The organism is Paludibacterium yongneupense DSM 18731, assembly GCF_000422925.1.
GTDB lineage: Bacteria > Pseudomonadota > Gammaproteobacteria > Burkholderiales > Chromobacteriaceae > Paludibacterium > Paludibacterium yongneupense.
Map to the genome: position 1 here is coordinate 281,267 of NZ_AUGZ01000005.1, position 56,555 is coordinate 337,821.

Genomic DNA, 56,555 nt, shown 5'->3' on the forward strand with positions numbered 1-56,555 from the left:
AACCCCGATATTGGCAATGGTTCCGCCCGGACCAATGATCGCCTGGCATATGTCGAAGGTGGCGGGAATCCCGACCGCCTCGATGGCGGTGTCGACGCCGCGGCCACCGGTCAGGGCCATGACCTTCGCCAGGGTCTGGCCCTCGCCGCTGTTGACCACTGCCGTAGCGCCGAAGCGCATCGCCACTTCCAGGCGATTGTCGTCGAGATCGATCATGATGATCTCGGCCGGAGAGTAGAACTGGGCAGTCAGCAGTGTGGCAAGGCCAATGGGGCCGGCGCCGACGATCGCCACCGTGCTGCCCGGTTGAACCTTGCCGTTCAGAACGCCGCACTCGAAGCCGGTCGGCAGGATGTCGCTGAGCATGACCAGGGCGTCTTCGTCCGCCCCCTGGGGAATGGGATAGAGGCTGGTATCGGCATAGGGAATACGGACATACTCGGCTTGGGTGCCGTCTATGCTGTTACCCAGGATCCAGCCGCCGGTGGCGCAGTGCGAATACATGAGCTTGCGGCAATAGCCGCACTTGCCGCAGGCGCTGATGCATGAAATCAGGACCCGGTCTCCAACCTTGAAGGCGGCAACGGCAGGCCCGACCTGCTCGATGACGCCAACCCCCTCATGCCCCAGTATGCGGCCGGGTTGGCAGGTCGCGACATCACCCTTGAGGATGTGCAAGTCGGTGCCGCAGAGGGTTGTCTTGGTAACCTTGACGATCGCGTCCGTGGGGGCTGCGATCGTGGGTTTCGGCCGGTCCTGCACAGCTTTCTGTGCCGGGCCGAGATAGACGAGAGCTTTCATGGCGTTGATCCTTCGCGAGTGTAAGTCAAGAACGATCGGGGTCTGTCCCGGCTGCCCGCGTCTGGCGAACACCTGGCCGTTCGCGGCATCGTGTCGAACCCCGGCAGGCTGAAACAACGGGCTGGCACTGAGACAGGCAAGCTGGCGCGAGCCCATGCGCCGACCGTTAGCGCTCGCAGAATGTCATGTTCGCCAGGGCATTAGCGGATGCCGACATCGCAGGATCGAGAATAGGCACGGCATGACACCCCGTCTGTACGCCAGCGAACATCCGCGCGCCCGCTTGGTCTACGGTATGACGCTGCCCTGCTGACGGCTGGGCGCAACGCCAGGGGCGATGGCGATCGGGTTTGTTCGGCACGGGCAGGCATCGGCAGCGCCGCACTTCGAGCCCGGACCGAGCGTGAGCACGCCGACGGGCCCTATGGCGAGGGCAGCGCAGCACGCCGTGGCAACGGATACATATAGCGGCGGTTCCAGTCCAGGGTCTCGCCCGAGCAGCCGGCCTTGTGGCACAGCACCTGGTAGATTGCGACATGATCATGCTCGAAGGCGTAACTGCAGCCCGCCAGGTACACCCGCCAAATGCGAAACTGCTCCTCGTCCACGATCTGTCGAATCGCCCGGGCATTCTGCTCGTAATTCGCACTCCAGCGCTGCAAGGTGTGCGCATAATGGCGACGCAGGTTCTCCACGTCGATGGACTCCAGGCCGCCGTTTTGCATTTCTTGCAGCACCATGCCGATATGCGGCAATTCTCCATCAGGAAAGACATAGCTGCCGATGAACTTGCCGGCCCCCAAGCCGGTTTCCTCGCGTTCGGTGTCCGTCAAGGTAATACCGTGGTTCAGGCATAGCCCGTTGCGGGTCAGCAGGCTGCTGATTTTTGCAAAATAGGACGTCAGATTTGCCCGGCCGACGTGCTCGAACATGCCGACGCTGGTAATGCAGTCGAATTGCCCAAACACATCGCGATAGTCTTTGAGCTCGATGGACACCAAGGATTCGAGTCCCAGCGTGCGCACGCGCTCCCGCGCAAAATCACACTGGTTCTGCGACAAGGTGATGCCGGTCACCCGCGCGCCATAGTTCTGTGCGGCCCGAATCGCCAGCGCCCCCCAGCCGCAACCGATGTCGAGCAGGGTGTGGGCTGAACGCAGCTTGATCTTGTTCAGGATGTGGTCGAGTTTTTTGTCTTGCGCCGCGGATAGGCTTTCATCGCCGTTTTCGAAGTAAGCACAGGAATACAGCATGCTCGGATCCAGCCAGAGACGATAAAAATCATTCGAGACATCGTAGTGGTATTGAACCGCCCGCTTGTCCGATTTCCGGCTATGTCTGAGCAGGCCGCGCATCGTCCTGCCCAGAAACGAGGCTTCGCGGCTCTTGGCTTGCGCGACATGGGACAAGGCATAACTGAAGTCGATCACATCGGCGAGCCGCCCCTGGACATCGATATGGCCCTTGATATAAGCCGTGCCCAAGGAGTCGAGCGTGGGGCTGATCAGATGCGGCAGCGCCATCGGGCCGCACAGGGTAATCACGATCTTGGGCTCGGCATAGTCGCCGAGATTGAACTCCTCGCCACTCCATAGCCTGATCCGGGCGGGAAGGTTGGCCTGTTGCCGGATGGAACACACAAATTTATCGAGCGTTTTACTGAGCATGATTTTCTCTTTCATAGCAGGGCCCGCTGCAACGGCAGCGGGCTTTCTGCCTGGCGCTCCCCCGGCAGAAGACCCTGCCTTCAGCGTGAAGAGCCCACAGCAAGGCCGCGCGCCATGGAAATCCTCGATGCGCGGCAGCCGGCATGGCATGAGTTGCCGTTCAATAAGCCGATAAGCTGTAGGAGGAATAGACAGACGTAACGAGCAGCGCAAGCACGGTGACCACCAACACCTGGATCAGCACGCGATTATTCTGGTAGTACAGCAGCGCTTTCACAGCGTAGTGACGAGCCTGCAACAGCAGGGTGTTCATGGTCGGGCTCCTTGGTACGGCGATGTCGGAGCCTGGATTTTGCATGCGAGTGCAGGCGCTATCTGTGCGCTATAGAGCATAGTGGCCGACGGGGCGGCCGACGCTCGGGTCAAACCGGCCGCACGGTTCATCCCCGGTGGCATTTTTACAGATAGCGGTCGACAAACCGCCGATTGCACCAATTTCCCGGAGCATGCCAAAGGGCGGGTAATTTTCGGTCGGAACGAGCAAAGGCGGCCGCGCGGCAGCAAGGCACAAGCAGGCAGCACGAGATAATGACGCGTATGACGTTTTTCACCCTCGGCTTCCGTGAATTGACAGACTGTCTAGGCAAGAAATCGATGTCGCTCATCGACGGGTACAGGCCATCGCTGCCGGGTGCCATGATTTCAGATTGGTCCGCGTACACCGCGAGCGGCATGCAGGCAGAGCTTGAACACGCCACCAGCCCGCCGCTCGAGAAGGACGCGAGGGAATGCGCGCGGGGGACGATTGGCATCGTCCCTCTTCCGGGCTGGCTGCCGGCCCGTTGCGCCCCCGCGCGCCAGAAGCCGGGACTGCCCATCTGAACCAGATAACGCCGTTATCTTGCCAGCCGGTTTTCCTGATCCCGGCCAGGGGGCTCTTGAGCCGGGATTGCCGGGCGGCTCAGATAATTCTCGACCATGACGACCAGCTCATCCTTGAGCCGCGGCTGCTCAAGCCATTCCGGGCGCTCTGCGGCCGCATGGTGGATGAGAGCATGGATGGCAACACTCAGCAGCGTGATGCTCATCTCCGGGTCAGGGACGTTTTTCATCAACGGTTTCAATTCGGCCAGAAAACGCTGGCGCATCCCGTCGTTTTCCGTCTGCACCGAGCGCGCGGCACGTGGCAGCTCGTCCTCGATGGCCCGGTGCAAGGCGGGTGCGACCCGGTGTTCCCGGATGATCATCTCGATGAGTTGCCCGATCGCGGCCCGCAGCGAAGGCTGCTGCGGCAAGCCGGTCAGGGCCTTGCTCAACTCCGTTTGAACGGTTTCGACATGCCGGCGTTGCAGCTCCGCAATCACGGCCTCCTTGTTCGGAAAATACTGATAGAGCGAGCCTATATTCACGCCAGCGCGTTCGGCAATCGCGTTTGTCGTCAGGGACTCCCAGCCTGACTCCGTCAAAATGTAAGTCGCAGCATGAATGATGGCCTCGAAAGTCGCGCGCGAACGCGATTGAACCGGCATTTTTCTTGGCAAAGCAGGCGTTCGACGGGTGGCCACGTTGCGTCTCCGGAAAGCGAGTATCGAAAATATAAGTATTAACTTACTATTTATCGAATGAACAGCCAAGGACATTCGCAGATCATGAACAGCCAGCATCACTCCACCGGGTGGGACGCCTTCCAATCCGCCAGCCGCTTTCGTCGCGCCATCCGCAAATTCGATCCGGCCCCGATTCCGGAGGCCGATCTGCGCGCGGTCCTGGCCGAGGCGGCACTGGCCCCGTCCAGTGGCAATCTGCAGCCATATGAGCTGCACTGGGTGCGCGACCCCGCACTGAAAGCCGCCATCGCCCAGGCTTGCAACGGGCAAAACGCAGCCGCATCGGCTCAGGATCTGATCATCGTGGTGGCCAGTCCGGCGCTCGGACGGCTCACCGCCAAAGCACAGCTCGCACATGTCGAGAGCGCGGCGAACCTGGGCGAAAGCACGAAAGCCCATTACCGCAAGCAGACCGGTTTGTTTCAAAGAATTCTCGGCATCGGCTCATCCGCCTTATGGTCGCCGCTGGTCTTTCTGGCGGCGCTGCTCAACCCCGGCTTATCGTTGCTTCCGCTTGGACATGTCGGCAGCCGGAACTGGGCGGCGCGCAATGCCGTCTACGCGGCTCAGAGCATTCTGCTCGGGGCCGCAGCGAAAGGTATCGATTCGTGCCCGATGGAAGGATTCTCTGCCACGAAGCTGGCCAGACTGCTGGGCCTGCCGAGAGGCAGTGTGATCGTGGTCGTGATCGCTCTCGGTTACCGTGCCGATGACGCAAGGATAGAAGACCGGTGGCGCCGCCCGCTCGACGAAATCGTGGTGCTACATCGATAGTCTGGAGGCTGACGCACAGGGGCTGGCGACGGGCCGTGCCGGCCATCAAGGGCTCGCCGCGGCGCAGAGCGGGCCTGCCCATGTTCAGACGCCGCAGCAGCGCGCCATCCACGCCCTGCCAGCCGCCGCCCTGCGCCCAGTCGCTGTAGCAGACGGATGGAAGCGGGATCGTCCGGGCTGAGGGTCGCGAGTGCCGGCGAGATCGTTTCGTCTTGCGCAGCAACGGCATCGGGAGACAAAAAAGCGCAGCCCCGGATGACAAAGGCTGAGTCCGTACGGGATGGCAGCCTTTGTCATGGCGGCTCGCCTACTTTGGCACAGACGCAGCCGCCAGCGCGGCAGTCAGAGCCTCCCGGTTCAGCGGCTTGCAATACGCCGGAGTGCCACGCTCAAAGCGTGCGCCTTCGCTCAGTGCCCCGGCATCCACCACATCAAATCCGAATTGCTCATAAAGCGCAGCAACGCTGATCTTGTCGCTCTCCCGATCTCCGGCAACAGGCAGCGCGCGGCGCTCGGGCCTGCCTGCAGGCAAGCCATCGCTTTCCAGCTCATTCATGGGGATGGCGTTGAAGGCTTTTACGATGTGCGATTGGGCAAAATGCAGGGCAATCAGCCCGCTTGAGGTCTGTTTTTGCTGATCCAGTTCCGGTATGCGACCATCCCGCTCCGGATAGTAGTTGCACGCATCCACCACCAGCTTACCGGCTAGCAGCGAGGACGGGAGAGCATCGTACGCATACAGGGGAATGGCCAGCACCACCATGTCGCCAAAATGGGCCGCCTCCTCGACGGTACCCAGTGCGCACCCTGTTGCATGAGGAAGGCTGAACATGGACTTCGGTCCACGGGAGTTGCTGAGCATCACGTCATGACCGGCCTTTACCGCCAGTTTTGCCATGGCACGGCCGACAACACCGGCACCAATGATTCCGATCTTCATGTTGTTTACTCCAGATGAAAGTGACATTTGGAGTGTACTTTCCCAACCACTGACAATAAATCGTTGTTATATTGGCTTACAAACAACCATAAAGAGCGAATCATGGACAAGCTGACCAGCATGAGTGTCTTCGCCAGATCGGCAGAGCTGGGGTCTTTCGCCGCAGCGGCCCAGGCGCTAGGCATGTCTGCGCAGATGGTGGCCAAACATGTCGCCTCGCTGGAGGCCTCCCTGGGTGTCACCCTGCTCAACCGGACGACCCGGCGGCAGCACCTTACCGATATTGGCCGGGCCTATTACGACCGCTGCAAACTGGTGCTGGCCGAAGTGGATGGCGCAGATTCATTGGCTCAGCAAATGCTTTCCCAGCCACAAGGCGTGTTACGGGTAAGCGCTCCGGTGACATTCGGTGTCTTCAGCCTGACCCCCTTCGTCACACGCTATCTGGCCCGCTACCCGGAGGTGAAACTGGACCTGTCCTTGAGCGACCGTTTTGTCGACCCGGTTGAGGAAGGGTTCGAAATCCTGATACGCATCGGGGAGCTGGAAGATTCGTCGCTGATCGCCCGGCCTTTGGCCCCGTACAAGCTGCTTGTCTGTGCGTCGCCTTCCTACCTGGCTGAACGCGGAATACCGGAAACGCCGGAGGACCTGTCCTTGCATGACTGTCTTGCCTATTCGCACTGGTCATCGACAATGCCCTGTCGCTGGGTATTCAGACAAAACGGTATCGCTCAGGAAATTCAGGTGAGTGGTCGCTTGCGCAGCGATAACTGGAAAGCATTACTGCACGCAGCGACGGAAGGATTCGGTATTACCATGGGGCCCGCAGATGTGCTGGCTGCAGAAATACAGGCAGGGAGACTGGTCCGCATCCTTCCAGACCATGAAGGGCCATCCCGCCCCATGCATGTGCTATACCCGTCCAATCGAAGGCCTACTGCCAAAATACGCAGCTTCATCGATGCCCTGATCGCGGAGTTTGGCGCCAAATGACGATAGAGATGGGCACGAGACGGCACAAAGCGCTTCTGGAGGTTCAGTCCACCGGCTCTGTCGCTTCCTGTCGACCGGGCATGGAAGCAAGCCCGGTACCGCCCCTCCACGACACTGTCACATGAGATATTTACGAAAGAAGCGAAGCACTCTCGCATTCATGTCCAGATGAAAAGCGCTCCGGTCGAAACCGGGATCATCCACGCAAATTGCCGGCAGTTTCTTCGCCAAGTCGGCCGGACACGGTGCCAGAAACGCAAAATGCCGCGCTTTCGCAACCACATTGAACTCGACGAGAGACGGCAAGGTCCGGGCAATAGCCGCAACATTCTCTGGCGAAACGCCATCGCCGCCATATTGCGAGCCCCATAGCTGGACAGGGATCTTCACCCCTCCCAGACTGTCGGCGGTAAAGAAACGGCTGAGCGGGTCTGCTATCGCGGCCGCCTTGATACGCGCGTCATGGACAAGCTGCCAGCGCTCTCCGTGACGAGCTTGCAAGCAGGCGGGGTTGCCATTGTCCGGACATGGCGGCATCGCGTTTCCAAAGACGGGATCGGCCCCGATTGAAACGAGCCCCGTATACCCTCCTCGCGAGAAGCCGAATAACCCGACTCGGCCGGCATCCAGCCGCGAGGCATCCGGCCACGCGCCCGGCATGACGTCGATGACGCGCCGGATGCGCACGGTGGCGTGCACGGCAGGCGGTTCCCGAACAACCATACACCTGCTACTTTCAACACATCCTGCCTTCGGAAGTCCTTGCCATGAAACTGACCGTACTCGTCGACAACACGACGATCATCGATAACTACCTGCTTGGCGAACCCGGTGTCTGCTATCTGATCGAGAGCGACGGCGTCAATCTGCTGTTCGATACCGGCTATTCGGATGTTTTCATCAAAAACGCCGGGACGCTGGGTATCGACCTGCACGAACTGGATGCCGTGGTCCTGTCCCACGGACACAACGATCACACCTGGGGCCTTGCCCATCTGGCCCGCTTTTACGACCGTACGCACGCTCCGCGGTCTGACAGGATCAAGCTGATAGCGCACCCGGACGCCTTTCTGCCGAAACGGGACGGAAAGCTCTCCATTGGCGCCGACATTCCAGCCGACGGTCATGCCCGCTGGATGGATAGAATCGAATGCACACAGCCGTATCGCATCAGCGAGGAGCTGATTTTTCTCGGCAGCATCCCGAGGGAAAACGGCTTCGAAGGGCTGAAACCGATAGGCAGCACCCTTGATTCCCAAGGCCATGCCATCGACGATTTCGTTCGTGACGACAGTGCCCTCGTATGCACGACACCGCACGGCTTGGTCGTGGTCACGGGCTGTTCCCATTCGGGCATCTGCAACATCATCGACTACGCAATGAAAGTCACCGGCGAGGCGCGCATCGCAGCCGTCATTGGAGGTTTTCACCTGCAAAACAGCGAACCCGGCGTGCTGCAGCGCACGCGCGAATACTTCGAACACTTGCAGGCCGGTACGCTTTACCCCTGCCATTGCACGGACCTGCGGGCCAAGATAGAACTGGACCGGGTCAGCCGGATAGGAGAAGTCGGCACCGGTCTGGTTCTGGATTTCGACCCGGCACGAGCAGGCGCCTGCTGAAACGCAGGCGCTCCCGGACATGGCCCGTCTCCGAAGCCCCGCAGAGACTGGCTCCAGGTCTTATTTCGTCGTCAACCTGTCCACCATGGCCTTGATCGCTTTCATCTGCACCCCGTCATGGGTCGCATAGGCGGGGCCGGTGTAGGCAAACCAGTCCCAGCAGCCTTGCGGGTTCAGCGGTATGGTACTGGCATCCACCTGCGGGTAAAGCACCACGATCTTGTTGCTGTCCGCCCAGCGGTTATAGCCGGCCTTGGCATAGACATCGTCGCCGACCTTGGCTGCCGATTGCTGACACCCATGCAGCGCCACATGGACTTTGCAGCCGCCGCCGCGGCAACTGGCGGGGACGTAGACAAAGGCCTGCGCCGCCATGCCGGTGCCAGCGGCGGCGAACTCACGCTGATCGAAGGCCACGATCTGCCCCGAAGGGGCCGCTGCGGGCGGATTGAGCTTGCCGTAGATCTGCTGCAGCATGGCTCCGGCCTGGTCATAGCCGCTGCCGCTCACGCTGCAATGGCTGACATAGGGCGCCGCATTATCGGAGCAGGCATTGCCAAAATCCGGGGTGATGAAAGCATGGCCGGCGGCCACAGTATTGACATATTGCACATTATTGGCAGCGACGCCGGCCTGTTTGTAGAAGGACACCGTGGCGTCGACCGCTTTCTGATGAACGACCGTGTCGCGGGTACCGCTGAATACGTAGATGCGGTGGGTCTGCAAGTGGCTCAGAGGATCGATCTGTCCGGCAGCGGCAAAACGGCGCGCCGCGCCGAGCATCAAGGACGCATTCGGCGCAATGCCGGGCACCTGCCCCATGCAGATACCGGCATTGAGCATCTGCCCGCCGGCACAGTAGTAGGGACCGCCCGCCACGATGCCGGCACCGACGACCGAGGCCGAGTAGGCGACTTCGTATTGCACGGCCATGAAGGCTCCGGAGGACAAGCCGGAAACCGAGGTCTGCGTCGGGTCGGCCTGCAAGGCCGGCAGCGGCACGGCGGCGACGGCGGCCTGGGCGAGCAGACCGGCAATGAGGGGGACGATACGGGAAGCCAAGTTCATGACGACACCTCCGGTGAGAAAGGGGGACAGGCATGGCGGGTAAGCCGCGTACGGGTCGCGGCGGTCAGCACACGTGATATATTCTAGGCAAACATTAATTCAAATGGCATTGTGCAGTGCAAAGCTTAGCGTGTAATCTCGCGGCGGGCGGGCCTGCCCGGCATGCCTGCCTGAGCCAGAATGCCCGTCATCGGCGATACGCGGGGCGCAAGGCGAAGGATACGAGCACCTCATGTACTCGCGCGCGGTCCTTGGTCAGCAGCATCTGCACGAGGGAGAGGCCGACACTGCTGCCGATATTGCGCAGCAAGCTGTAGATCGGCGTGCCTTCGTTGCGCAACGCCCCCGCGTTTCTGTGTTAAGCTAGCGCCCTGTTTTGACTGGCATCGTTACCCGCGGCCGGTCTGGCGAACACGGGTCAAGGGCGTACCACGAAGCGCAACGGACGGTCGGCAGGACGACCGCCCACCAGATTGTCAAAATAAAGCCACGCCGCGCGCGGCTTTATCGTTTTCCGGCCACCACCCCACCTGGTTCGCGACATCCGCCGCCCTCGCGCACGGGGCCAGGCACGCTCGCATTTCCATTTACGACGTATTCGCACGGCACTATCAATGATCATTCTCAAAAACGTGGCCTTGCGTCGCGGTAGTAAAGTCTTGCTCGACAACGCGTCGGTCACGCTGAATCCGGGCGAAAAGGTCGGCCTGGTCGGGCGCAATGGTGCCGGCAAGTCCTCGCTGTTCGCCGTACTCAACGGCAGCCTGCACGAAGATGGCGGCGATGTCTCTATCCCCGCGCAATGGCGGATGGCGCAAGTGGCGCAGGACATGCCCGAGACCGGGGAAAGCGCGACTGAATTCGTGATCGAAGGCGACACCGTTCTGCTGGCGGCCCAGGCCGAAGTCGCCGCCGCCGAAGCAGGAGACGATGGCATGCGCATGGCGCATGCCTACACCGCCCTGAGCGATGCCGGCGCCTACGATGCACCGGCCCGTGCCCAGGCACTGATTCTGGGGCTGGGTTTCAGCGTGGCCGAGCTCGATCGGCCGGTCAACAGCTTCTCCGGCGGCTGGCGCATGCGCTTGCAGCTCGCCCGCGCGCTGATGTGTCCTTCCGACCTGTTGCTGCTCGACGAACCGACCAACCACCTGGACCTGGATGCACTGGTGTGGCTGGAAGCGTGGCTGAAGAACTACACCGGCACCATGGTGGTCATCAGCCATGACCGCGAATTTCTGGACGCGGTCACCGGCGTGACCTTGCATGTCGACAACGCGAAGCTGGTCCGCTACGGTGGCAACTACAGCAAGTTCGAGGACATGCGTGCCGAGCAGATGCTGCTGCAACAAGCCGCACAAGCCAAGCAGCAGGAAAAAATGGCACATCTGCAAAAATTCATCGACCGCTTCAAGGCCAAGGCAAGCAAGGCCAAGCAGGCGCAAAGCCGGGTCAAGGCGCTGGAGCGCATGGAAAAAATCGCCCCGGTACTCGCCGATGCCGATTTCCAGTTCGAGTTCAAGGAGCCGTTCAGCCTGCCCAATCCGATGCTGTCGATGTCAGAGGCGGTGTTCGGCTATCCGGCCGCCGCCGAGGCGGACGCGGATACGCCGCCGACCGTCATCGTGCGCAACGTCAATCGCTCGGTACTGGCCGGGCAACGCATCGGCATCCTCGGCGCCAACGGCCAAGGCAAATCGACGCTGGTCAAGACGGTCGCCGGAGCACTGGAGCCGATCGCGGGGGAAATCATACGCGGCAAGGGACTGACCATAGGCTACTTCTCGCAGCAGGAACTCGACGTACTGCGCCCGGCGGACAACCCGCTCGACCATATGTTCCGTCTTGCCCGCGATACGCCCGCAGCCGTGCGCCCGAGCGCGCAGGAGTGCCGCGAGCAGGGTCTGCGCAACTTCCTCGGCACCTTCAATTTCAACGGCGACATGGTCAAGCAGGCCGTCGGCAGCATGAGCGGGGGCGAAAAGGCGCGGCTGGTACTCTGCATGCTGGTCTGGCAACGTCCGAACCTGCTGCTGCTGGATGAGCCGACCAACCACCTGGATCTGGCGACGCGCGAAGCCTTGAGCGTGGCGTTGAACGAGTTCGAGGGATCGGTCATGCTGGTCAGTCACGACCGGGCGCTGCTGCGGGCCGTCTGCGATGAATTCTGGCTGGTTTCGCGCGGTGGCGTGAAAGACTTCGACGGCGATCTGGACGACTACCAGGTCTACCTGCTCGACGAAGCGCGCCGGCGGCGCGAAGAAGCGGCAGGCGGCAGGAAATAAAGCCGGCCGCGGCGGGGCGATCCGCCGCGGCCACCGCTTACGACAGCGGAATCACGCTATCACCGGGACCGGCCTGGCAACCGTCGGGGATCAGGTCCCAGCCGTGATGCACGACGATCTGCTCGCCATTCATGCACATTTCGACTCGCGTCGCCCCCGGCACCGAGGTCTGGACGAAGGCATCTTCCGATGCCGGCATGGTGACCTCGAACAAGCCCTTGCTGCGATTCTCGGGTGGATGGTCAAGGGTATGCAGCAAAGGCATCATCATCCCTCCCAGGATAATGAAGGGATTATTGACCTGGACTTGCGTCGGCTGATAATGCTGCTCCTGCAGCCAGCGCTGCGCATCCTCACGCAAGTCGCCCCCGGCAGGAAGCCACCCCTCGGCATGCGCCAGAATTTCCATAACCCACTGATTGCAGTTCTGATAACGAGTTGAAAACGCGTAGGCGTTGGCGCTGTACTCGGCGGCCAGCAGCTTCAAGGCCAGCGGTTTGTCCAGTGCGGCGCGTTCGACATCCTGCTCGAGCGGCGCCGGCAGAAACACCAGTGACACAAAAGGCAGCCGCTTGTTGTCCTGATCGATCAGAAAACCGGTCAAACCCTGATCGAACAGCATGGGCTTGTCCTGCTCGCACGAATAATACAGCTGACGCACCGACCACGGCGTGTTGCCGCTTTCTTTCAGACTGATGCCGGAATGAGAATAGCGGAGATTAAAACGATCGAGATCGATGCCGGCACGGGCGACCAGCGCCATGGAGTGACCCGACGCGTCCAGAATATGCTTGATGTTGTCGGCGAAAAGAAACAGGCGGTTTTTCTGCTCTGCCGTCAGCCGGGGTTCCTGATCGCAGAAAATGGAGTAATTGGCGGCTCGGGCCGGCGCGCAAAACGCCAGCCCGAGCAGCACGATGAACCAGAACCGCCTCATACTACCGGGCTGGGATTCAGATCTTTAAGCCAGCTGTCGTTCAGCACGACGGCAAACGCTTCTTTGTCGCCTTGGCGGGTGAAGGCCAGGCCATACGGGCGGGCATGCGCACTCACCACGCGACCGGCCGTCAGATCGGCGCGGGCGAATTCGTCCTTGTTGATGAACAGGAACAGGGCCGGCTGGTCCTTGTTCAAGGCCACCAGTTCGATGCGCTTCTGATTCGGGTGCCCGGCTGCGTCGGCGACACCGATCACCTTATAGTCGCCTTCGGCATTCTTTATCGCATTGGACGAAGACTTGCTGCTGTTGCTGATGCTGTCCGAGCTGGCCGTGATCGAATCACTGATGCTGGCCGAACTCATGGACAGGGACGATGCGTTGCAAACCGCCAGCGGCAGTGCGAAGAGAGCGGCAATAAATTTGATCTTTAGCACGAATGACTCAGCCTTCCTTAAAGTTGATCTGTTACCAGTACGCGCCACCCCGCCTTGCGGCAGGCAGTGCAGCCCGGACCCGCCTTACTATAGCTTCGGCACTCACCATGGGCTAGTCAATAATCTTATCATTATCACCACTTCGGTTGAAGTTCTTTGCTTGCGGCCGATTCCATCGTGTCGTCACGGGTGACTGCCGCGTTCAGACGGGCGCGCCTTCCGCTTACAAGAAAAATAAGCAAAAGCCCAAGGACATCCGCATTTTTGCTTGCCCTACGCCAAAAACTGTTCCAGAATCATAGTGATGCAGCAGCCTTGAACTGCATGATAAGGATCCCTGCCATGATATTGGGAGCGGTTGGCCAATTCGTATCCGACTCGGGCGGCGCCATTTTGTCCGGGACATCCTCCATGATCGGAGCGGTGGCGCATGTCGTCGAAGCCCACCCCTTGCTGGCGGCGGTGGCCACCATCGGCGCCTACGAACTGTTCGGCAACAATCCCGATCATCTCGGTCAGAACGTCGACACCAAGGCCTGACCCGGTTTCAGACCCTGCTCCGGGCAGGAAATGTCCGCCCTGTCCTCTCGCCCCATACTCCCCGACTCCCGCCCGCACCCAGCCTCCACACCACCGCCCGGCATGCACGTCATCACCCGCACTATCCTTGCGTCCGCGGGCTCATGAGCGATGTCTCCGCCAGCAGGCCTGTTTGCTTTCTGTCCCGACAACGGGTTTTTGGAAAATGCTGTGCGCTGTCTGCTGACGCTACCGGCCAGAACGGGCAAGCAGCGCCAGCAGCCCAAGCCCCCCCATGCACACCGCCGATGACAGAATCAGGACAGGCAGGCCGAAGCGATGCGCACCGACCCCGACCAGCAGGCCGGCCAGTGGCTGGGTCAGATTATTCAACAGTGTGACGACGCCGGCGGTCTTGCCGAAATCGCGCGGCGGAATCACGCGCTGCCGCAGGCTGCGCAGATAGATATTGAACATCTTGTCGAAACCGCAGATCAGCACGAAACCGGAGGCGTAGAGGCCGACGTTCTGCGTCTGCGCGGTCAGCACCGCGCCGGCCAGAATGGCGAGAAAGCCGCACAGCCCCAGTACGGCCAGCGACAAGCGTGCATGGGCGACAAAAAACAACACCGCGATAGTCGCCACCGCCCCTGCCGTCTGCAAGGCGGCGTATTCTGCGCGCGAGCCATGCAGGGCACCGGTCAGCATCGCGGCCGACGTCGCCAGCGTGATGCCGACAATCAGATTGACCCCGGCGGCCAGGGTGATGATGCGTTGCAATTCCGGCAAGCGCCAGATATGGTGCAACGCGATCCGGAATGGCTGCAGCCCCCACCCGCCGATAGACGGCGGCGGTGCGAAGCGCACCCGGCTGCGCCGCCGCCACAAAACGGTCCCCCCATCGGCGGCCAGGAACAGCACTGCCGCCGCGACCACGCCCTGCTGCCAGGTGCCGTGCGTGAGCAGCCATCCAGCCAGCAATGGGCCCGATACCATGCCCGCCTGTTCAGCAATCTGCGAATAGGCGAGCACCTTCTCGAAAGAATGGACCGAGAACAGATGCGGCAACATGACTTCGCGCGCCATGAAGCCCTGGGTGGTCAGTACACCACACACGGCTGACAGCAGCATCAGCCAGCCGATTCCGGGGGCGACGCTCCAGGCGGCCAGCACCGCCGCGCATGCCACTGCGCGCCACACCTGGCTGTACTGCAGCAGCGACAGCGGCGAATGGCGATCGCACAGGATGCCGCAGACTGGAAACGCGATAAAACGCGGCAAGGACTCGACAAAAAAGGCCATGCCGGACCAGGACGCACTGCCGGTTGTCTGATAGACGACGAGCGGCACCAGAAACAACAGCATCTGGTCGGCCAGCCGGGACAGGAACAGAGAAGCGAAGAAGGCCGAGGATTCGAGACGGAAGACCATCAGTCGCGCCCTCTTCGTGCCCGCCTTGCGTCGGCGCACGCGCCGAACGGCAAGGCAATCTCATGGCGCCGTGCGTGTGCATGCTTTACTATCTTCATGATCCCCTATTCGTGTTCAGGATTGTTCAATGCAGTCAGCATTACCGCCGCAGCCCCCCGCCGATGGAACCGAAGGGCGCCCGGCGCCCGCAGCGGTCAAACTCAAAGCCGGTTCCGCCGCCTACCGTGCAACGGCGCGCGCCATGTTCGCCGGCGGTTTTTCTACCTTCGCCCTGCTTTACTGCACCCAACCCCTGATGCCGCTGTTTTCGCGCGACTTCAACCTCTCGCCTGCCGCGGCCAGCGGCGCGGTGTCGACGGCGACTACAGGGCTTGCGCTGAGTCTGATCCCGGCCAGTCTGCTGGCCGACAAAATCGGGCGCAAACCGGTCATGAACGGCGCGCTGTCGCTGGCCGCGCTTCTGATGGTGGCCGCCTCCTTCGCCACTAGTTTCCAGCAATTCCTGGTTTTGCGCACCCTGTTCGGCATCGTACTGGCCGGCCTGCCGGCGGTGGCGATGGCTTATCTGAGCGAAGAGATCGACCCCCTGTCGCTCGGACGCTCGATGGGACTGTATATCGCAGGCAATGCACTGGGCGGCATGTGCGGCCGCTTTCTGTCCGCCCTGATCGCTGATGGCTTTGGCTGGCGCCCTGCGATCCTGACCCTGGGCCTGCTCGGCGCAGCCGGAGCCTGGGAATTTCGCCGCAGCTTGCCCCCATCGCGTCATTTCAAACCGATCCGGCTCAACCTGCCCGGCCTGCGCCGCGATATAGCCAGCCATTTCAGCGACGACGGCCTGCCCTTGCTGTTTTTATGCGGCTTCCTGCTGATGGGCGCTTTCGTCAGCCTTTACAACTACCTGGGCTACCGCCTGATGGCCGCGCCCTACAATCTGCGCCCCGGCGCGCTGGGGCTGGTCTTTTCGCTCTATGTGGTCGGCATGTGGTCCTCGGCCTGGGTCGGACGCATGGCCGACCGCTTCGGACGGCGCAATATGTTGTGGATCATGGTTGCATTGATGGGCGTCGGCCTGAGCATCACCCTGTTCGCCTCGCTACTGCTGATGATGCTCGGTATCGCGCTGTTCACCTTCGGGTTTTTCGGCGGGCACTCGGTGGCCAGCAGCTGGATAGGTCGGCGCGCATTACGCGCGCGCGCGCTGGCCTCGGCGTTTTATCTGACCGCCTACTACCTGGGGTCCAGCCTGCTCGGCACGTTCTCGGGGCTGATGTGGCGCTATGGTGGCTGGAACGGTGTCGCGGCCATTCTCGGCTTCGCACTGGCCATTCTGCTGTGGCTTGCGTTACGCTTGCGCACTTTGCTGCCGCTGGCATCGGTGCCCGGCCCCGCCGCCAGGCCTTGAACAGCCAGCAAACCAGGGCACCTGGCGCCGGGACAGCCGCGACGGCAATATTCACCGTTATTGAGTCAAATCAAGAACTTGTTCTGCACAAGAACTAGAATTCGTCTCGTGGTGCACTGCAACATTTTCATTGAGGACTCTTAATACTATGCAAAATGCTCAAATTAGCTTTCATCTGGTAAAGCGCAACGAATTCTTCCGCCGCCCCGGCTGTACGACTTGGCTGCGCAAGCTCTCGTCCCACTCTGCCGAAGCACTGATCGGTGGTACCGCCCAAATCTTCTTCATTCGCGCCGACGAATGCGTATTGATCGAAGATTAAGCGCCCCCACCCCGCCGCGCGCACCACGCGCGAGGCACACAACAGAAAGCCCTTACAAACCCATTATTTGCAAGGGCTTTTCTTTTCGGTCTACCCCCGGGTCGCCGACACCCCGAGCCGGCGCAGCATGCTCGACTTTTTATCGTGGTGCGCTTCGGTTCGCGCGAGCACCCCGCTCAAGAAGCGCACCGCCCGGTCGATATACGGCCCCTTGTTCAGCATCACACACTCGGCCTGCCCGCCCATCGCCGCGTCGGTAATTTCTGCACGCGATGGCGCTCCGGTCTTGGCCAGGGTTTCCAGCACCTGCGTAGCCCAGATCACCGGGATATGCGCCGCTTCGCACAGCCAGAGAATTTCTTCTTGCACCTCGGCCAGGCGTTCAAAGCCCAGCTCGACGCCCAGGTCGCCACGCGCCACCATCACGGCGACCCGCGGGTGACACAGCACGGCAAGCAGGAGTTCCGGCAAATTCTCGAAAGCTTGCCGCGTTTCGATCTTGAGTATGATACCGACCCGGGTCGCCGCCTGTCGCTCGAGCGCCGCGCGTAAATGATGCACGTCGCGCGCCGTCTGCACAAAAGACAGCGCGACCAGATCGACACGCCCGGCAACCTGCTCCAGCGCGGCGAGATCGGCGGCAGTCAGGGCGGGCAGGCGCAGCGCGCTGCCGGGAAGATTGATCCCCTTGCCTCCCCCCAGATGCGCATGCCCGCCGGCGATATGATCGACCCTCACCCGCAGACGATCCGGGGCGACATCGAGCACGGTGGCGCCGATTTTGCCATCATCGAAGTACACGCGCGCGCCGACCGCCGCTTGGGCAAACAACTCGGTCAGCCCGCACGAAACGCAGGCCGGCGTCGGTGTCCCGCCATCGCCCGCGTCCAGCGCAGGACGCGCCGGCATTTCGCCGGGCACGATATCGAGCAAATCGCCGGGATGCAGCAGCAGCGAGCACTCGACCGCCGGCAAGCCGGCTACCTTCGCGGCGGCGACGACTTCGCCCGCACGCATCAAGGTCAGCGTCAACCCGGCCGCCAGATGGACCGAGGCACGGGCGTGACACAGACATGCCCCGCTCTCGACATCGACCACGCTCAACTCGCGCGCCTTGCCGCGAAAATCGATGAGCCGGATCCGGTCGCCGACCCGGGCCGGCAAGGGGCACGACAAGGGCACGTCCCGTGCCACGGCCTCGCCCTCCCACACCAGCCGCACGGCGGCGGCTTGCAATACGCGCCGCCGGGCATCGCGCAAGGGTTTGAACCTGACCACGCCTTCGCGCTTCGCAGCCGGGCCGGTACGCAACTTCGGACCGGCCAGATCAAAGGACAGCAAGCAGCTTCCGTCAGGGTCGAGGCTGCGCAGCCGCTCGGCCATACGCTGCCATGCCTGGGGCGTATCATGCGCGCCATTGATACGCAGAATATTCATTCCACTGGCCAGCAGACGCGGCAACAGATCGCCCTCGTCGGCGAGTTGCGATGGCGCCGTCACCATGATGCGCGTCCGGCGCCCGGCAGGGGGTGCGCCGAGCACCGAGGCCGCATGAAGACTCAAGAGTTCGCCGCCACGCTCGAAATCGAGCGGGTCGCGCGGCAAGCGGCAACGCGATAGCGGCTGCCGGGCCATACGGCACAGGGCCTGCAGCACGCTGACCAGCGTGGCCTGAACATGCGCTTCGATACGACCGAGCGAGCTGAGCCCGAGCCGGGCCAGGCGGTGCTGCGTGGAGCGCAGATCGATGCGTCGCATGGCCAGATAATGCAGAAGATTGCGCGCGCTCTCGTACTGCGAGGGGTGAACCGCGTCCAGTTCACGTTGAAATTCGCTCTCGATGGCCTCGCTCGCCGCCACCAGGCGCTCGAGTTCAGCAATCAGCTCGAGAAATTCTGCGTTTCCGGCGCGGGTTGACCGATGTGCGTTCATGGCAGCGACGACCCTGTTCATGGCAGGCATCAATTATGACACTGCAATGCCGTAATTTCATCGCGCGTCTACACCGGCCGGCACCGCCGCAGCCGGCGCAAACTCGACCGGGTGAGAGAAGAAACGAACTTCATGCCGGCGCCAGGCGGCCGGATGCCAGAGAAACCCTTGCGCCAGCGCGACGCGGCGGTAATTATTCCTGCCGGCCTGGATCACGTCGGGGCCAACGCGAGCGACACGGGTGTCGTCCAGCTCGGCGGGACGCACGATGGCGATATGTCCGGGGTGATCGTTGTGGTGGTTACGGTACACCGCCACCACCAGGCTCCCGAGGTTGGCCGCCTCCTGCGCGGCCAGTGCGCCATCGACCTCTCGCCACCCGGCTGCGCGGCCGGCGTCGCCGCCGAGCCAATCGTACTGGGCATTGGCCAGCAGCACCGCGCTATGCGCGGGCGGGCGCAACAGATACACCCCCAGCCGCTGCGCGGCAGCGGCAGCGAAGGCACTGCAATGGGTCCCCCCCGGGCGATGGCTTGGGCCTAGCGCGACGCCGGTGGCCCAATTTACCCGACTGCCGGCCTGCCAGAGGGTATCGAGGTCAAAGCCATCGAGAATCCGATCCAGTTCGTGTCCTTGCGGCGTCACGGCCGGCAGCGGTGCCGCTGGCGCCGCACTCGCCACCCCCAGCCATGAACAGACCCCTATCAGGGCGAGTCGCATGCCGTCCCCTTATTTGAGATATGAGCGCAACACGCGCAGAACCGGCTCAAGGTCGTGCCCGCGCTGCTCCGGGTCGATGGCTTCCGGGCCGAGATGGTCACGCAGATGCCCCTCCAGCACTTCATTCATCAGCCCGCTGACCGCCCCGCGTATCGCGGCGATCTGCTGCAAAATCGCTCCACACTCGCCGCCGGTCTCCAGCACGCGCTCCAGGGCATCGGCCTGCCCCTTGATGCGCCGAACGCGCGTGAGCAACGCTTTTTTCCCTTTTACGGTATGCGTCATACTATCCCCCAGTACATTGCTATATACTAGGGGCCAGTATACATTATTCGCGAAGACCATTGCGGAACGACAATCATGCCACCTATCGCCGAGATCATTCAGCAAGGCGCCGGCAACGCCTGGCTATTCATTCCGTCCGCCATTCTATTGGGTGCCCTGCACGGGCTGGAACCCGGCCACTCCAAGACCATGATGGCCTCGTTCATCATCGCCATCCGCGGGACGATAGGGCAAGCCGTCGTCCTCGGTTTGTGCGCAGCCCTGTCGCACTCACTGATCGTATGGGTGCTGGCGATGGCCGCGCTGCGCTTCGGCAATCATCTGATTGCGCAGCAGGCCGAACCCTATTTCATGCTGGTTTCGGCCAGCATCGTCATCATCGTCGCCAGCTGGATGTGGCTGCGCACCTGGCGCGATAACCGCGCGTTCGCTCGCCACGCCCTGTCGCGCGAGCATGCCCACGCGCCCGGTCACGCACATGACCACGACCACGACCATCATGGCGGCGAATATCAGGATGCCCATGAACGCGCGCATGCCGCCGAACTCGCGAAACGCTTCGATGGCCGGCCTGTCGGCACCGGACAGATCGCTCTGTTCGGTTTGAGCGGCGGCCTGATGCCGTGCCCGGCATCGGTTACCATTTTGCTGATCTGTCTGCAGCTGAAACAGTTCTCCCTTGGCGTCGCCATGGTGGCCTCGTTCAGTTTCGGCCTGGCCTGCTCGCTGGTCGCCGTCGGCGTCATTGCGGCCTGGGGAGCACGCCATTTGCACAAGCGCTTCGGCTCATTGAGCCTGCTCGCGCGCAAGATGCCCTATTTCTCCAGTGCACTGATGATGCTGGTCGGAGGGGGGATGGGCGTGCAGGGTCTGATCCAGATCGTTTAGTCCCAAGCTTGTCGCCAGGGCCGGAGCCGTCCGGTGCGGATGCCGATCGCGCGCCAGACGGGGAGGCAGCGCACCCGGGCACAGAAGCCGCCTTCAGGAGCGCAGGCGGCGGTAAGCGCCGACGGCGGGCGGCTGCCCGGCCGCCAGCGGCACGAGATGGATATGCCCGTGCCGGACGCCGGTCTGGGCGACCACTTCCTGCGCAAAGCGCTCGACCTCGGCGCTCGATCCGCGCAGGATGGCCGTCTCGATGCAATCCTCGTGGCTGAGGTGGGCATGCATCGTCGCCACGGTCATGTCGTGGTGATCGTGCTGCAGATCGGTCAGCCGCGACGACAACTGGCGCTCGTGATGATCGTAGATATAGCTGAGCACCGCCACGCAGGGCTGCCCCGCCGCCACGGTCAGCTCCATTTCGCCGAGTTCGCGCCGCAGCATGTCGCGAATCGCCTCCGAACGGTTGGCATAGCCCTTGCGCACCATCAGCGACTCGAAGGCCGCAGCCAGCTCATCGTCCATCGATATGGTCAGTCGTTGCATCATTCCCCCTCTTGCTTGCGCGCCAGTTCGAGCAAGCGCACATACCACGGAAGCACTTGCGCATCGTCGAGCCCCAGCAGGGTGTCGCCGACATACAGTTCGCTGACGCTCCAACCCGGCACGTCAGCCTCGCGCACCCCGCCAAGCAGCCAGCACCCCTCGGCTTCGGCCAGGCGGTCGCGCGCCCGTCGCACCCGTTCGGCTGGCGCATCGAAGTACAGGTGCAGCATATTGACTTGCGGGCGCGCGGGATTGACACGCACCCCGGGGATAGACGCCAGCCCCTGCGCCAAGCTCAGCGTGCGCCGGTAGCACGCATCCATCAAGCCCAGCCGCTCGTCGAAACGCATCGCCGCCGAGACCACCATCGGACTCTGCCGCACCAGCACCCCACCCATTCGCCGCTGCCACACGCGCGCCTGCGCGATGAACGCCTGGTCGCCGGCCAGCACCGCCCCGGCGATGCCACCCAGGCCTTTGTAAACCGAGACATAGACCGAGGCAAAACCGTGCGCGATTTCCGCATGGCTGCGGCCGTAGAAAGCACGGCATTCCCACAAACGCGCCCCATCCATATGCAGCGGCAATCCGCGCGCGCGCGCCGCATCCTGCAACGCCAGCAGCGCATCCCACTCCGGCAATTGTCCGCCGGCCTCGCGCAACGGCAGTTCAACTTGCAAGCACGCCAGAGGCTGCCGAAGCGCGGCCAGGTCGTCCGCACGCAATGGGCGCAAGCGATCGCCGAGCGCAACCGCGTGCAGACCGAACAGAGCCTGGTAGGCCTGCTCCTCATGCAGCAGCAGATGCGATGTCGGATGCAGGCCGATGCGCTCCACGCCTTGCGCCTCGCTCCAGATCCTCATGGCGATCAACTGCGCCATCGTACCGCTGGGCATGAAGACCGCAGCGGGTTTGCCAAGCACGGAGGCCACCCGCGCCTCGAAGCCGGACAGCAGATCGCCGTCGCCATAGAGATCGTGCTCGACGGCATGCGCCTCGCACCAGTCGGCCATGGCGCGAAACTCGGCGGCAGGCGTTGGCACATGAAAGCCGTGCAGAATGAGCGAGCAGCCCTGTCGCAGGCGGTCGGAGTCGGAAACGGTCATGACATTCTCTCGTATGACAGAAAGGGAACGCAGCCATGCAGGTGCGAGCGGTTCCTATCATACACGGTGAACTTCCCCGCGCGCCAAGTGCGGACCAAGGCGCGGCAGTGGGGAAAAGCGACAGCTATAAATTTAAATATCGAAATATGTAGATTTACATAGCGATATATCGCTATAATTCGATACAAATTCGGAGAAGAGGCCCATGAACACCGATGACATCATCAAAGCACTCGCGAACCCCGTGCGCCGCGACATTCTGAACTGGTTGAAAGACCCGCAGACCCATTTTCCCAATCAGGAACACCCGCTCGAACTTGGCGTGTGCGCCGGGCAGATCGACCAGCGCGCCGGATTGTCCCAATCGACCGTATCGTCGCATCTGGCCATCCTGCAGCGTGCCGGGCTGATCGCCAGCCGACGCGTCGGACAATGGGTTTATTACCGCCGCAACGAATACATCATCCAGACCTTTCTGGAAAACCTGCAACGCGACCTTTGAGAACGGAGCGTCCATCGACGCGATCGCCGCGCTTTAAATATCAGGAGAACGCCGCAATGACGATTTTGTTTTCCCCCCTCACCCTGGGCAAGATCGAGCTGAAAAACCGCATCATCATGGCACCGCTCACCCGCTGCCGCGCCGATGCCGGCCGTGTGCCGAACGACTTGATGGCCCAGTACTATCGCCAGCGCGCGAGTGCCGGCCTGATCATCAGCGAAGCGACCGCCGTCACCCCGATGGGGGTCGGCTACCCGGATACGCCGGGGATCTGGTCGGATGAGCAGGTCGAAGGCTGGAAAAAGATCACGACCGCCGTGCACGAAGAAGGCGGCCGTATCGTGCTGCAACTGTGGCACGTGGGTCGCATATCGGACCCAGAGTACCTTGACGGCGCCTTGCCGGTCGCACCGTCGGCCATCGCTGCCGAAGGCCATGTCAGCCTGCTGCGTCCGATGCGGGCATACACCACTCCGCGTGCGCTGGAGACGGCAGAAATCGCCGGCATTGTCGCCGCCTACCGCAAGGGCGCGGCAAATGCCCTCGCCGCCGGCTTCGACGGCGTGGAAATCCACGGCGCCAACGGCTATCTTCTCGATCAGTTTCTGCAAAGCTCGACCAATCAGCGCACCGACATGTATGGCGGTTCGGTCGAAAACCGCGCACGCCTGCTGCTGGAAGTCACCGATGCCTGCATCGAAGTATGGGGTGCCGGACGCGTCGGTATGCACCTCGCTCCGCGCGGCGACAGCCACACCATGGGTGACGACAACCCGGCCGAGACCTTCGGCTATGTGGCACGCGAACTCGGCCGCCGCGGCATCGCCTTCATTTGCGCGCGCGAGGCGCAAGGCGCCGACAGCCTGGGCCCGATGCTGAAGCGCGAATTCGGCGGCGTCTTCATCGCCAACGAAAAATTCAGCGCCGAGAGCGCGGCCAGCGTCGTCGAGGCCGGCACCGCCGATGCCGTCGCTTTCGGCGTTCCCTTCATCGCCAACCCCGACCTGCCGCGACGCTTCCGGACGGGGGCAGCGCTGAACGCGCCGCACCCGGAAACCTTCTACGGCTCCGGAGCCGCCGGCTATACCGACTACCCCGCCTTGTAAATCCGCCCCCCTCCCCGGCCCGTCTGCGTGCCGGGGAGGAAGGCGTGCGCCCTCAACAAACCACCCGGTTGCGGCCGTTCGCCTTGGCCAGATACAAACCCTGATCCGCCTTGCTCAGCAAGGCGTCAATACTGCCTTCCGTGGCCTGCAATGTCGATACGCCGACCGAGATGGTCACCGACAGCGTCAAAGTGCTGTCGACCTCGATCAAACAGCCGGCCACATGGGTGCGCAAGCGCTCCGCCACCTCCACCGCGCGAAGGCTTCCTGTCATCGGCAGCAAAATCGCGAACTCCTCGCCCCCCATCCGCCCGATGATATCGACCTCCCGCAAGCCGTCGCGAAACACGTGGCCGAGCCGCTGCAGCACGCTATCGCCGGCCTTGTGGCCCCAGGTGTCGTTGACATGCTTGAAATGGTCGATATCGATCATCAGCAAGGACAAGGGGTTGCCGTAGCGTGCGGAGCGCGACAGTTCGATCACGCTGCGTTCAAGGAAATAGCGGCGATTATTGACGCCGGTCAAGCCGTCCAGCCGAGCCTGGACTTCCAGTTCTTCCTGCAGCTTCTTGCGTGCCGTTATATTCTGGAAGGTACTGATGATGTACTGCGGCTGACCGTCTGCATCGCTGACGAGCGAAGCCGAAAGGTGGACCCAGACCGGTTCGGCATCGCATCGCAGATAACGTTTTTCGATTTCCAGACAGGCGACTTGCCCCTCGAACAGACGATTCAGATCCTGCCGCGTGATATCCAGATCGACGCGCAAGGAAAACGGTTCCGCCATCGACCCAGGCCGTTCCAGCTCCTCGCGGCGATGACCGATGATCGTGCAGAATGCATCGTTGAAATTGAGCAGGCCGCCGTCCAGCCCAATCTGGGCGATGCCGATGGCGGCATTCTCGAAAATACCGCGGAAGCGTTGTTCGCTGTCCTCCAGGGCCTGCTCCGCCCGCTTCAGCTTGTCGACATCGGTATGGGTCCCGCACAGACGGATCGGTTGCCCCTGGGCATCGCGCTGAACCACGCGCGCACGGTCAAGCACCCACTTGTAGCCGCCATCGCTGGTGCGCAGACGATAGGTCAATTCGTGCATCGCCTTCTGCCCGTTGAGAACGCTGTGGATCGAATGCCAGACCCGGTCGCGATCGTCGGGATGAATGAAATCGGTCCACTGCCGGGTCGTGAACTCGATCTCCTCGAAGGGGTAGCCAAGCATTTCGGCCCAGATCCGGTTGCGCTTGACGTGATTGGTCTGAAAATTCCAGTCCCAAAATCCGAGTTGCCCCCCCTCCAGGACAAAATTCAGGCTCTCTTCGTTTTCCCTGAGTTCACGCTCCCAACTGGACCAGGCCGCGAGCACCCGGCGCAGCAGCAAAAAAAGCAGCAGCGAGGTCAGTGCGATGAACAGCCAGCCCTTGGCCACGCTGATCAGGGCAAACACTCTGATATCGGGACTGAAAGCGGCGACCAGACGATCGCCGATGCCAACCCAGAGTACCGAGAATACCGCGTAAACAGCGACGATCTTCGTGGCCACATGCGGGGAGGCCCGGGGTCCGGAACCCGATAAAATCGAGCGATGCCTAGCGTTGCGAGGGTAGTCTTCAGTCATGGAACATTCGGTGCCATCGTCCTGTTCACGGCAAGGCAGGGTAGCTGCAGATGCCGGCTTGCACGGCATCGCGCCATGGGAACACACATTGCGGCGAGCCAAAATAGCCCTAGTCACCGGCAGATGCACAGTACGGACCGGGCGTTCACGCCTCGCTGTTCACTAGCGTGGCCGACCCTCATACTACCTTTTTGCGCTGAAAAATATAAGAAGGGATGACATAACACTAACCTGCCACGCAAAAAAACCCATCGTCACACAGGGACGATGGGTTCGGTGCCACAAGGGCTGTCCGGTTTACAAACGAGCCGCAACAAACCCGGCCGCGGGACTCTGGAAGTCGAGCGCCATCATCACGCTGAGTGCGGTGATGGTGACGATGGAAAAAACAAACACCTGGCGCGCCCAGGCCCTATCATCGACAGCCGAACGGTAGCCGGACAAGGCCATGCGCAGCCACCACAAGCTGGTGGCACCCGCCACCGCCAGATAACCGTAGCCGACATAACCACTGAGGCCGAGCATCAGCGTGGCGGCGGCGAAGGCGACGATGTACAGAACGATCTGGCGTTTGGCCGCCGTCACCCCCTTGACCACTGGCAACACGGGAATACCCGCCGCCTGGTAATCCGAAAACCGGAAAATCGCGATCGCATAGGAGTGTGGCATCTGCCACAGGCTGAACATCAGCAGCAGGATCGCGGCCCCCATGTCGAAACTGCCCTTGACCGCACAATAGCCAACCACGGGCGGCACCGCGCCGGACAAGCTGCCGACCAGCGTTCCATAAACGGAATGGCGCTTCATATACAGACTGTAAAGCCCGACATAAACCACATAACCGAAGGCGGCAAACGCCACCGCCACCGGCGTCGTCCAGTACCCGAGTATCCAGAACCCGGCAATGCCAAGCACCACTCCATGCGCGAAGGCTGCGCGAACGGAGATGGCGCCGGTCACCAGCACCCTGTTGCGCGTGCGCTGCATCTTGCGGTCGATATCGCGGTCGATGCAGTTATTGATCGCGCAGCCGGATGCCACCACCAGCGACAAGCCCAGCACGGTCGCCAGGAACAGGGCGAAATCGATACGCCCGCGAGAGGCGAGCAAAAAGCCCCCCGCGACCGAGATCAGGTTGCCGAAGATGATCCCCGGCTTGGTGACGAGCAGATAGCGCTTTAGCTTCACGGTGCGTACTCAGTGGACCATCATCAGGGTGGCGCTGGATAGGATCCAGATGGACAAGCCCACCAGCAAGACGATGACGAGCGCGGTGAACATGAACGAAAAGGAATTGATCCGCCCTTCACGCGTAAAGTTCAGGTGCAGGAAAGCCTTCAGGTGCACCAGAATCTGCGCAACGGCAAAGGCAAAGATCGAAATCGTCGTCGTATGGCGATCGAAGTGGCCGCTCATGACCATCCAGAACGGAATCACGGTCAGAATCAGCGACAGCACAAAGCCGGTGGCATAGGATCTGACGCTGCCGTGGCTCGCGGCATGACTGTTTCCTTGACTCATTTACATGGCCCCCATCAGATAGACGACGGTAAACACACAGATCCAGACGATGTCCAGGAAGTGCCAGAACAGACTCAGGCAACTCAGACGCGTCAGCGTGCGCGGCTGGAGACCGCGCTTGCGCGTCTCGAGCATCAGCACGGCCATCCACAACAGCCCCGCCGTCACGTGCAGCCCATGCAGGCCGACGAGCGCGAAGAAGGCGGACAGGAAAGCACTGGCGTTGGGACCGTGGCCTTCGACGATCAGATGGTGGAACTCATTGACTTCCATCCCGATAAAAAGGGCGCCAAACAGGAAGGTCACCAGCAAGAAGCCGATCACGCCCGCCTTATTGCCCTTGTGGGCACAAATCATGGCAAAGCCATAAGTGATACTGCTCAACAGCAGAGCGAAGGTTTCGACGAGCACATACTTCAGCTCGAAGATGTCCTTGCCGGCGATACCGCCGGCCGTGTTCTGGAACAGCACCGAATAGGTCGCGAATGCGGTCGCGAACAGGATGCAGTCCGTCATCAGATAGAGCCAGAAACCGAGGACGGTACTGGATCCGCTGTCGTGGTGTTCATGCCCGTGGGCATGTGCGCTGTGCGCCGGGTTTACATGTGTCGACATGGTTGCTTAAGCCTGCTTCGCAATTTTTTTCAGATGTGCACTTTCGATACGCTCGATTTCATCGGGTTGCACGTAGTAATCCACATCGTCGTCGTAGGCGCGGACCAGGAAGCTGGCGACGACCCCGATCAAACCGATGACGGCCAGCCACCAGATATGCCAGATGGCCGCAAACCCTGCCACGCCGACAAAAGCGGCGATGAAAATACCGGCCGAGGTATTCTTCGGCATATGGATGGGCTCATAGCAGGCCGGACGGGCGTAAGCGATGCCCTTCTCTTTCATATCGGTGAATGCGTCGATATCGTGCACAACCGGCAGAGTGGCAAAGTTGTAGAACGGCGGTGGAGACGAGGTCGACCATTCCAGCGTATGGCCATTCCACGGGTCGCCGCTCACATCCTCGTTCTTCTCGCGGTCGCGCAGGCTGACATAGAGCTGCAGCAGCTGGCAGGCGATGCCAAGCAGAATCAGGACCGCACCGACGCAGGCCAGATAGAGCCAGGGCGTCCAGTCCGGATTGTTGGTGTGATTCAGGCGCCGGGTCATGCCCATGAAACCCAGGATGTAGAGCGGCACGAAAGCAAAGTAGAAACCGCTCTGCCAGAACCAGAACGCGGCCTTGCCCAGCTTTTCGTTGAGCTTGAAACCGAAAGCCTTCGGGAACCAGAAGCTGAAGCCGGCCAGATAACCGAATACGGCGCCCCCGATGATGGTGTTATGGAAGTGCGCGATCAGGAACAGGCTGTTGTGCAGCACGAAGTCTGCCCCCGGCACCGACATCAGCACGCCGGTCATGCCGCCGATGGAGAAGGTGACCATGAAGCCCAGCGTCCACATGACCGGCGCAGTGAAATGCAAGCGTCCGCGGTAGATGGTGAACAGCCAGTTGAACAACTTCACCCCGGTCGGCACGGCGATAATCATCGTCGCGATCCCGAAGAAGGCGTTGACATTGGCGCCGGACCCCATCGTGAAGAAGTGGTGGAGCCAGACCAGGAAGCTGAGCACGGTGATCGCGCCACTGGCCCAGACCATGGAGGCGTAGCCGAACAAGCGCTTGCCGGTAAAGGTGGAAATGACTTCCGAGAATACGCCGAACGCCGGCAGCACCAGTATGTAGACCTCGGGATGGCCCCAGGCCCAGAACAGGTTGATATACATCATGGCGTTGCCGCCACCGTCGTTGGTGAAGAAGTGGAAATCCATGTAGCGATCGAGACTCAGAAGCGCGAGCGCACCGGTCAGGATCGGGAAGGACGCCACGATCAGTACGTTGGCCCAGGTGCAGGTCCAGGTAAAGATGGGCATCTGCATCCATTTCATGCCCGGTGCGCGCATCTTGATCACGGTAACCAGGAAATTGATCGCCGTGAGCGTCGTCCCTACCCCCGCTATCTGCAGGGCCCAGGTGTAGTAATCGACCCCGACCCCCGGGCTGTAGGCCAGTTCGGCCAGCGGGGGATAGGCAACCCAACCGGTGCGGGCGAACTCGCCGACGCCGAGGGAGACATTGACCAGGGCAGCGGCGGCAACCAGCAACCAGAAGCTCAGCGAGTTCAGGAAGGGGAAGGCGACGTCGCGCGCGCCGATCTGCAGCGGCACCACGATATTCATCAGGCCGGTCATGAACGGCATGGCCATGAAGATGATCATGATCACACCGTGCGCGGTGAAGATCTGGTCGTAGTGTTCGGGCGGCAGCACGCCGAGGTGACCGTTGGTGGCCAGCGCGAGTTGCGTGCGCATCATCAGGGCGTCGGCGAAGCCGCGCAGCAGCATGACCAGGGCCACGATGATATACATCACGCCGATACGCTTGTGATCGACGGAGGTGAACCATTCCTTCCACAGATAGCCCCACTTGCCGAAGCGGGTGATCGCGGCGATCAGCGCTAGACCGACCACGCCGACACCGGCGAGCGTCACCATGATGATGGGTTCGTGGAAAGGGATGGCGTCCAGACTTAGTTTTCCGAACATCTCGTTCTTACTCCTTGGCGACCGGCGTACACGTGCCAGACTTCAGATCGGCCAACTGGCCGGGTTTACCGGGCGCTCGCATAACCATGTGGTTCGACATGTACCGGTTCAAAATCGTGGTAAACAGATCGGGCGTGACGGACGAAAAATACTCGACCGGATGGTTCTCGCTGGGCTTGGACAGCGCGTCGAAGGCAGCGGCATCCAGCGTGCGCGAGGATTTTTCGCGCACCTGTTTCACCCAGGCGTCGAATTCTGCCGGCGTACGGGTGGCGATCGCCTTGAAATGCATGCCGGAGAAACCGGCACCGCTATAGTTGGACGACAGGCCGTCGTAGCTGCCGGCTTCGTTCGCGATCAGATGCAGGCGAGTCATCATTCCGGTCATCGCGTAGATCTGGCCGCCGAGTTGGGGGATGAAGAAGGAATTCATCACCGATCCCGACGTGATCTTGAAATTGACGGGCACATCGACCGGGAAAGCGATCTGGTTGACCGTGGCGATATGAAGGTCGGGGTAGATGAACACCCACTTCCAGTTCAGCGACACCGCTTCGATGGTGACCGGTTTTTTGTCGGAATCCAGCGGGCGATAGGGGTCGAGACGGTGCGTGGTCTTCCACGCCAGGATGGCCAGGAACACGATGATGACACAGGGGACCAGCCAGACGATGGCTTCGATCTTGTGCGAATGCGCCCACTTGGGGGTGTAAGTCGCGTTCGTGTTGCTCGCGCGGTATTTCCAGGCAAACGCGAGAGTCATCACGATGACGGGAACGACCACGAGCATCATCAGCACGGTTGCCGTGATGATCAAGGACTTCTCATCCGCCGCAACCTGTCCTTTCGGGTCCAGGATGCCGCCATGGCAGCCGGCAAGCACCGCGACGAAAGCCAGCGCAAGCCCCCGTGCAATGGTTGGGTGTTTTCTGTTTATCATCTAAACGACCTTCATTGATTGAAAGCGGCATGTGTCGCCCCGGATCGGTATCGCACCGGCTGACGCGGCCGGAGGCGGCGGGACGGACCTTCACCACCCGCTGGGCGGACACATGACCCGTTGTCACAGTTCCGAAATCGACACCGGCAGCGCGATCCAGGCAAAACCGCCCCCGCAGGGCGTGAGCCGTCCTGCCCGGTCGAGCGTTTTTTTCTGTCATCCATGGCGAAGCGGATCCGCTGGTGCAGAGGCCGCGGCGGCAAGACGCCGTACTGCTTTTGACGAGGGCTTCGCCCAATATAAATGGCGAAGGATTTGAACGGATTTCACCGTCCGGGGTCTGAACTGAACGGTCTGTATTACAAACCATTTTCCCCGTATTTTCAAGAGTATTTATTGATTTAAAGACTGGAAACCGCACCCAAAAAAGGGTATTACGCGGAGAGAGCGCTATTTATTTAAACAAAAATATGAATTTATATAAACTTCATAAGCACTTGAAAAATAACATATTTATATAAAATAAATTTCAATAAAAAAACCATTTCATAAAAATGGTTTTAGCGGATCAAAATATTGTTGCGCACTCAACAATTCGCAGGCAAACGATTGCAGCAATACCCATTTCAAGCCCATGGTTGAGGCGCGGCTATTTGACTACATTCCAGTTTGCCTGCCCCCTCCCCTGCTCGGCTCATCCGCCAGCCGGCATTCAAAGCCATGAAAGACGACATCACCCTCCGACCTGCGCCGCCACGATGATCTCGGGACTGTCCGGCCGCCAGGGGGAGCCATCCCAGTCGCCATACCAACTCGCTCCCGCAAAACCTGCCGCGAACAAATGGTCGGCGAGACGCTCGCGCCCAATAAACCGCAGGCAACTGCTGCTGACGATTTCCGTATCATCGAGCGCAAACCGGTAGTGTTCGTCGAAAGAAAGACGCTCGCCATGCAGGGCGACCCCGTCATACCAGACCTCTACCGACTCCCCTGCCGCCGTCGTGATCGCCCTGCGCGAGGCATCCGGCCGCCAACGGCGCCAGGGTTCCAGCAAAGGATTGCGGCTTTCGAACAAAAACCGCCCGCCCGGAAGCAGCCGCGCGCAGAGGGCGCGCAGGGTCGCCAGTAGCGCCTTGTCGTCCAGCAGACACTGAACAGCATGTCCGGTCATCACGGCATAGTCGAAACGCTCGGCGACGGCCAGCGACTCGACCCCGCCCTCTCTCCAGTCCACGCCGGCACCCCCCTCGCGCGCCCGAGCCACGGACAGCATCGCCGGCGCCGGGTCCAGCGCCACCACCTGATGGCCTTGTGCGGCCAGGCGCACGGCGAAGCGGCCGCTGCCGCAACCGACATCGACAATACGGCGCGGCGAATCGCCCATCAGATGCTGATAGAACTGATAATCGCGCTCGCCCGCATTGAGCGCGTCATACAACGCGACCAGCCGCGGGTCCGTATATAGCGCATCATGTTGTCCTTGCCGCATGGCCACTCCTTTTCCCGGGCTGGCGCATCGTCTCTGCCCGGCGTATTTTTATGATAATTGGTAATTTTTGACAAAAAAAATAAACCGGAATGAAAATGGAACAGATCCGCTTGCTTCCCGTGCAAAAAAAGCGCTACGAGGAATTTTTCGAGCTGACACGCAAAAACGACGCTTTCCTGCGCGTCTGGCTTCCCTGGCTTGATGCGATGCAAACCCCCGTCAACAGCTTTCGCTACCTGGCCGACTGCGAACACAAATTCCGCCACCAGCTGGCCTACCATTATTTTCTGATCAGCAACGACGCGATCATAGGCACGATAGGTCTGCGCGACGTCATCGACCGCACCGCCCTGGTCGGCTACTGGCTGGATGAAGCTCACACCTGCCGCGGGATCATGTCGCAGGCGCTCGGCACCTTGAGCCTCCATGCCTTCGAGCGGCTGAACATCGACACCCTGTTCCTGCGCTGCGCCGAGCTCAACGCCGCCAGCAATCGCGTCGCACAGAAGGCCGGCTTTCACCGCTCGGGGCGCATCAACAACGGTGAAAATCTCTACGGCGTCCTGCACGACTTGATCGTCTACAGGCTCGACCGCGCCGACGTGGGCCGCTAGCGGACGCGTCCCCGCCGCATTCAGGGCGCCATGACGGCAGCGATGACCTCGACGCCGCGCCGGATTTCGGCCTCGGAAATACCCGCATACCCGAGCACCCAGCCCTCCTCGCCGACCTCGCCCAGATAATGGCGCCCCAGCGTTCGCAGGCAGACCCCGCGCTGCGACGCCTCCGCGGCCAGCCGCACCGCATCCATCCCCGACGGCAAGGTCGCCACCAGATGCATGCCGGCCTCCCCCGGGGACAGCTGCAGACACTCGCCGGCGCCACGCCCCAGCGCCAGGCGCAGGCACGCCTGGCGGCTGCGGTACAGTTCGCGCATGCGCCGGACATGGCGCGCGAAATGCCCGCGCTCGATGAATTCGGCCAGCGCCGCCTGCAAGCGATAGTGCCCCTCCGGATACAGTCTGGCGTTGGCGCGTCGAAAGGCGTCGATCAGTGCGTCCGGCAACACCAGATACGCGATGCGCAGGCCGGGATACATGACCTTGCTCATGGTTCCCACATAGATGACCCGCTCCGAGTCGGCAAGACCTTGCAAAGCCGGTATGGGCTGCGAACTGTAGCGAAATTCACTGTCATAATCGTCCTCGATCACCCAGGCATTGCTGCGTTCCGCACGTTCGAGCAACTCCAGCCGCCTGGCGAGTGTCATCACAACCCCCGACGGAAATTGATGCGACGGAGTGGTATAGATCAGCCGCGGCACGCGCGGGTCGGTCACGCCTTGCGGATTCAGCCCGTCGGCATCGACCGGAGCCGGCACCAGTTCGAGCCCGGCGGCGGCGAGCGCGGCCTTCGCCCCCAGATAGCCGGGCTCCTCCATCCACGCTACGTCGCCGGCGTCGGCCAGCAGGTGCGCCACCAGCGCCAGCGACTGTTGCGCCCCTTGGGTAATCAGGATGCGATCGGGATGGCAACGCACCGAACGCGACAGTTGCAGGTAATCGCTCAGCACTTCGCGCAGCGCACGCAGGCCGCCACCGGTCTGATAATTGAAATCCCGGCTGTCGGCATGGCGATTGTGACGGGCCTGCAACTGCTGCCAGATACGATGCGGAAAGGCCGACAGTTCCGGCACACAAGGCACGAAAGCCCCCTCCAGTTCCTCGCGCGGACGCAGGTAGCCGGTGCAGAGCCGCTGCCCGCGCATCGACAAGCCGAGCAGCGGCTCGCGCACGCAAGCGGGCCCGGCGGCGGGTGCAAACAGGCGATTGACAAAAGTGCCGGCCCCCTGGCGCGCAATCAGATAACCTTCGGCCAACAGCTGTTCATAGGCGTAGAGCACGGTATTGCGCCCGAGCCTCATCGACTGCGCGAGATCGCGGCTGGCGGGCAGGCGCACCTCGCCGACGAGGCGCCCGGCGACGATCCAGTCGCGCAGCAGCCGCGTGAGCTGGCGCGACAAGCCCTCCTTGCTGTGCCGGTCGAGCTCGCTTGCCAACGCTTCTATAATCCAGTGTTCGTGCAAAGTGGCCCCTCGATATTTAACTTATTTGGCCCTATGAAGGATCCTCTGTACTTTTATATCATGGTTCTGCCGCATACGGCACGCCGCCTCCAGCAGGCGGCCCTCAACCCCGCCAAGGAGTAGCCCATGGACCAAGTCGCGTTCTACCGCGCCAAACTCGCCTACGAAATCGACAGCGCGGATGTCGTCGAAAGCCAACGTCAGGGCAATGCGCCCGTGTTGATCGATGGCCGCTCGCCGGCCGCCTACGCCGCCGAGACACTGCCTGGCGCAATCAACCTGCCGCGGCCGTTCGACGCCGCGATAGTGGCACAACTGCCGCGCGACCGGTTGCTGGTCGCCTTCTGCGACGGCATCGGCTGCAATGCCTCGACCAAGACGGCGCTCAAGCTGGCCGAGCTGGGTTTCGACGTCAAGGAGTTGATGGGCGGGCTGGACTGGTGGAAGCGAGACGGCTACGCCACCACGGCAACACCGGGCAAGGCGGTCGAGTGCGGCTGCGGAGGCGGCATCTGATGCGCGCCCTCCTCCCCCTCGGGTACGAAGTCCCGGATTGGCAAGGTGCGGCGGCAGCGCACGGCACCGTGCTCGAAGGCCGTTTCTGCAAGCTGGAGCCCTTTTCACCACCGCGACATGGCCCTGGCCTGCGCGCGGCACTCGAAACCGATACCGATGGTGCCGGCTGGACGTATCTGATGCCGGCACCGCGCACAGACGCCGACTGGGATGCCTGGTTTGCCGGCATGCGCGACAGCCGCGATCCGCTGTTCTTCGCCATTATCGACCGTCGTCGCGAGCAAGCGGTCGGGATCGCCAGTTACCTGCGCATCGCACCGGCAGATGGGGCGATCGAGGTCGGCTTTCTGCGTTTCTCGCCCCTGCTTCAACGCACGCCGGCCGCGACCGAGGCCATGTACCTGCTGATGAAGCAAGCTTTCGCCTGGGGATATCGCCGCTATGAATGGAAATGCAATGACCGGAATGCCGCATCGATCCGGGCGGCAACGCGGCTCGGCTTCCGTTACGAAGGGACCTTCCGCCAGGCGCGCGTGCAATCCGGGCACAACCGCGATACCGCCTGGTTCAGTCTGCTCGACCGGGAATGGCCGGCCGCGCAAGCCGCGCTGGAAACCTGGCTGGCCGAGGATAATTTCGATGCCGATGGCCGGCAGCGGCGCACGCTGGAACAGTGCCGGCCCGCGCAGCACGAATCGGCGGCGACCCTGCGTGTAGCGACCCTCGATGATCTTGGCCGGCTGGCGCCGCTGTTCGACGACTACCGACGTTTTTATGGCCAGGACGATGCGGCGAGTTCACACGCCTTTATCCGCGAACGCCTGCTGCGCGGCGACTCGACCGTGCTGCTGGCCCTTGCCGACGGAGAGATCGAGGGCTTCACCCAGCTGTTTCCGCTCTTTTCATCAGTCGCCGCGGCGCCGGTATGGCTGCTCAACGATCTGTTCGTCGCACCGCAAGCCCGCCGCAGGGGAGTCGCGACCCGCTTGTTGCAGGCGGCAGCACAACGTGCACGCCGCCATGGCGTGGCCAGGCTGGAGCTGGCCACCGCCACCGACAATCTGGCGGCGCAAAGGACGTATGAGAGCCTGGGCTGGCAGCGGGACACGGCGTTTCTGCGCTACCGCCTGCCGCTTTGACTGCAGAAAAGGGCGCCCGCAGGCGCCCTTTTCATTCAGGCGTGCACCGATCAGGTGTTTTCTGGTTGCAACTCCAGCTGCCGGCGCTTGTGGCCCAGGCCGAAAACCTTGTACCCGACCGAAACGACGGCCAGCAGCAGGCTGCCGACGATCAGGGACACCCGGGTATCCGGGTTGATCATCATGCCGATCAGCACGCAGACCAGGAACGCTATCGTCAAATAGTTGGCAACCGGATACAGGATCGACTTGAACGGATGGCCCGGCATCGCTTCGCGGTTCGCACGGCGGAACCGCGCCTGGCAGACCAGCACCACGAACCAGGGCACCATGCCCGGCAATACACTGGCGCTGTAGACGTAGACAAACACGCGCTCGGGATTCGGGATGATGTAGTTCAGCGTCGAGCCGATCAGCAGGCAGGCGATCGTGGTCCAGATCGCATTGACCGGAACGCCGCCGCTGGACACTTTCGACAGAAAGGCCGGCAACTGGCGATTCCGGGACAAGGTGTACAGCATGCGGCCACAGCTGTAGATGCCGCTGTTACAGCCCGAGAGGGCCGCGGTCAGCACCACGAAGTTGATGATGCCCGCCGCCGTAGCGATACCGATCTTGGTGAACGTCAGCACAAACGGACTGCCCGCCGTGCCGATCTGATCCCATGGATAGATCGTGACAATGACGAAGATGGCGCCGATATAAAATATCAGGATACGCCAGACGATGTTATTGATCGCACGCTTGAGCGTGACCTGCGGATTCCTGGCCTCGCCGGCGGTAATCCCGACCAGTTCGACCCCCTGATACGCCGCGACAACCAGACACAGGGCAAACAAGAAACCTTTCCAGCCGCCGGCGAAGAATCCGCCGTGTTGGGTCAGATTGCCGAAGCCAATGGCAGGCATGGCATTGCCGCCCCACAGAATGAGTTTGGCACCGACCAGAATCATGACCACGATCGTGGAGATCTTGATCAGGCCGAACCAGAACTCGAACTCGCCGTACAAGCGCACCGCCAACAAGTTCGATGCCGCCAGGATACCGACAAAGGCAATGGCAGGCACCCACTGCGGCAACCCCGGAAACCAGTACTGCACATAGACACCTGCCGCCGTGATCTCGGAGATACCGACCGCGATCCACATCAGCCAGTAGGCCCAGGCGGTCAGATAGCCAAAGTAGGGACTCAGGTATTTATGCGCGTAGACGGCGAAGGAACCGGCGACCGGTTCGGTGTACAACATCTCGCCCATAATGCGCATGATGAAGAAAATGAACAGCCCGGCGATGGCATAGGCAAGCAGGACCGATGGCCCCGCCCATTTCAGCGTACTGGCCGAGCCCATGAACAGCCCGACGCCGATGGTGCCGCCGAGTGCAATGAGCTCGATATGCCGCGCCTCCAGGCCCCGCTGCAATTTTTTGTCTTGTTGATTCTCTGTCACGATATTTTCCTGTTTTTGTAATGACTACCGGCCTGTTTTTAAGGCCTGCGAACCTGCTTTGTCAAGGTAGGAAAACAGGTAAGGCAGCAGAGGAAACAACTGATAGTTCACATGAAAATCAGAAAAAAACCAATTCAGAAGCAAAAATATAAATTTTATACAACATAAATTCTTGCGTCATTTCCTTGCCCGAACGGTTCGGAAGCCTCGCCCATCAGTGCGCAATAGCGCTGCCTCCCCCGCCCTGATACTCCGAGACGTCGTTGCCGGAGATGCGATTCACGCCATCGGCGGTCATCCCGGGCCTTCTTGTGATGCGAGGCTGCCGCTCCCGCCGATGGTCCGCGTGGGCAAGGCCTTGCCTCCCATACGGCCATTGCATGAGCAACGGCCGGAAGGCGCGAACGGGGACAGGGCCAGCCACCCATGATAGGCTGAGCCCTCCCCCGACTGCCCATGCTTCAAGACATGCACATGAACAACTATGTCTACCTGGCCATCGCCATCGTGGCCGAAGTCACCGCAACCACGGCCCTGAAAGCCACGCTCGGTTTTACCCGCCTCGCGCCCAGCCTGGTAACGGTGGCCGGCTACACGCTGGCGTTCTGGAGCCTGTCGCTGACCTTGCGCACCATTCCGACCGGCATCGCCTACGCGATCTGGTCGGGCGTCGGCATCGTGCTGGTCTCGGCCATCAGCTGGGTCGTCTACAAACAGCGCCTCGATCTACCGGCGATCATCGGCCTCGCCCTGATCATCGCCGGCGTGATCGTCGTCAACGTGTTTTCCAAATCGGTCGCACATTGACAGACAGAGCCTCATGCCTCCGCCGCACATGTCGCCCGATGCAGTCCTAGCCAGCCACGTCGATAGGCCAGCGCCGCGCACACCAGCACCCCCATCAGAGCAAACTCGGCAGACAGGGCCGTCACGACGGCTTCGAGGTAGCTTCCCGAGGCGTGCAAGGCCTGTGCGAACACCGCACCGAGCAGGGCCGAACCCAGCCCGAACGAAGCCTGCTGCACGGTGGCCAGCATGGAGCTGCCCGCGCCCGCCTGGTCGGCAGACATGTCCGACAGGCCGATGCGGAAGAAACTGCTGACAATCAGGGCCTGCCCCCAACCGATCAGCACCGTCGCCGGCGCCAGATTGAGTATCCCGGGATGCGGCCACACCCAGCGCAGAGTCAGCATGAGCCCGAGCAGGCCACTCATCTGGATCGCACACCCCCAAAGCAGGGCCGGCACCATGCCGATGCGAGCGACAAGACGCGTACTCAGCAGGGAAGACACAAAATAAGAGGCCCCAAGCGCAATAAAAGCGTTACCCGCAGACAGCGCCGACAGGCCGGCCCCCGCCTGCAGCAACAGGGCCACCACGAACATGAAGCCGCTCCAGCAAGAAAAAAACAGCACCGCAATCAGCAGGCCGAAGCGGGCGCTGGCCAGACGCAGCAGCGCCGGCGGCAGCAGAGGATGACGGCCTCGCGCCTCTTGTCGCAATTCGACGTTGAACAGAACGATAGCCAAGGCAGGCACCGCCGCAAGCTCGGCCAGGCAGGGCCAGGACCAATGCAGGGAGGGTCCGAGCGCCAGCGGCAACAGCAGGCAGGCGATCAACAGCGCCAGAATGACGGTGCCGGGGACATCGACACTGACCGCGTTGGCGCGCCGTGTTTCCGGCACCCGGCTCCCCATGCGGCACAGGACGGCAAGGCAGATAGGCAGATTGATCAAGAAAACGCTGCGCCAGCCCTGCCCCGCAATATCGGACGACACCAGAAAACCGCCAAGGACCTGACCGACGATGAAAGCCAGGCCGCCGATGGCACCATACAGTCCCAGTGCCCGGGCGCGCTCGCGCCCCTCCAGACCGACATGTAGCGTCGCCAGAATTTGCGGTACGATCAGTGCCGCCGCGATGCCCTGCATCACCCGCGCGAGCAGCAGCTGCCAGACGGCAGCGGAAAGGCCGCACAGCAACGATGCGACGGCAAACAAGGCCACACCCCAGCCGAACAGGCGACGACGGCCATGGTTGTCCCCCAGCCGTCCCCCCATCGCCAGGCAGACGGCGAAGGCGACCCCGTATACCGCGACGATCAGTTCCAGCTGGGTATGCGAGGCTTTCAGCGAGCGCGAGATGGAATCCAGAGCGACATTGACGATCGAAAAGTCGATCATCGGCAGCAGCTGTCCGGACAACAAGACATAGAGACCGGCACGACTCAGGCGCGGGGATGCGGTGTCAGCGACCATAGCGAATTTCCTTGCAAAAAGAGGAATTGAGTCGGAGTATGCTGACAACGTTAACCGGGTACCAGTTCTTGTTTATCCTGGTATAAACAGCACCCGGTTGACTTCGGAGGAACTCAGCATGAATACGCCGCGCCAGGAAATACCCGTCGCCGCAAAACCGCAGATACTTGAGCCGCAACGGGTGCGAGAGCTCGGCATGTTCCTGCGCGCGCGGCGTGAAAGTCTCGATCCGCAGCGGCTCGGCCTTCCGCGCACCGGGCGTCGCCGCACGCCCGGCCTGCGTCGCGAAGAAGTCGCCCAGCTCGCCGACGTCGGCGTCACCTGGTACACCTGGCTGGAACAGGGACGCCCGATCCAGGCCTCGGCCCAGGTGCTCGGGGCGATTGCCCGCGCTCTGCAATGCAGCGAGGCAGAGACACGTCATCTGTTCATACTGGCCGGCATGAGCGACGCCTTCCCCCGCCAGGGCCCGAGCTGCGAACATCTGGGCGCCGCCAGCCAGGCCGTGCTTGAGCACCTGGACCCCTTGCCTGCGCTGATTCAGAACGCACGCTTTGATATTCTCGGCTTCACCCCCGCTTATTGCCGTCTGGTCGGCGTCGACCTCGAGCGCATCGCCCGCCGTGATCGCAATTGCATCTATCTGGCGCTGACCGATGCCAACTGGCGCGCCTGCATGACCGACTGGGACGAAATCATGCCGCGCATGGTGGCCTTCTTCCGTGCCTCGATGGCCGATCACATGGGCGAACCGGCATGGGAAGAGCAGTTGCAGCGCTATTTCGACGTATCGCCCGAGTTCAGCCAGATCTGGCAACGCTATGAAGTCCGTGGCATAGAGAACTACATCAAACGCTTCCATAACGACCGCGTCGGGGAAATGCGCATGCACCAGACCAACTGGTGGTCGGCTCCGAAAAACGGCGACCGCCTGCTGGTCTATGTACCGGAGGACGAGGCGAGCCGGGACGCGTTCGAGCGCCTGCTCGCCCTGCCTTTCACCGGCTGAAGCCTGTCGGCGCGCCGGGAGTGCCGTTGACATGCATCAAACCGCTCCGGCCAAAGGGATGACGCCGCGGCGCTTGATCGATAAACTGTCAGTGCGATAAATTTTATGGCAAACCCTTATGGAATTGCGTATCGATGCCGAGGCGCTGGCCGACTTTGTCGCCGCCCTGCTCGGCCAGGACAGCGAAGTCGCCGTGCACGACTTGTCCGACCTGTCCGCTTCGCTCAAGGTCATTCGCAACGGCCACCTGTCCGGCCGCGGCGTAGGGGCTCCGGCGACCGATCTGGCGCTGCGCATGGCGCAGGAGTGCATGGGCAAGGACAGGGAAAACTACCGTCTCAACTACCGCAGCAAGACCGCGCGCGGGAATCTGTTACGCTCGTCGACGCTTGTCATGAAAGATGACAGCGGCAAAGTCGTCGCCATGCTGTGCGTGAACTCGGACGACAGCCGCTACCAGCGTGCAATGGAAGCCGTGCAGGCGCTGCTGCCGACCGATCTATCGAATCAGCCGCCACAAGAAGTCCTGGCGGGCTCGGTCGACGATGTGGGCGTCGAGTTCATGCACAGCGTACTCCACCGCTATGGAGTCGATCCCGCGCGCATGTCGCCGGAAGAAAAGGCGCAGGCGGTCGGCGAGCTGAACTCGCGCGGCCTGTTCTCCATCCGCGGTTTCGTCGGCAAGGCTGCCGCCGCCCTCGATATTTCGGAACCCACGCTCTACCGCTATCTGAAACAAGGCCGGGACTAAGCATGCCCGCCTCCTCCCGCCGCCGCGCCCGGTGCGGCGAGCGGGCCGTTTCCGCTGGCGCCGCCCGCGAGGCGGCGTCGATTTCGTCCACGAAACTTGAAAGCATCGCAATGAAAGACATACTGTCCACCGCCGCCGCTCCGAGCGCGATCGGCCCGTATTCGCAAGGCACCGCCTTCGGCAAACTGGTATTCACCTCGGGTCAGATTCCGCTCGACCCTGTCAGCGGGCAGGTGGTCGCCGGCGGCATAGAGGCCCAATCGCGGCAGGCGCTGGAAAACCTCAAGGCCGTGTTGCAAGCCGGCGGCAGTTCGACGGCCCAGGTACTGAAAACCACTTGCTACTTATCCGAGATGGCCGACTTCGCCGCCTTCAATTCAGTCTACGCCGAGTACTTCGCCAGTGAAGCGCCGGCACGCTCCTGCTTCTCGGTAAAAGACCTTCCGCGCGGCGTGCTGGTCGAAGTGGAAGCCATCGCCTGGCGCGACTGAGCACAGGCTTGCGCCGATGTCGGCGTCGGCTGGCATGATGTTTCGCCCCCGGCATCGGGGGCCGATCAGGCGAAGGCCCTCGAGGCCATCGCGGCGCGGGTCGATGCCTCCGACCAGGAGCAGGTCCTCGCCCTGTTCGAAGCGGAAACGACCCTGATTCATCCGGCCGACACACCGGGCCGCTCTCTTGTGCGCGAAGAGGCGGGCCGCTGCGGCGGTGCCGCGGTTGATGTTCCCAAAGGACGGCATCGTCCCCCCGTTTGCAACCGGGCTTCTTCCGCCGGATCGCGCTGCGGCAACGTCACGACGACGGCTGGCCGTTTCCGGGCAAGGACGGTGCGACCGCCCCGGAATCATGGGCGACGCCGACGGCATCGCGGACATGGCCCCCCTGTTCCGGGTATGCAATCCGGCCGGCCGCCATCGGCCAGCCGTCCTGGCGAGCTTCACCGGCTTTCCTCATGTCGCGCGCGTCCTCGCCGATTTCATCGTTCGAGCACTGGCCGCCACAGGGCTGAAAATGCCCGGCCGCCGAGGCCCCGCGCAAGGGCTGCGCCAAGGAACGGCGCCAGTACTCTACAAAATCCCCGGCACTCAAGGGACGGCTGATCAGATAGCCCTGGATTTCGTTGCAGCCATCGCGGCGCAACTGCTCCAGTTGGGCGCCACTCTCGACGCCCTCCGCGATCACGGTCAACCCCAGTGCGTGTCCAAGCTGGACGACGGCGCGCACGATGGCTACATTTTTTGCCCCCATGTCGCGAACGAAGGATTGGTCGATCTTGATCTTGTCGACCGCGAAGCGCTGCAGATAGGCCAGACTGGAATAGCCGGTTCCAAAATCGTCGATGGACAGCTTGACCCCGAGCGCCTTAAGGCGCCCCAGGGTGGGCAACACCTGGTCCATATCGTGCAGCAGTATCGATTCGGTCAGTTCCAGATCCAGACACTCGGCAGGAAGACCCGCCGCCTCCAGCGCGGCCGCTACCGTCGCCACGATATTGCCGCGATTGAATTGCAGCGCCGACACGTTGACCGCGATAACGAGAAAAGGCAAGCCGGCGGCACGCCATGCCTGCGCTTGACGACAGGCCTGCCTGAGCGCCCACTCGCCGAGAGGAATGATCAATCCGCTATGCTCGGCCGCCGGGATGAATCCCGCCGGCCCGATCAAGCCCTCGCGAGCATGTCGCCAGCGCAGCAACGCCTCCACGCCGACGATGCGCCCGCTGACGGCATCGACCTGCGGCTGATAATGCAACTCGAAATCCCCGGCCGCCAGCGCATTGCGCAACGCGTCCTGGAGCCGGATCTGCTCAATGGCATCGCTATACATCTGCTCTGCAAAGACCCGATAGGTATTGCGCCCCGCCCCCTTGGCGTGATGCAACGCGGTATCGGCCTGCTTGAGCAGCAAGGCAAACTCGCTGCCATGTTCTGGAAACAGGCTGACGCCGACGCTGAAAGGCGCGTGCAGGCGATGGCCATCAAGGACAAAGGGCGCCTCGAAGCGCGCGATAAGGCGCTGGGTAGACTCCACCACCATACTCGCGTCGACCACATTGCCCAGCAAGACCACAAACTCGTCCCCGCCCTGACGCGTGATCGAATCGGCAGCGCCCAGACATTGACACAGACGCTCGGCAACGCAGGCCAGCAGGCGGTCGCCGTAACCATGCCCCAGGCTGTCGTTGATCTGTTTGAAATTATCGAGATCCAGATACAGCAGCCCCAGCCCCAGCCCCGCCTCTTGTGCGCGCACACGCGCCTGCTCGAACAGATCACCGAGCTGCAAGCGATTGGGCAGGCCGGTCAGGGGGTCATAATGCGCGAGGTAGGCGAGCCGCCTCTCCACCGCGTCGTGTCTGACACGGGCCCGCAAGGTCGCGATACCGAAGGCCAGGTCGCCGGCCAGTTCCTCCAGCAAGGACACCTCGTCCGGAATGAAGGCGCCGACCTCATGCGAGTACAGGGTCAGAACAGCGCGCACGCGCCCCTCGACGAGCAGCGGAAGCGCAATGCTCGACTCGAAGCCTCGAACCCGGGCCGCCTCGCGCCACAGCGCCACCTCTGCGTTATGACTATAATCCTGATTGACGACGGTACGCCCGCAACGAATCGCCGTTCCGGTCGGCCCCTGTCCGTGCGGCGTATCCGCCCAAGAAACGGCAACGTCTTCCAGATAGCCGGCATCCAGCCCCGCCACCGCCACCGGCAGCACGCTCTTGTCGGCATCGTCGCGCGCGAGTCCGACCCAGGCCATGCGATAGGCGCCAACCTCGACCGTGAGCCTGCAGATGCCGACCAGCAACTCGCGTTCGGATTCCGATCTCACCTGCAGGGCATGGCATTTCCGCACCAGCTGCAGCGCGCGTGTCATGCGCCGTTGGGCGGTTTCGGCCAGCTTGAATTCGGTAATGTCTTCGTAGATGCCCGCCACGCCGATCACACGCCGCTCGGCGTCACGCAAGGGAACCCTGGAGCTGCGGACCCAACGCGCCTCTCCAGTCGTGCTGATATGGGGCTCTTCATGGCGCAGGCGCGGCAAGCCCGTTTCCATGACCTGCAGGTCGGCCGCGCGATACCCACCGGCAAGCTCGCTCCAAACCATATCGAAGTCGGTCTTGCCGATCACATCCTCCGGCCGGCTCAAGCCCGCATCGCGGGCGAACAAAAGATTGCACCCGAGAAATCGCAGCTGAAGATCTTTCCAGAACACGCGAATGGGGATGCTATCCAGTGTCTCGCCCAGCAGACCGGCACAGACCTCCGGGGGTAAAACGTCAGTCATCGCACGCACACGCCGCGAATGGCAATCACCTGTATGCCTCCTTCTGCTACGTCCGGTTTGTCGTCGATCGCGCCCCAAGACTGGCGGATGTTACAACGAATACCGGTAAATATCACAGGCCCCTTAGTTTGGCATTTCCATTTGTCACAATTATGCCATTTGCAATTCAATTTGTCGCAAAATGGAAATGCCGTGAGCATTTGGTCGGCAATTTGTATCTACCGATCCGCGCCGCCCGTTCATTCCCAGCAAGCCGGGTACATCAAGACGGAACGACAGCTCGTAATTGTTATATTTCATAAGCTTAAGATACTTTATTCTGTATATTCCATCTTACCAACGGCAGACATGCCATGAAATTTTAGCGACAGAGACAGGGCCATCCGCCACACGTGGTTCTATATTGGTATTGACGTGGTATTAAATTACTATTACTTTGCGGAAACAGCCACAGCGGACGACCCGCTGGGCCACGAATTCGGGCGTAGTATTTGGCGAAAGTGACACATGGAAAACCGCTGGCTCGCACTCAAACCGGAAGAAGCAATCTCAACGCCGCTTTATCTGCAGCTGGCCCGCAAGCTAGCCGATGCGATCAATGACGGCTGGTGGCAGGCCGATGAGGCCTTACCTCCCGAGCGGACCTTTTCGGAAGAACTGGGCATCTCGCGCGTCACCGCTCGCAAGGCACTGGATGTCCTGCTGGAGCAAGGCTTGATCCGTCGCCGTCACGGCTCCGGCACCTTCATCACCCCGCGGCTGGAGCAACCCCTGTCGCGACTCACCAGCTTTACCGAAACACTGAAGATGAAGGGCTTTCAACCCTCTTCGGTCTGGCTCGACCGTTCGATCGGCATCCCCACTCACGACGAAGTCATCAAGCTGGGTTTGTCTCCCGTCGCGCAGGTCGTGCATATGAAACGTCAACGCCTGGCCGATGGAGTCGTCATGGCGATCGAACAGAGCACGCTGCCTCTCGCTTATCTGCCGGACCCCCTGGCCGTGGGCAATTCGCTGTACGCCCACCTCGATGCGCAAGGGCACTCCATCGTGCGCGCCTTGCAGCACATTCGAGCGGTCAACGCCTCGCCGGAGCTCGCGGCTCTGGTCGGCATCCGCACCGGCGAGGCCATGCTGCTGATGACGCGTATCGGTTACACCGTCGATAACACGGCAATAGAGCTGACCGACACTTACTGCCGCAATGATTACTACGACTTTGTCGCAGAGCTGAGAAGATGATGGAACACACCACATTACACGGCCGTATCCTGACCCCCGCGGGCTGGGTGGACGGCAGCATGACACTGGAGCACGGGCGCATCGCGCATATCGAAACGCGCTCGCCTCAAAGCGGTGCGCCGCGGCGCGTGATCCTGCCGGGATTCATCGATCTGCACGTCCATGGCGGGGGCGGCTCCGACATCATGGAAGCCGGCCAGGCGGCGCTGAAAGTGGCCAGAGCCCACGCCCGCTTCGGCACCACCTCGCTGCTGGCGACCACCATGACCGCCCCGACCGCCGAAATCGAAGCCGTGCTGGCCGACATCGGCCGCTGCTGCCACGAACGCCAGCCAGGCAGCGCGCGTTTGCTCGGCGTCCATCTGGAAGGTCCTTACATCAATTCGGGCAAGCTCGGCGCCCAGCCCAATCAGGCCTGCCGCGCAACGCTGGCAGAAATCGAGCACCTGCGCTCGCTCGCCCCGATCCGCCTGATCACACTGGCCCCTGAAGTCGCCGGCCATATGCCGGTCATCCGCGCCCTGGCCGAAGCGGGCGTACGCGTCCAGATTGGTCACACCCTCGGTTCCTACGAAGATGGCGTCGAAGCGCTGGCAAACGGGGCCTCCGGTTTCACCCACCTGTACAACGCCATGACCGGCTTGCACCACCGCGAACCGGGCATGGTCGGCGCGGCGCTCGCCCATGCGGACTATGCCGAGTTGATCCCGGACCTCCTCCATGTCCACCCGGGTGCCATCCACACCGCCCTGCGTGCGATACCGCATCTGTATTGCGTGACCGACTCGACAGCCGCCGCCGGCATGCCCGATGGCGAATACAAGCTCGGCTCGCACCCTGTGTTCAAGTGCATGGGTGGCGTACGCCTGAGCGACGGCACTCTGGCCGGCAGCACGCTAACCATGGATCAGGCCTTGCGCAATCTGGTGGCGATCGGCCTGCCGCTGGAAGATGCCTCGCACCGTTTGTCCCGCTATCCGGCCGACTACCTGGGCATCAACGACCGCGGCCGCCTGGCCGAGGGCGCCTGGGCCGATGTGGTCGTGATGGACGAAGAATTGAATCTGATAGACGTTTACCTGGAGGGAGAACGGAATGTCCTCGCTAATGCTTGAAGAAGCCCTGTCTGCACCCGAGGCGGTTGCGGCACAACATATGTATGCCGACGAAGGGCTGGCGGTGCTCGCCCGCGAGCTGGCCCTGCAGCCGCCCAAGCTGGCCCTGACCGTGGCCCGCGGCAGCTCCGACCATGCCGCCAACTACTTTGCCTATCTGGCCATGCAGCGGCTTGGCGTGCCGGTGGTGTCGCTGCCGATGTCGCTGATGACGCTGCACCACGCGCCGCTGGATGTGAAAAACCAGTTGGCGGTCGCCGTATCGCAGTCGGGCCGCAGCCCCGACCTGATCGACACCATGTCCGCGCTGGGGCATGGCGGCGCACGCACGGTCGCACTGGTCAATCAGCACGAGTCGCCGCTGGCCGATGCCTGCGACTGGGTCGTCCCGCTATGTGCGGGGGCAGAGAAAAGCGTAGCCGCCACCAAGAGCTACATCACCTCGCTGTCGGCCGTAGCCCGGCTGGTCGCGCACTGGGAAAACTCCGCTCCGCTACTGGCGGCGCTGGATACCCTGCCCGAGAAACTGACCGAAGCGACACGTCAGGACTGGTCCCTGGCCGTCGACACCCTGGCACCGGCCGAACGCATCATGGTCGTCGGACGCGGCTTGGGTTTCGCCGTGGCACTCGAGTCCGCACTCAAGTTCAAAGAGACCTGCGCGATCCAGGCCGAAGCATTCTCCAGCGCCGAAATCAAGCACGGTCCGATGGCACTGATCGATGAAGGCTACCCGCTGCTCGTCTTCGCTCCGCGCGGACCCGAGCAGGTCGGTCTGGTCGCTCTGGCCGACGAAATGCGCGGCCGTGGCGCCCGCGTTCTGCTCGCCGCACCGCACGACGTCGCCAGCCGCGACCTGACCCTGGCCACCTCGGACGACGAGGCGCTCGATCCCTTGCTGGCGATCCAGAGCTTCTATCTGATGGCGGCCAGACTGGCCGAAGCACGCGGCCTGAATCCGGACATGCCGCGCCACCTGGCCAAGGTGACCTGCACGCATTGACCCCCTCTCCCTCGTCCGACGCAGGGGGCCGGGATTCGATGACAGACCGCGAACAGGCCGGACCCTCGCGATCTGCCCGATAGTTCGACCGGCGGGGAAGGCGCTCCATAGAAGAGACGCCCCCCGCCAAGCAAAGGCACCGTACCGGTCACGCTCGACCGGTTCGCACCTGGATCCGGCAAGTCCGTATCGCTCGTACGGTTTCGAGACGTTTTCGATGCACAGTGGACATAAGTTGGAACGCTATAGCCAAAAGATGAGGCGCCGTCGCCCAGCGGGCCCGGCACTCCCATACTTTAAGGAGAGATGACGTGAGTACGAATAAATTTGCCAACATACAGCAACTGGGCCGTGCCCTGATGCTGCCTATCGCCGTATTGCCGGTGGCTGGCATGCTGCTGCGCCTGGGTCAGCCCGACTTGCTGAATATCGCCGTCATGGCCCAGGCCGGCGACGCCATTTTCGGCAACCTGGCACTGATCTTCGCCATCGGCGTGGCTGTCGGCTTCGCCAAGGAGAACAACGGCACAGCCGGGTTGGCGGGCGCCATCGGCTATCTGGTCGTCACCGCCGTCCTCAAGACGATGGATGACAAGATCAATATGGGGGTGCTCTCCGGCATCCTGTCCGGCCTGGTCGCGGGCGGGCTGTACAACCGCTACAAGGACATCAAGCTGCCCAGCTCGCTGGCCTTCTTCGGCGGCAAGCGCTTTGTCCCCATCGTCACCGGTTTCAGCATGCTGTTCATCGGCATTGCGCTGGGTTTTGTCTGGCCGCCGGTGCAGCACTTCATCGACGCGATCGGCAAATGGCTGATCGGCGCCGGTGCCGCCGGGCTGTTCGTCTATGGCGTACTCAACCGCCTGTTGATCGTGACCGGCCTGCACCACATCCTCAATTCGATGGTCTGGTTCGTGTTCGGTAACTTCACCGACGCCGCAGGCAAGGTTGCCCATGGCGACCTCGGCCGCTTCTTCGCCGGCGACCCGAGCGCCGGGGCCTTCATGTCCGGTTTCTTCCCGGTCATGATGTTCGGCCTGCCGGCCGCCTGCCTCGCGATGTATCACTGCGCAAAATCGGAAAACAAGAAAATGGTCGCCGGCATGCTGTTCTCCATGGCACTCACCGCCATGCTGACCGGTGTGACCGAGCCGGTCGAATTCGCCTTCATGTTCCTGGCCCCCGCCCTGTACGGCATTCACGCCGTTCTGACCGGTATCTCGATGGTGCTGATGTATCTGCTCCATGTCCGCATGGGCTTCACCTTCTCGGCCGGCCTGTTCGACTATGTGCTGTCGTTCGGCAAGGACCAGAACCCGCTGCTGATGCTCCCGGTCGGTCTCGCGTATTTCGCCGTCTACTATGTCTTGTTCATCTTCTTCATCAAGAAGTTCAACCTGGCGACCCTGGGGCGCGAAGAAACGAAGCAAGTCATGTCCACCGCCACAACCGCCAGCGGCCGTGCGCGCGGCTTCATCGAGGCTCTCGGCGGTGCGGCCAACCTGAAATCGGTCGACGCCTGCACGACGCGCTTGCGCCTGGCCGTCGTCGATTCGTCGGCGATCGACGAATCCGCACTCAAGGGCCTCGGCGCCCGCGGCGTGGTCAAACCGGCAGCAGGCAGCGTACAGGTCATTCTCGGACCCGAGGCCGATCTGGTAGCTGACGAAATCCGCTCCGCCCTCGGCGCCGACAGCGATGCGGTCCCCGCCGCGATCGCCGGTCACTGAGCGACTCCTCGCTTTTCATTCCCGAGCACCCTGGCGCCGGTCGGATAGACCGGCGTTTTTTTTACCTCTCCGCTGAGCGCGCTCAGCGGATTTCAAGCTCATACCAAAGAGCGCGGTAGCCGGGGCTGGTTTCGAATACCGCATGCGCGTGGTCGCCAGCCACCGGCAGGGCCTGCCGCCGTTGTCCGCGCTCGTCGAGCGCCCAGGCGCCGACCCGCGCCGCCGCGACCGGCAATACGATGCGGGCGGCAATACCCTCGACCCATACCGGCGCCTGCCCCCATTGCCGTCCGAGCGTGGTGTGCGCCTCGTCCAGCCAGCGCTGCCCGCTGTTTTCCTCGCTTCCGATCGCCGTCAGCAGAACCCGGCCCGGGTGCGAAAAGTCACGCCCGTCCATCAGTGTGGCCAGCAGCACGCCGCTATTGTGGCGGGCCTGCAGCAGACGCAAGCCCACGCCGCCGGCATCGACGTCCCGTCCCAATCCGGCACCGACCAATCCCTTGCTGCGCGGAGTGTCGATCACGACCGTCTTCCGGCCGTCCTCGCCCCATACCAATTGCCCGCCGATCGCACGCACCGGTAACGGCCGCGGACCGGCAGGCGTGCTGCCGAGCGCGACCGGCCGCCTCAGCGCTTCGTTGCGCGCGGTGCCAAACTGATCCGCCGCCGGCATGGTATTCCCGGCACGCATGGCCTCGATCATGGCCGCGGGCGAAGGTAAGGCGCCGCCCGCGCTCCCGGGCGTCGCAACGTCACCGCGCCGGAACAAGGCGGCCGCGGCCGGCAGCGCACTCATCTTGCCGGGATCGGCCTGAATGTCGAAATACGAAGCAATGAAACCCGGATCGTGATCGCCGGCACCATAATCGAAAACAAATACGCCATCCCAGTCCTGCAGGGCGGCATAGGCGGCCAGAAGCGGCAGTCCCTCGGCGACGAACTCACCCGGCGCGGGATGATTGTACTCGGTGACGACAAAAGGCTTGCCGGCCATGCGACGCAGAGCCAGGTCGGCCAGGGTGCCGCCGCCATCGATGCCCGCCATGGGCGTATTGGCCACACTCCAGTCTGCGGGATCCCACGGCCGGCCGGGAAAGCGCGGATGCTGCCAGTAAGCATGGCCATCCACGACATCCATCCGCGCCTGGATCGGGGCCGGGCTATACCCGACCTGCGTTCCAATCAGCAAGGAACGCAGGCCCACGGTCTGGCGCAGAAAATTACGCATGCCATCCCAGTATTCTGTTTCTGTGTCCCATAGAAACTGTAACCAGTCGCGCTGCCCCTGCGCGCTGCGGGCGCCCTCGTCGCCACGCGCAAAGATGTCGACTCCGCTCCCCTCGAGCGACTCGCCAGCCAGCAGTCCCAGGCGCCCTCCTGTCTTCAGGCTCGCCATGCCCAACCACAGGGTGGAGCGCTGTTCCCCGAGGCCGCCCAGCGTAAAACGCGCCACACCATCCCCAGCGACGGGGGCAAAGGTAAAACGATAGTCGCGCCATCGGGTGTCGACATCCACCGCCGTTTGCCACAGCGACTGCCAGGGCGGGTGCGCCTGCATCGCCGCCAGCCGCACCCGCAGCGGACGGTCGGCACGCAGCCGCAGTCGCAAGGTGTAGGGTTGCCCGGCCGCGAAGCTTTGCCGCAGCTGGTGCAGCTGCACATGCCAGTTCTCGCTGTCTGTCGCCTCGACCGTCACCCGCAGCGAGCCGTCGCCCTCCGTCTGCTGGCGCGCACGCGCCGGCTCCACCACCTGCAGATTCCAGCCATTGCCACCCGTATCGAAGCGCTCGTCTCCCTGCACGTCGTCACGTGCGCTCCAGGCGCGGGCCAGCTCGGCGGTCGACCGGTAATGCGCCGACAGCCAGCGATTCCAGCGCTGTCTTAATTCGGAACGATAGGGCTCGCTCATACGGTCAAGCGCCCCATCCTGCCACTCCCGTATCAAACCGTCCTCATTATTGATCTCGACCAGCGCCAGCGCGGGCTCGTCGCGGTATTGATGCCCGGTATACGGGTTGCGATGCGACAGCAGGGTGCGGGCATAATCGCGCTGCATCGCGATCATGGGCGGGTAGAACAGGTCGACGCCCTTCCAGTACTGAGGCTGCGGCCTGCCTTGCGCGTCGCTCCAGGGTGCGAACCCCGGATAGCTGCGACCGACATGCAGATTCAGATCGCTGTAAATGCCCACCCGTTTCAGGGCCGCGATGAAGTAGTCGAGACGGTCGAGTGCTTTCGGATCCAAGGTCAGGCGGTCCGCCAGCAGCAGGCCATCCGGAGCCGGCCGGGTGTCCATATGATGGAAGCGGACGGCATTGATGCCGAAGCGGGCCATGCGCGCGGCGATGCGCTCGGCGACGTCATGCTCGGGCAGCGCGCCGCCGAATACGCAGTTGACCCCCAGCAAGCGCAGGCGGCGGCCCTCGGCGTACAGATGCCCGTTGCGGACGCCGACAAAACCGGAACGCCCGGCAGGCGCAGGATTCCAGGCATGCAGATTACTGAGGTTCAGCGAAGCGTCATCCCAGGGCAAATGATAGGGGAACAGCGGTGCGTCGGCGGCATGCGCGCCGCAGGCTGCAAACAGGCATAGCAGCACGCGCAAACGTAGCGTCATCAAGACAGACCTCGCACGGGAGATCTTTGTATTCTAGGAGTCGGGCCGGCCGAAGCCAACGCTTCAAGTCGGCGACAGGGCAATACCGGGCCGGGCTAGCGCCACGAACAGGGTGAGTCGCACTGTGGACCCACGCTGCAGAATACGCATATAAGGACGCGCTGGCTCCCGGCGACTACGGCAGAGCCCGGGCCATCCGGCCCGGCGAATCCCGCTGGGTCAGACCGACAACGGCGGCCAGGCCGCTCTGCCAGTCTGGGCAACGGTTGTATCGAAACCATCACTTCACGGTAAAGGCATACTGTCCCTGGGTACGATGGCCGTCGGTTGCCACAGCCACCCATTGCACCTGATAGCGGCCTGGCGCAAGGACAGGCAGCGCCACATGCAGGGTCTTGCCATTCTTCGCATCGACGTCGGCATGGGCGGGACTCACCTGCCTACCGTCGGCAGCGAGCACGGCGATCGAGCTCAGGGCAGGCTCCAGCGTTTCGCTGAAGTCGATGCTCACCTCATCGGCGCTCGGAACAACGGCCTCTGCCGGCGGATTCAGCCGCGTCGGCTTGGCATGCGCCCATACCTGTCCGGCAACGATCATCAAGGCGGCAGCAGTGGCATAACGTAGGGTCGGGCTTTTCATCTTTGGTCCTGTCGGGCCGGCTGCGCGTCAGTGCGGAGCCGGGCGTATCACGCAGGACACAATTTATAACAATTCTCATTCGCAATAAAGCCCTGCCCCAGCAGTGCGACAATTTGCCGCAGCGCGTACCGCCTATTGCAGCAGAATCCACTCGCCATCGTCGCCGCGCCGCAGAACGACCTGATCGCGACTATCGGCGAGACGGATGCGGCAGCGATAACGCGGGCTGTCCCCAAGACGCTCGCAGGACACTTTGGAAAACCTGTCCTTGTCGACAATCAAAACCGGCAAAGCCCGCACCAGGGCTTGCCATATCTCGGCTTCGCTCGGCTCGGACGGGCCGAACAGACGCTTGAACCAGGAGAAGGGACCCCGCACACCCTCATCGTCCTCACTGCCCAGCTGAGCGAGCGCCCGGCCTTCAGCCGCGTGCGACAAGCGCTCGCGCTCGCCGGGCTCGGGAACCACCCAGCGCCTGTCCTTGAGAATCAGCATGCTCGTACCCGTATCGCCCTCGCCACCGCTATCGCGTGCCGCCTTGATCTCCGGCGTCAGCCAGGCTTGCGGCGACCTGAACTCATAGCGATAACGGGCCTGCGATACCTTGACTCCATCGATGTCCTCAGGCGCGCTGAACCCGTCTACCTGCGTGACATGAATCCCGGCCGCCAGACACAACTTGCCGTTCTTGACCGCGGCCTGCCCCACAGGGGTCAAGCGATAGCGCAAACGCAGAGAAAACAGACCGCTGCTCACGCGATCGGGCGCGGCGTACACCCCGGCTTTGACTAGAACGGACAGCCAGCGATTGCTGCGTTCGTCGAAAACCGGAACGAGTGCCGGACTGGAAGCATAGGGAAAATTACCCAGGCACACCTTGTCCTGGAAGGCATCGGGGTGAGCTGCCGCATAGCGGTCGATGGCCGCCGCGAACACCGACTCGGAGGGGGCCTGCGGCGCGAGCAGGTAATAGCCCGTACCGCAAACAAGCGCAAGCACGGCCACCCCGGCCAGATAGCGCACGGGGCGCACCGCCGCCCGGACGGGCGCGACGGGAGCGCGGCGGCGCGGCGCAAAAGGCTTGCCGCAGGCATCGCAAAAGCGGGCATCCTCATCGTTGCCCGCGCCGCAGCGAGTACAGAATCGTAGCATGACCCTACCTCAATTCATGCCCGCAATAACCGCAGAAAGCATCGTCCTCGTCTTCCAGTGCGGCATGACAATGCGGACATTCAACCCTCGGTGCGACGGGCGTCGCCCTGGCAGCCGACTCCGCAGCGGCGCCGTCGCGCCGCGCGTCTAGCCGCTGACGGAGTTCGTGCTGCTTCTGCTGCAGTTGCTGTTGGCCGCTTTCAAACTCGCGCTCGGCGCTGCCGATGTCCAATTCGTCGACAAGGCCCAAATAAATCAGACAATCTCCCTGCATGGCGATAAGCAGGGGGATCAGCATCGCCGCAGCCAGCAGCAGGGCGCTGCCAAGCGCTGCCCCGATCAAATGCCCGGACATGCCGCCCCCCATCCCCAGCAATCCGCTCATCAAACCCAGGCCAGGATTCAGGTCCCGCCCGATAATACCGATCGCCATACTGCTCACGGAGCTCAAGCCGAGTAAAACGACCATGCCGATAAACAGGCCGATCACGATGACCAGCAGCATCAGCAAGACTTTACGCACCAGCACGGTCAACAATTGCTGGCGGGCGACGGCCAGCAAAAAAATCAGCGTCTCGCGCACGCTGCAACCGGCCCAGGTCGACGCCGCCGCCAGCGGATTGAACACATAGCCGAGAGTGAACCCCAGCGTTCCCAAGGCCAGCGCGCTCGCGGGCAGCACCAGGACCAGCGCCACCGGGCCCAGCACCGGGATCTTGCACAGCAGAAACAGCAAGGCGACGATGACGAATAGCGACACCATGGCCGCCAACCCCGTCAACATGACCAGCACCAGACGATGACCGGTCAAGAGGGACTGGAAAACGGCATCGGCCAGCGACAACCGTTCTTCGCCGCGTGCGGCGTCCATGAGCACGATTCCGACCGCGTTGCCGCCGTAGAACAACACGGCAAGCGCGAGCAAGGCGCCCAGAAACACGAGGATGGCGCTACCGGTCATGGCCATCAGACAGACCAGCAGCATGGAGGCGGCGATGCTGCCTGCCAGCAGGGTCAGCGCCCGCCAGTTGGCAATGGCCGACGTTGCATCCAGCAACGATGCGCTTCCTGTGATTTGTTGCGACAAACGCATGGTAGACCCCTTGTTCAAATCGTTTGCCTGACGGAGCCGTTCGGCTGCCGCCAGGTCCGTTGCGCAGCAGGCTATTGCTCGTCCAGGCCCATCTGTTTTTTCAGCTCCTCTTTTTTACGGCGCAACTCTTCCAACTGACTGTGAGCCCGAGCGTCGCTACCCGTCGATATCTTCCCGGCAAGCGGTTTATGCACGGGCGCCGTCGCACTGCCGGCGCCAGCCCCTTCATGCCCCTCTTCAGCCTTGCGCGGCGCCGGCGGCACCGCCACAGGAGACGAACTGGCGGCGGCGCTCGCCGACGAGCGCGGCAACGGCACCAGGACGGGTTCAGGCGGCAGCGATTTTTTGTCTACGATGTGAGCCCCCGCACCGGGTGCCAACTCGAGTACGGCTGTATCCGCCGACGCTTGCGAAGCGGCCTTGCCGCTGCCCGGTGCGCCCCGGGCAGAAAACCCCCCGCTCAAGGCCAGGGCACCGCCGATGACAACGACAAGTGCGACAACAATGGCGGACCACAACAGAATCGGTCTTCTCCGCCATGACGCAACCGGCTGCCCCGCCGGTGCGGCCGGCGCGGCATGCAAACGGGCCTCCTGCACGAGTTGAGCCACCCTTACCGCTTGCGCCCCCTCGACGATCTTCGCTTCCCGCTCCGTTGCGGCCTGCCGTTCCGCTGCGGCCTGCCGTTCCGCTGCGGCCTGCTGTTCCGCTGCGGCCTGCCGTTCCGCTGCGGCCTGCCGTTCCGCTGCGGCCTGCCGTTCCGCTACGGCCTGCCGTTCCGCTGCGGCCTGTCGTCCCGCCGAGAACGGGGCGCCGGCATCGACGGCGGCAGATGACGATGCGACTTTTTCTCCGGACAAAGGCTGCCCGCAGCCCTTGCAGAAATTACGGCCGGCACGGTTAACCGTGCCGCAAGACTCGCATCGCCGTTCGCCCGCAGTGGGGGCTACGACAGGCGCGGTCAGCTCGACACCGCAATGTTGACAGAAACGGGCGCCATCGCGGTTGCTGCGGTGACAAGAAGAACATTCAGCCATGAAATGGATTCCACTTGGGCGAGCGGCACAAGGCGAACTCGCCTGCAGGGTTGGTCAGTGGCGCGGGCCGGATCAGTTGAACAGGCCTTTGCCAAAATTCACGACACTGTCGAAAGCGTTGCCAAGAGGAGACTGACCGAGGTTCTCCTGTTTTTCGCCCAAAATGATGATTTCGGTGCGCCGGTTCAGGCGACGCCCGGCTTCGCTGCCGTTATCTGCAATCGGATGGCTCATGCCATGCCCCTGCGCCCTGATCCGGTTTTTCGAAACGCCACGATCGACCAGCGCTTTCATCACCGACAAGGCGCGCAGCTCGGACAGCTCCTGGTTCAGCTCGCGGCTGCCTACATTATCGGTATACCCCTCGATCAAGACATTATTGCG

At 62.3% G+C, this 56,555-nt stretch carries 55 protein-coding genes (2 of these 55 running past the window's edge); 22 read left to right on the forward strand and 33 right to left on the reverse strand.

The genetic code is table 11. The features are described from left to right. From G520_RS0103670 to G520_RS24785, 3 genes are all read right to left on the reverse strand, one after another. Window positions 1-801, reverse strand: partial view of a zinc-dependent alcohol dehydrogenase family protein gene (locus tag G520_RS0103670; RefSeq protein ID WP_028534471.1) — the 5' portion only. Its footprint begins 240 nt before the window's first position; 801 of the gene's 1,041 nt are visible here — the first part of the coding sequence; the start codon lies at window positions 799-801; its stop codon lies off the left edge, out of view. A gap of 422 nt (window positions 802-1,223) precedes the next feature. After that, window positions 1,224-2,468, reverse strand: coding sequence for an SAM-dependent methyltransferase (locus G520_RS0103675; RefSeq protein ID WP_036665289.1), 1,245 nt, complete (start codon window positions 2,466-2,468; stop codon window positions 1,224-1,226). 160 nt (window positions 2,469-2,628) lie between these two features. Beyond that, window positions 2,629-2,781 carry a hypothetical protein gene (locus tag G520_RS24785; RefSeq protein WP_156876861.1) on the reverse strand — a complete coding sequence of 51 codons (153 nt, stop codon included), beginning with the start codon at window positions 2,779-2,781 and terminating at the stop codon, window positions 2,629-2,631. 284 nt (window positions 2,782-3,065) lie between these two features. Between G520_RS24785 and G520_RS0103685 the strand changes: the two genes are divergently transcribed. Beyond that, window positions 3,066-3,350 (forward strand): hypothetical protein, encoded by a 285-nt coding sequence (locus G520_RS0103685; protein ID WP_028534473.1) that lies wholly within the window; start codon window positions 3,066-3,068, stop codon window positions 3,348-3,350. A 14-nt stretch (window positions 3,351-3,364) separates the two neighbouring features. Here the strand turns inward: G520_RS0103685 and G520_RS0103690 are convergent, their stop codons facing one another. After that, window positions 3,365-3,997 (reverse strand): TetR/AcrR family transcriptional regulator, encoded by a 633-nt coding sequence (locus tag G520_RS0103690; protein ID WP_211222750.1) that lies wholly within the window; start codon window positions 3,995-3,997, stop codon window positions 3,365-3,367. Window positions 3,998-4,117: 120 nt separating this feature from the next. Here G520_RS0103690 and G520_RS0103695 point away from each other — a divergent pair, with 120 nt between their 5' ends. Then, complete coding sequence (locus G520_RS0103695; RefSeq protein ID WP_028534475.1) at window positions 4,118-4,849, forward strand: nitroreductase family protein; 732 nt, start codon at window positions 4,118-4,120, stop codon at window positions 4,847-4,849. 307 nt (window positions 4,850-5,156) lie between these two features. On the opposite strand, the gene G520_RS0103700 is transcribed toward G520_RS0103695, so the two are convergent. Further along, on the reverse strand, window positions 5,157-5,816 hold the full coding sequence (locus G520_RS0103700) for an NADPH-dependent F420 reductase (RefSeq protein WP_084637449.1): 660 nt from the start codon (window positions 5,814-5,816) through the stop codon (window positions 5,157-5,159). A gap of 75 nt (window positions 5,817-5,891) precedes the next feature. On the opposite strand from G520_RS0103700, the gene G520_RS0103705 reads away from it, so the two are divergent. Further along, complete coding sequence (locus G520_RS0103705; protein WP_028534477.1) at window positions 5,892-6,785, forward strand: LysR family transcriptional regulator; 894 nt, start codon at window positions 5,892-5,894, stop codon at window positions 6,783-6,785. Window positions 6,786-6,902: 117 nt separating this feature from the next. On the opposite strand, the gene G520_RS21415 is transcribed toward G520_RS0103705, so the two are convergent. Further along, window positions 6,903-7,508 carry an alpha/beta hydrolase family protein gene (locus G520_RS21415; protein WP_051228965.1) on the reverse strand — a complete coding sequence of 202 codons (606 nt, stop codon included), beginning with the start codon at window positions 7,506-7,508 and terminating at the stop codon, window positions 6,903-6,905. 44 nt (window positions 7,509-7,552) lie between these two features. Here G520_RS21415 and G520_RS0103715 point away from each other — a divergent pair, with 44 nt between their 5' ends. Then, window positions 7,553-8,407, forward strand: coding sequence for an MBL fold metallo-hydrolase (locus G520_RS0103715; protein WP_028534478.1), 855 nt, complete (start codon window positions 7,553-7,555; stop codon window positions 8,405-8,407). 60 nt (window positions 8,408-8,467) lie between these two features. On the opposite strand, the gene G520_RS0103720 is transcribed toward G520_RS0103715, so the two are convergent. Beyond that, window positions 8,468-9,475 (reverse strand): extracellular catalytic domain type 2 short-chain-length polyhydroxyalkanoate depolymerase, encoded by a 1,008-nt coding sequence (locus tag G520_RS0103720; RefSeq protein WP_028534479.1) that lies wholly within the window; start codon window positions 9,473-9,475, stop codon window positions 8,468-8,470. Window positions 9,476-9,662: 187 nt separating this feature from the next. Next, a complete protein-coding gene (locus G520_RS24790) occupies window positions 9,663-9,815 on the reverse strand; it encodes a hypothetical protein (RefSeq protein ID WP_156876862.1) in 153 nt (50 codons plus the stop codon). A gap of 274 nt (window positions 9,816-10,089) precedes the next feature. Between G520_RS24790 and G520_RS0103730 the strand changes: the two genes are divergently transcribed. Then, window positions 10,090-11,760, forward strand: coding sequence for an ABC-F family ATP-binding cassette domain-containing protein (locus G520_RS0103730; RefSeq protein ID WP_028534480.1), 1,671 nt, complete (start codon window positions 10,090-10,092; stop codon window positions 11,758-11,760). A gap of 37 nt (window positions 11,761-11,797) precedes the next feature. Here G520_RS0103730 and G520_RS0103735 read toward each other — a convergent pair whose 3' ends face one another. Both G520_RS0103735 and G520_RS23855 read right to left on the reverse strand, forming a co-directional pair. Continuing rightward, window positions 11,798-12,697 (reverse strand): DUF2145 domain-containing protein, encoded by a 900-nt coding sequence (locus G520_RS0103735; RefSeq protein WP_051228967.1) that lies wholly within the window; start codon window positions 12,695-12,697, stop codon window positions 11,798-11,800. Next, window positions 12,694-13,134, reverse strand: a complete 441-nt coding sequence (locus G520_RS23855; RefSeq protein WP_051228969.1) for a hypothetical protein — start codon at window positions 13,132-13,134, stop codon at window positions 12,694-12,696. Before G520_RS23855 ends, G520_RS0103735 begins: the two co-directional genes overlap by 4 nt. 342 nt (window positions 13,135-13,476) lie before the next feature. Between G520_RS23855 and G520_RS0103745 the strand changes: the two genes are divergently transcribed. Then, window positions 13,477-13,674 (forward strand): hypothetical protein, encoded by a 198-nt coding sequence (locus G520_RS0103745; RefSeq protein ID WP_028534482.1) that lies wholly within the window; start codon window positions 13,477-13,479, stop codon window positions 13,672-13,674. A gap of 228 nt (window positions 13,675-13,902) precedes the next feature. On the opposite strand, the gene G520_RS21425 is transcribed toward G520_RS0103745, so the two are convergent. Continuing rightward, complete coding sequence (locus G520_RS21425; RefSeq protein ID WP_036665173.1) at window positions 13,903-15,084, reverse strand: MFS transporter; 1,182 nt, start codon at window positions 15,082-15,084, stop codon at window positions 13,903-13,905. Between the two features lie 127 nt (window positions 15,085-15,211). Here G520_RS21425 and G520_RS21430 point away from each other — a divergent pair, with 127 nt between their 5' ends. Next, on the forward strand, window positions 15,212-16,489 hold the full coding sequence (locus G520_RS21430) for an MFS transporter (RefSeq protein ID WP_051228971.1): 1,278 nt from the start codon (window positions 15,212-15,214) through the stop codon (window positions 16,487-16,489). A gap of 148 nt (window positions 16,490-16,637) precedes the next feature. Further along, a complete protein-coding gene (locus tag G520_RS24795; protein WP_156876863.1) occupies window positions 16,638-16,811 on the forward strand; it encodes a hypothetical protein in 174 nt (57 codons plus the stop codon). Window positions 16,812-16,901: 90 nt separating this feature from the next. On the opposite strand, the gene G520_RS21435 is transcribed toward G520_RS24795, so the two are convergent. Genes G520_RS21435 through G520_RS0103775 form a run of 3 tightly spaced genes read right to left on the reverse strand, consistent with a single transcriptional unit; the run spans window position 16,902 to window position 19,748 of the window. Further along, window positions 16,902-18,743, reverse strand: coding sequence for a pyruvate kinase (locus G520_RS21435; RefSeq protein ID WP_036665306.1), 1,842 nt, complete (start codon window positions 18,741-18,743; stop codon window positions 16,902-16,904). A 57-nt stretch (window positions 18,744-18,800) separates the two neighbouring features. Next, window positions 18,801-19,463: a hypothetical protein gene (locus G520_RS21440; protein WP_156876864.1), complete on the reverse strand. Its 663-nt coding sequence runs from the start codon at window positions 19,461-19,463 to the stop codon at window positions 18,801-18,803. A gap of 9 nt (window positions 19,464-19,472) precedes the next feature. Further along, on the reverse strand, window positions 19,473-19,748 hold the full coding sequence (locus G520_RS0103775; RefSeq protein ID WP_028534483.1) for a metal/formaldehyde-sensitive transcriptional repressor: 276 nt from the start codon (window positions 19,746-19,748) through the stop codon (window positions 19,473-19,475). A gap of 75 nt (window positions 19,749-19,823) precedes the next feature. Between G520_RS0103775 and G520_RS0103780 the strand changes: the two genes are divergently transcribed. Beyond that, window positions 19,824-20,636, forward strand: a complete 813-nt coding sequence (locus G520_RS0103780) for a nickel/cobalt efflux transporter (protein WP_028534484.1) — start codon at window positions 19,824-19,826, stop codon at window positions 20,634-20,636. A gap of 93 nt (window positions 20,637-20,729) precedes the next feature. Here G520_RS0103780 and nikR read toward each other — a convergent pair whose 3' ends face one another. Both nikR and G520_RS0103790 read right to left on the reverse strand, forming a co-directional pair. Continuing rightward, window positions 20,730-21,179: a nickel-responsive transcriptional regulator NikR gene (nikR, locus tag G520_RS21445; RefSeq protein WP_246542662.1), complete on the reverse strand. Its 450-nt coding sequence runs from the start codon at window positions 21,177-21,179 to the stop codon at window positions 20,730-20,732. Further along, on the reverse strand, window positions 21,176-22,282 hold the full coding sequence (locus G520_RS0103790; protein ID WP_028534485.1) for a threonine aldolase family protein: 1,107 nt from the start codon (window positions 22,280-22,282) through the stop codon (window positions 21,176-21,178). Before G520_RS0103790 ends, nikR begins: the two co-directional genes overlap by 4 nt. Before the next feature lie 205 nt (window positions 22,283-22,487). Between G520_RS0103790 and G520_RS0103795 the strand changes: the two genes are divergently transcribed. Continuing rightward, window positions 22,488-22,784: an ArsR/SmtB family transcription factor gene (locus tag G520_RS0103795; RefSeq protein ID WP_028534486.1), complete on the forward strand. Its 297-nt coding sequence runs from the start codon at window positions 22,488-22,490 to the stop codon at window positions 22,782-22,784. A 56-nt stretch (window positions 22,785-22,840) separates the two neighbouring features. Further along, on the forward strand, window positions 22,841-23,890 hold the full coding sequence (locus tag G520_RS0103800; RefSeq protein ID WP_028534487.1) for an alkene reductase: 1,050 nt from the start codon (window positions 22,841-22,843) through the stop codon (window positions 23,888-23,890). A gap of 52 nt (window positions 23,891-23,942) precedes the next feature. Here G520_RS0103800 and G520_RS0103805 read toward each other — a convergent pair whose 3' ends face one another. From G520_RS0103805 to G520_RS0103835, 7 genes are all read right to left on the reverse strand, one after another. Next, a complete protein-coding gene (locus G520_RS0103805; protein ID WP_028534488.1) occupies window positions 23,943-25,430 on the reverse strand; it encodes a sensor domain-containing diguanylate cyclase in 1,488 nt (495 codons plus the stop codon). A gap of 372 nt (window positions 25,431-25,802) precedes the next feature. Further along, window positions 25,803-26,693 (reverse strand): heme o synthase, encoded by an 891-nt coding sequence (cyoE, locus tag G520_RS0103810; protein WP_028534489.1) that lies wholly within the window; start codon window positions 26,691-26,693, stop codon window positions 25,803-25,805. A gap of 9 nt (window positions 26,694-26,702) precedes the next feature. Then, window positions 26,703-27,026, reverse strand: coding sequence for a cytochrome o ubiquinol oxidase subunit IV (gene cyoD / locus G520_RS0103815; RefSeq protein ID WP_028534490.1), 324 nt, complete (start codon window positions 27,024-27,026; stop codon window positions 26,703-26,705). After that, window positions 27,027-27,641, reverse strand: coding sequence for a cytochrome o ubiquinol oxidase subunit III (gene cyoC / locus G520_RS0103820; RefSeq protein ID WP_028534491.1), 615 nt, complete (start codon window positions 27,639-27,641; stop codon window positions 27,027-27,029). A 6-nt stretch (window positions 27,642-27,647) separates the two neighbouring features. Next, window positions 27,648-29,624 carry a cytochrome o ubiquinol oxidase subunit I gene (gene cyoB, locus G520_RS0103825; RefSeq protein ID WP_028534492.1) on the reverse strand — a complete coding sequence of 659 codons (1,977 nt, stop codon included), beginning with the start codon at window positions 29,622-29,624 and terminating at the stop codon, window positions 27,648-27,650. A gap of 7 nt (window positions 29,625-29,631) precedes the next feature. Then, window positions 29,632-30,564, reverse strand: a complete 933-nt coding sequence (cyoA, locus tag G520_RS0103830; RefSeq protein WP_028534493.1) for a ubiquinol oxidase subunit II — start codon at window positions 30,562-30,564, stop codon at window positions 29,632-29,634. A 733-nt stretch (window positions 30,565-31,297) separates the two neighbouring features. Beyond that, complete coding sequence (locus G520_RS0103835; protein WP_028534494.1) at window positions 31,298-32,053, reverse strand: class I SAM-dependent methyltransferase; 756 nt, start codon at window positions 32,051-32,053, stop codon at window positions 31,298-31,300. Window positions 32,054-32,148: 95 nt separating this feature from the next. Here G520_RS0103835 and G520_RS0103840 point away from each other — a divergent pair, with 95 nt between their 5' ends. Next, window positions 32,149-32,667 (forward strand): GNAT family N-acetyltransferase, encoded by a 519-nt coding sequence (locus G520_RS0103840; RefSeq protein ID WP_028534495.1) that lies wholly within the window; start codon window positions 32,149-32,151, stop codon window positions 32,665-32,667. Window positions 32,668-32,687: 20 nt separating this feature from the next. Here the strand turns inward: G520_RS0103840 and pdxR are convergent, their stop codons facing one another. After that, complete coding sequence (gene pdxR, locus G520_RS0103845; RefSeq protein WP_028534496.1) at window positions 32,688-34,139, reverse strand: MocR-like pyridoxine biosynthesis transcription factor PdxR; 1,452 nt, start codon at window positions 34,137-34,139, stop codon at window positions 32,688-32,690. Between the two features lie 126 nt (window positions 34,140-34,265). Here pdxR and G520_RS0103855 point away from each other — a divergent pair, with 126 nt between their 5' ends. Continuing rightward, complete coding sequence (locus tag G520_RS0103855; RefSeq protein WP_028534497.1) at window positions 34,266-34,655, forward strand: rhodanese-like domain-containing protein; 390 nt, start codon at window positions 34,266-34,268, stop codon at window positions 34,653-34,655. Further along, window positions 34,655-35,794 carry a GNAT family N-acetyltransferase gene (locus tag G520_RS25480; RefSeq protein ID WP_036665177.1) on the forward strand — a complete coding sequence of 380 codons (1,140 nt, stop codon included), beginning with the start codon at window positions 34,655-34,657 and terminating at the stop codon, window positions 35,792-35,794. The genes G520_RS0103855 and G520_RS25480 overlap by 1 nt, the downstream gene beginning before the upstream one ends. A gap of 50 nt (window positions 35,795-35,844) precedes the next feature. Here the strand turns inward: G520_RS25480 and G520_RS0103865 are convergent, their stop codons facing one another. Beyond that, the gene (locus G520_RS0103865; RefSeq protein ID WP_028534499.1) at window positions 35,845-37,242 is read right to left on the reverse strand and encodes an amino acid permease; all 1,398 of its coding nucleotides are present in this window, start codon (window positions 37,240-37,242) and stop codon (window positions 35,845-35,847) included. A 474-nt stretch (window positions 37,243-37,716) separates the two neighbouring features. On the opposite strand from G520_RS0103865, the gene G520_RS0103870 reads away from it, so the two are divergent. Next, the gene (locus G520_RS0103870) at window positions 37,717-38,049 is read left to right on the forward strand and encodes an SMR family transporter (RefSeq protein ID WP_028534500.1); all 333 of its coding nucleotides are present in this window, start codon (window positions 37,717-37,719) and stop codon (window positions 38,047-38,049) included. An 11-nt stretch (window positions 38,050-38,060) separates the two neighbouring features. On the opposite strand, the gene G520_RS21450 is transcribed toward G520_RS0103870, so the two are convergent. After that, entirely contained in the window at window positions 38,061-39,500 is a 1,440-nt protein-coding gene (locus G520_RS21450; protein ID WP_051228977.1) for an MFS transporter, read from the reverse strand. Between the two features lie 118 nt (window positions 39,501-39,618). Between G520_RS21450 and G520_RS0103880 the strand changes: the two genes are divergently transcribed. The 3 genes from G520_RS0103880 (at window position 39,619) to G520_RS0103890 (ending at window position 41,751) form a co-directional block, all read left to right on the forward strand. Continuing rightward, window positions 39,619-40,509, forward strand: a complete 891-nt coding sequence (locus tag G520_RS0103880; RefSeq protein ID WP_084637453.1) for a helix-turn-helix transcriptional regulator — start codon at window positions 39,619-39,621, stop codon at window positions 40,507-40,509. A 118-nt stretch (window positions 40,510-40,627) separates the two neighbouring features. Continuing rightward, window positions 40,628-41,260, forward strand: coding sequence for a helix-turn-helix transcriptional regulator (locus G520_RS0103885; RefSeq protein ID WP_028534502.1), 633 nt, complete (start codon window positions 40,628-40,630; stop codon window positions 41,258-41,260). Between the two features lie 110 nt (window positions 41,261-41,370). Then, window positions 41,371-41,751, forward strand: a complete 381-nt coding sequence (locus G520_RS0103890; protein WP_028534503.1) for a RidA family protein — start codon at window positions 41,371-41,373, stop codon at window positions 41,749-41,751. Between the two features lie 301 nt (window positions 41,752-42,052). On the opposite strand, the gene G520_RS21455 is transcribed toward G520_RS0103890, so the two are convergent. Next, window positions 42,053-44,542: a sensor domain-containing protein gene (locus G520_RS21455; protein WP_156876866.1), complete on the reverse strand. Its 2,490-nt coding sequence runs from the start codon at window positions 44,540-44,542 to the stop codon at window positions 42,053-42,055. Between the two features lie 507 nt (window positions 44,543-45,049). Between G520_RS21455 and G520_RS0103900 the strand changes: the two genes are divergently transcribed. The 4 genes from G520_RS0103900 (at window position 45,050) to nagE (ending at window position 49,632) form a co-directional block, all read left to right on the forward strand. Continuing rightward, window positions 45,050-45,784, forward strand: a complete 735-nt coding sequence (locus G520_RS0103900) for a GntR family transcriptional regulator (RefSeq protein WP_028534504.1) — start codon at window positions 45,050-45,052, stop codon at window positions 45,782-45,784. Next, entirely contained in the window at window positions 45,781-46,899 is a 1,119-nt protein-coding gene (gene nagA, locus G520_RS0103905; protein ID WP_036665316.1) for an N-acetylglucosamine-6-phosphate deacetylase, read from the forward strand. Before G520_RS0103900 ends, nagA begins: the two co-directional genes overlap by 4 nt. After that, entirely contained in the window at window positions 46,880-47,902 is a 1,023-nt protein-coding gene (locus G520_RS0103910; protein ID WP_036665179.1) for an SIS domain-containing protein, read from the forward strand. The genes nagA and G520_RS0103910 overlap by 20 nt, the downstream gene beginning before the upstream one ends. Window positions 47,903-48,213: 311 nt before the next feature. Then, window positions 48,214-49,632 carry an N-acetylglucosamine-specific PTS transporter subunit IIBC gene (gene nagE, locus G520_RS21460; protein WP_084637454.1) on the forward strand — a complete coding sequence of 473 codons (1,419 nt, stop codon included), beginning with the start codon at window positions 48,214-48,216 and terminating at the stop codon, window positions 49,630-49,632. An 82-nt stretch (window positions 49,633-49,714) separates the two neighbouring features. Here the strand turns inward: nagE and G520_RS0103920 are convergent, their stop codons facing one another. The 6 genes from G520_RS0103920 to G520_RS21470 all read right to left on the reverse strand — a co-directional run. After that, on the reverse strand, window positions 49,715-52,249 hold the full coding sequence (locus G520_RS0103920; protein WP_028534507.1) for a carbohydrate binding domain-containing protein: 2,535 nt from the start codon (window positions 52,247-52,249) through the stop codon (window positions 49,715-49,717). A 280-nt stretch (window positions 52,250-52,529) separates the two neighbouring features. Next, a complete protein-coding gene (locus tag G520_RS0103925) occupies window positions 52,530-52,889 on the reverse strand; it encodes a copper resistance protein CopC (protein ID WP_028534508.1) in 360 nt (119 codons plus the stop codon). Between the two features lie 132 nt (window positions 52,890-53,021). Then, entirely contained in the window at window positions 53,022-54,041 is a 1,020-nt protein-coding gene (locus G520_RS0103930; RefSeq protein ID WP_028534509.1) for a zinc ribbon domain-containing protein, read from the reverse strand. A 4-nt stretch (window positions 54,042-54,045) separates the two neighbouring features. Next, on the reverse strand, window positions 54,046-55,134 hold the full coding sequence (locus G520_RS0103935; RefSeq protein ID WP_156876867.1) for a zinc ribbon domain-containing protein: 1,089 nt from the start codon (window positions 55,132-55,134) through the stop codon (window positions 54,046-54,048). 71 nt (window positions 55,135-55,205) lie between these two features. Further along, complete coding sequence (locus G520_RS24280; RefSeq protein ID WP_084637455.1) at window positions 55,206-56,171, reverse strand: zinc ribbon domain-containing protein; 966 nt, start codon at window positions 56,169-56,171, stop codon at window positions 55,206-55,208. A gap of 72 nt (window positions 56,172-56,243) precedes the next feature. Continuing rightward, window positions 56,244-56,555, reverse strand: partial view of an OmpA family protein gene (locus G520_RS21470; RefSeq protein WP_051228981.1) — the 3' portion only. 216 nt of this gene lie beyond the right edge of the window; only the last 312 of its 528 coding nucleotides appear in the window; its start codon lies beyond the right edge, outside the window; the stop codon is at window positions 56,244-56,246.

Bases quoted from the DNA above. Each gene is read 5' to 3' on its own strand.
- G520_RS0103675 (WP_036665289.1), bottom strand. From the start codon at position 2,468: ATGCTCAGTAAAACGCTCGATAAATTTGTGTGTTCCATCCGGCAACAG.
- G520_RS24785 (WP_156876861.1), bottom strand. From the start codon at position 2,781: ATGAACACCCTGCTGTTGCAGGCTCGTCACTACGCTGTGAAAGCGCTG.
- G520_RS0103685 (WP_028534473.1), top strand. From the start codon at position 3,066: ATGACGTTTTTCACCCTCGGCTTCCGTGAATTGACAGACTGTCTAGGC.
- G520_RS0103690 (WP_211222750.1), bottom strand. From the start codon at position 3,997: ATGCCGGTTCAATCGCGTTCGCGCGCGACTTTCGAGGCCATCATTCAT.
- G520_RS0103695 (WP_028534475.1), top strand. From the start codon at position 4,118: ATGAACAGCCAGCATCACTCCACCGGGTGGGACGCCTTCCAATCCGCC.
- G520_RS0103700 (WP_084637449.1), bottom strand. From the start codon at position 5,816: ATGTCACTTTCATCTGGAGTAAACAACATGAAGATCGGAATCATTGGT.
- G520_RS0103705 (WP_028534477.1), top strand. From the start codon at position 5,892: ATGGACAAGCTGACCAGCATGAGTGTCTTCGCCAGATCGGCAGAGCTG.
- G520_RS21415 (WP_051228965.1), bottom strand. From the start codon at position 7,508: ATGGTTGTTCGGGAACCGCCTGCCGTGCACGCCACCGTGCGCATCCGG.
- G520_RS0103715 (WP_028534478.1), top strand. From the start codon at position 7,553: ATGAAACTGACCGTACTCGTCGACAACACGACGATCATCGATAACTAC.
- G520_RS0103720 (WP_028534479.1), bottom strand. From the start codon at position 9,475: ATGAACTTGGCTTCCCGTATCGTCCCCCTCATTGCCGGTCTGCTCGCC.
- G520_RS0103730 (WP_028534480.1), top strand. From the start codon at position 10,090: ATGATCATTCTCAAAAACGTGGCCTTGCGTCGCGGTAGTAAAGTCTTG.
- G520_RS0103735 (WP_051228967.1), bottom strand. From the start codon at position 12,697: ATGAGGCGGTTCTGGTTCATCGTGCTGCTCGGGCTGGCGTTTTGCGCG.
- G520_RS0103745 (WP_028534482.1), top strand. From the start codon at position 13,477: ATGATATTGGGAGCGGTTGGCCAATTCGTATCCGACTCGGGCGGCGCC.
- G520_RS21425 (WP_036665173.1), bottom strand. From the start codon at position 15,084: ATGGTCTTCCGTCTCGAATCCTCGGCCTTCTTCGCTTCTCTGTTCCTG.
- G520_RS21430 (WP_051228971.1), top strand. From the start codon at position 15,212: ATGCAGTCAGCATTACCGCCGCAGCCCCCCGCCGATGGAACCGAAGGG.
- G520_RS24795 (WP_156876863.1), top strand. From the start codon at position 16,638: ATGCAAAATGCTCAAATTAGCTTTCATCTGGTAAAGCGCAACGAATTC.
- G520_RS21435 (WP_036665306.1), bottom strand. From the start codon at position 18,743: ATGAACGCACATCGGTCAACCCGCGCCGGAAACGCAGAATTTCTCGAG.
- G520_RS21440 (WP_156876864.1), bottom strand. From the start codon at position 19,463: ATGCGACTCGCCCTGATAGGGGTCTGTTCATGGCTGGGGGTGGCGAGT.
- G520_RS0103775 (WP_028534483.1), bottom strand. From the start codon at position 19,748: ATGACGCATACCGTAAAAGGGAAAAAAGCGTTGCTCACGCGCGTTCGG.
- G520_RS0103780 (WP_028534484.1), top strand. From the start codon at position 19,824: ATGCCACCTATCGCCGAGATCATTCAGCAAGGCGCCGGCAACGCCTGG.
- nikR (WP_246542662.1), bottom strand. From the start codon at position 21,179: ATGATGCAACGACTGACCATATCGATGGACGATGAGCTGGCTGCGGCC.
- G520_RS0103790 (WP_028534485.1), bottom strand. From the start codon at position 22,282: ATGACCGTTTCCGACTCCGACCGCCTGCGACAGGGCTGCTCGCTCATT.
- G520_RS0103795 (WP_028534486.1), top strand. From the start codon at position 22,488: ATGAACACCGATGACATCATCAAAGCACTCGCGAACCCCGTGCGCCGC.
- G520_RS0103800 (WP_028534487.1), top strand. From the start codon at position 22,841: ATGACGATTTTGTTTTCCCCCCTCACCCTGGGCAAGATCGAGCTGAAA.
- cyoD (WP_028534490.1), bottom strand. From the start codon at position 27,026: ATGAGTCAAGGAAACAGTCATGCCGCGAGCCACGGCAGCGTCAGATCC.
- cyoC (WP_028534491.1), bottom strand. From the start codon at position 27,641: ATGTCGACACATGTAAACCCGGCGCACAGCGCACATGCCCACGGGCAT.
- cyoB (WP_028534492.1), bottom strand. From the start codon at position 29,624: ATGTTCGGAAAACTAAGTCTGGACGCCATCCCTTTCCACGAACCCATC.
- cyoA (WP_028534493.1), bottom strand. From the start codon at position 30,564: ATGATAAACAGAAAACACCCAACCATTGCACGGGGGCTTGCGCTGGCT.
- G520_RS0103835 (WP_028534494.1), bottom strand. From the start codon at position 32,053: ATGCGGCAAGGACAACATGATGCGCTATATACGGACCCGCGGCTGGTC.
- G520_RS0103840 (WP_028534495.1), top strand. From the start codon at position 32,149: ATGGAACAGATCCGCTTGCTTCCCGTGCAAAAAAAGCGCTACGAGGAA.
- G520_RS0103855 (WP_028534497.1), top strand. From the start codon at position 34,266: ATGGACCAAGTCGCGTTCTACCGCGCCAAACTCGCCTACGAAATCGAC.
- G520_RS25480 (WP_036665177.1), top strand. From the start codon at position 34,655: ATGCGCGCCCTCCTCCCCCTCGGGTACGAAGTCCCGGATTGGCAAGGT.
- G520_RS0103870 (WP_028534500.1), top strand. From the start codon at position 37,717: ATGAACAACTATGTCTACCTGGCCATCGCCATCGTGGCCGAAGTCACC.
- G520_RS21450 (WP_051228977.1), bottom strand. From the start codon at position 39,500: ATGGTCGCTGACACCGCATCCCCGCGCCTGAGTCGTGCCGGTCTCTAT.
- G520_RS0103880 (WP_084637453.1), top strand. From the start codon at position 39,619: ATGAATACGCCGCGCCAGGAAATACCCGTCGCCGCAAAACCGCAGATA.
- G520_RS0103885 (WP_028534502.1), top strand. From the start codon at position 40,628: ATGGAATTGCGTATCGATGCCGAGGCGCTGGCCGACTTTGTCGCCGCC.
- G520_RS0103890 (WP_028534503.1), top strand. From the start codon at position 41,371: ATGAAAGACATACTGTCCACCGCCGCCGCTCCGAGCGCGATCGGCCCG.
- G520_RS21455 (WP_156876866.1), bottom strand. From the start codon at position 44,542: ATGACTGACGTTTTACCCCCGGAGGTCTGTGCCGGTCTGCTGGGCGAG.
- G520_RS0103900 (WP_028534504.1), top strand. From the start codon at position 45,050: ATGGAAAACCGCTGGCTCGCACTCAAACCGGAAGAAGCAATCTCAACG.
- nagA (WP_036665316.1), top strand. From the start codon at position 45,781: ATGATGGAACACACCACATTACACGGCCGTATCCTGACCCCCGCGGGC.
- G520_RS0103910 (WP_036665179.1), top strand. From the start codon at position 46,880: ATGTCCTCGCTAATGCTTGAAGAAGCCCTGTCTGCACCCGAGGCGGTT.
- G520_RS0103920 (WP_028534507.1), bottom strand. From the start codon at position 52,249: ATGACGCTACGTTTGCGCGTGCTGCTATGCCTGTTTGCAGCCTGCGGC.
- G520_RS0103925 (WP_028534508.1), bottom strand. From the start codon at position 52,889: ATGAAAAGCCCGACCCTACGTTATGCCACTGCTGCCGCCTTGATGATC.
- G520_RS0103930 (WP_028534509.1), bottom strand. From the start codon at position 54,041: ATGCTACGATTCTGTACTCGCTGCGGCGCGGGCAACGATGAGGATGCC.
- G520_RS0103935 (WP_156876867.1), bottom strand. From the start codon at position 55,134: ATGCGTTTGTCGCAACAAATCACAGGAAGCGCATCGTTGCTGGATGCA.
- G520_RS24280 (WP_084637455.1), bottom strand. From the start codon at position 56,171: ATGGCTGAATGTTCTTCTTGTCACCGCAGCAACCGCGATGGCGCCCGT.